The following is a 44,243-nucleotide window of genomic DNA, read 5'->3' as shown; positions in this document are numbered from 1 at the left end:
CCGCCCCACCCGTACGACCTCGGGCATGTCACTCCAACGAGCCCGGTCAGCCCCCGTGGCTCGACTTCAAGTGCGCTCCCATGCCTAGAGTTCCGGACACGGACCTCCGCCCGCGGATACGCCCTGCCACCGAGAACAACGGTCGCGAAGGGCGAGCGAGAACGCGGCGGCGAGCACGACCGTAGACCCGGCCAGGCCGGTTCTCAGGACAGAGGTGATCCGATGAAGGTGCTGGTGACCGGCGGGACGAGCGGATTGGGACTCGCCATGGCCTCCGCCCTGGCCGCGACGGGAGCCACCGTCGCGCTGACCGGGCGGTCCGGCGAGCGGGCGCAGTCCGTCGCGGCGGGTCTGCCGGGGGCCATCGGCGTCGAGATGGACGTGCGGGACGAGTCGTCCGTGGCCAGGGCCGTCGACGAAGCCTGGATGCGGCTCGGCGGCGTCGACATGCTGGTGAACAATGCCGGCATCGGCATGCGCACGGTCAACCCGCGCTTCATGACAGAGCCGCAGGGCTTCTGGGAGGTGGCGCCCGACGCCTTCCGCGCGGTGGTCGACACCAACCTGACCGGCTATTTCCTGGTCGCCCGCGAGATCACCCCACGGATGCTGGCAGCCGGCGGTGGCCGCATCGTCAACATCTCGATGAATCACTCGACCATGCGGCGCGCCGGCTTCGTTCCCTACGGACCCTCGCGGGCCGGCAGTGAGGCGCTGTCCCGCATCATGGCGGCCGACCTGCGGCACACGGGCGTCACCGTCAACGTCCTGCTTCCCGGAGGCGCGACGGTCACCGGGATGCTGCCCGAGGACGTCACCGGCGAGGGGCACGGGTTCCTGAGTCCCGAGGTGATGGGCCCGCCCGTCGTCTGGCTGGCCTCCGACGAGGCAGCCGGCGTCCATGACGAACGCATCGTCGCCGCCGAGTTCGAACAATGGCTGCGGGACCGGGAGAGCCGTCAGTGAGGCCGTGAGCGTGCGTCTGGGCGTGGCCCCGGCTTCGGAGGGGTCGCATCGCCTGTGGACGTCCACGCCGTGAGTGAAGGGGCGGCCACGCCGGGCCGGGTCCCGAACCGGCAATGGAAGCGCTGCAGATGCCCCTGACGGTGTCGGTTCCGGCCGGCTACTCCTCGGGCTCCCATGCGATCAGCTGCTCGAACACCCGCTGGTCGCCCTCGATCTTCAGGTCGCTCATCGTGAGGCGGCCCCAGACGAAGAGGAGCAGCTGCTCGGCCGTGCCCGTGGCCGAAGCGGAGGCGGGCCCGGCGTGGTCGGTGAGGGGTGCCGGCCAGGCGCCGGTGGCGTCCAGCGCGAGAAGCCAGGAGCGGCCCTCGGTGGCGTGGTAGTGGACGGTGGCGGCCTCGTGCGGCCAGGCAGCCGGGGTGGAGTTGCAGGTGTCGAGAAACTCGGCCACGCCGTCGATCGCTACGTCCGCCGGCATCGGCTGTACGGCGCCTGCGGCGAGCTGGGCATCGTAGGTGTGCACCAGCACCTCGTGCACCCGGCGCCGGGCGACGCCCCAGGCGTTCGCCGGCGACACGCCGAGGCTCCACCACGCCCAGCACTCGCGCTCCGGACCGGCCTCGCGCAGCGCACTCAGCAGCAGCTCGTTCGACTCGGCGTACCAGGCCAGCAGCGCCTCGAGATCGTGCGGCACCTCCCCGGCGTCCTTGGCCGGCGGAGCCTCGGCCGGGCCCGCGGCGACGATCGCGGCCCACCAGCGCTGGCCCGTGCCCAGGTGCCGCACCAGATCGAACAACGTCCACTCGGGGCAGGACGGCACCGGGGCATCAAGGCCGGGCGCGGCCGCAACCGCATTCCGGAACGCGGCCGACCGCTCGTCGATCAGTCGCAGCAGGGCGGGAAACTCAAGACTCTCTGTCACATCGCTTGCCTACCACCCCAGCTCGGCCGACCGCACCCCTATTGCCCAGGCCGTGAGCGGCGGGGGGGCAGGGCGTGGCGCGTGAGCCTCTTCGAAGCGATGCGTTCTGCTGTCAGCCAAGACTGCCGCGCCTCCGCGGGCATGAGCGACAGGATCGTCCCATGCAGCCGACTTTCGTTCTCGTGCACAGCCCGTCCGTAGGCCCTTCGACCTGGCACCCCGTGGCCGAACACCTGACGACGGCCGGTTACCAGGTCCGGGTGCCCTCCTTGCTGCACGTAGGTGACGGCACTCCGCCCTTCTGGCCCCGCGTCGTCGACGCCGTACGCACCGACCTTCGACGGGTCCCGGCCGACAGTCCCGTCGTGTTGGTGGCACACAGCAACGCGGGCCTGTTCCTCCCGGCGATTCGCTCGGGCCTCGACCATCCAGTGACCAGCTCCGTCTTCGTCGACGCCGCGCTGCCGGCCCCGTCCGGACCGACCCCTGTCGCCACCCCCGACTTGCTGGAGTTCCTCCGCCCGATGGCGGTGAACGGCAGGCTGCCGCGCTGGACCGACTGGTGGGACGAGGCAGACGTCGCACCCATGTTCACCGATCCGACGATGCGGCAGCGAGTCATCGAGGAGCAGCCCACCCTGCCGCTGTCCTACTACGAACAGCACATCCCGGTCCCCGGCGGCTGGGACGACCATCCCTGCTCGTACTTGCTGTTCGGCCCTCCGTACGACGACCTCGCCGACCAGGCGGGCGAACGCGGCTGGCGTGTGGCACACCTGCCCGGCGCACACCTCCACCAGATCATCGATCCGGCCGGCACAGCCCGGCACCTCGTCGAGTTCGCCAGACCTTGATCCACCTCCGGACTCCGGACGGATCAGCGGCAATACGCACTGCCCACGGCGCCACTGCCGACGCCTGCTTGCGGGTCTTCCACCGGTCCGGGCGGGGCGCTGCCCATCTGCGCGAGTCAACCAATGCGGTCGACAACCTGACGGGGAACCAGTGCCCACGACGTCCGTTGCGGCGCGGTCTCCGGCGGTCCGGTTGCGGGGCTTTCCTCACTGAGTAGGCTGAAATCGACCACTGCTACCCGAACGGGAGGTAGACCATGTTCGCCCGACTGCTGCGGCGTCGTATGCCACGTGGGCTTGTCCTTTTCGGCAACGGCCGTCTGATCCGAGGCTTCAGCGGCGGCCACTACGACGGTCACGGATACCTTTCCTGACACAGCGTCCAAGTCGAACCGAGTCCGCCGCAGGGTTGCCGCGGTAGGCGACATTGGAGGACGTGCGGTGGGAGAGGACACCGACGCCCTGGTGGCCATGGAGCGGATCCTGTCACCGCATTGCCGGGTCACCAGGACGTCCGGCGGAGCACTGATCGCGGACTGGAAGCGGACGCGCTTTGTCGGAATTTTGACGGCGGACATCCAAAAACTCGCCGACGAAGGCTCCGCGGAACGCGCCGAGCTCGTCACCAGCCTCACCCGTGCCCGGCTGGCGGCGGGCCGCCAAAAGCAGCATTCCGCAATCGAGGTCGGGCTCTGGCTGCACGCAGTGCATCTGCTGATCCGCACCATCGGATTCGGGCGCGTCCTCCGGCTCCTGTCCCTCGCCGCCCCGGACTACGCCCGAGCAGATCCCGCTTCCCCGGCAGACCTCGCCTCGCTGAAGCGGGCGGTGCACTCGCACGGCCGCAGAAGCTGGTTCGTCAACGACGACTGCAAGGCCGAGGCCGTCACGGCTTTCGTCCTGCTGCGTCGGCGCGGTCTGAAAGCCGTCCTCCACGTAGGCGCGCGTGAGCACCCGTTCGCCTTGCATGCCTGGACGTCCTCGGCCGACGTGTGCATCCCCGACGCCGATCCGCGCGGGCACGCGTTCACTCCGGTTCTCTCGATCAGCGGCGGAGGCCAGTGACGTGGAAGCACTCCGCCTCGACTGGGCCGGGAGCACACCGCAGCTCTCCGCGGCCGGTGCCATGGCCGGGCAGGGGCTCGTGACGACGGTGTCCTCCCATGACGGAACCGCGGTGGTCGCCGGCTGGGTCGGCTCGGTCCGGCACCGCGTCGCGGGTGCGCGCCAGCTCCTCGAGACCTTCGGCCGGCCGGGAGCCGCGTCGCGTCTGCCGACCGGCGACTACGCGGCTGTCCTGGTGTACCGCGACCGCATCCTGCTGATGCGGGACGAGCAGGCGCGCATCCCCCTGTTCTTCAGGGAGTCCGGCGGCCGTGTGAGCGCGGTGAGTACCTCGGCGCGCCACCTGGGCGCCGGAGCGGAACCGGAACGTCGCTACTTCTGCCGGTACCTGACCGGGAACACGGCACAGCCTCACTCGGAACTCACCCCCTTTACCGGGGTGCACCGCGTGCTCGGCGGCGAGGTGGTGGAGCTCTCGGTCACGGGACAGATGCGTGGTCAGGTGCCGCGACACGTCCGTCATGCGGGCGGCGACCTGCCGGTACCTGCGGCAGACGGACCGCACTTGACCGGTGCCGCGAAGGAGCTGCGCCTCGCGCTGGAGAACGCTGTCGAGCGCCGTATGGGCAGGACGACGGCGTGTCATGTCTCCGGCGGCACCGACTCCACCAGCGTGGCGTTGCTCGCGGCACGTCTGCTGGCCGCGGAACAGGACCGCCCCGGGGACCTGGTCCTGCTTGCCGGACGCTTCGGCAGAGGAGAACTCGTCGGGGAACAGCCGTACCTCGACGGGGCGATGGAGGCGATCCGCCGTCATGTGCCCGCGGCCCGCCCGATGATGGTCGACGTCGATGAAGTGGCCGACTTCGACGATTTCTGGCACCACGCGGGGGACGCCGACGAACCTCATGCTCACGCCTTCCGCGCCCCGTTCTGGGGCAGGCTCCACGCCGCCGCGGCGGAACTGGGCTGCGACACCCTCCTGACCGGCTGCGGGGCCGATCCCGTTGCCGACGCCAACCCGCTTCACCTGCACAGGCTGGCCCGCACAGGACAGCTCCGGCAGATGACGAAGCTGGCACGTGCCTGGGCCACGGGCGGCGAGCGGGGCTTGCGGGACGTCGTCTCCGCCTGCGTGGTGCAGCCGACTCTGCCGCTGACCGCCGAACGGGTCAACACGCTCATCCGCCGCCGCGGAACCGTGCTCGGCGGCCTCGGCAGCTTCGCCCGCCCCCGATGGCTGCGATCCGATTTCGCGCGGGCTCACGGATACCGCGAGGCCGCGCTCGCGGAGAGCCGCTTCGTGTTCGGGCGGCGGCCGGAACAGTCGCTCTACGACGCGGCCAATTACTTCGCCGCTCCTGACCCGTTGTCCTGGCGCCGCGCACGGCAGGACGGGTTCTTTCTCTCACACCCCTTCCTCGACCCGGAGGTCGTCGCCACCATGCGCAGCCTCCCCGCCGAAGCCACGTTCCGTCCGGGCCGCCCGAAGGCGGTCCTGCGCGAAGCCATGGCGGATCTGCTCCCGCCCCGGATCCTCGGCCGCACGGTCAAGATCCCCTTCGACGAGCTCTACGCCCGCGGCTTGCGGAAACACGGTGACGAACTCATCGACCTCTGCCGCTCTGCGCGGCATCCGCTGATCGCGGAGATGTTCGACGTCGAGACGCTGTGCCGGGCGGTGCGAGAGGCGCAGCTCGGCATCGGGGACTCATACTCCTGGGATCGTATGAACAGCTCTCTCGCCCTGGTGGTGTGGCTGGAGCGATCAGGTCAGCGCTCCCGCACGCTCGTGCCCGTCACTTCCGGTCCTTGACATCCCACAGGGTCCGTTCGATCGGGCCCTGCCAGGAGTCGACAATGCCGTACCGGCTCTCCAGCTCACGGTCTTCCGATTCGCTGTTGACACGGTTTTCCTCGCCTTTTCGCCTGATGGCCGGCAGCAGACCGGCACCATGCACACCGAACTGCCAGTAGACGGTGACGTAACGGGCGTCCCTGGTATACGCGTCGATCGCGTTGTTCTCGTACACCCGGCCGCGGTACACGACGTTGTCTCGGTCCTTCGTCGCCTTCACCCAGTCGGGCACCTTGCCGTCGCTATAGGAGTACCCGGTCAGCTGCATCTGCGCCAGGCCGAGTCTGTCCTTGCGTGCGAAGCTCCCGGTGGCGTAGAACGCCAACTGGTCGTACGGCGTGTTCATGGGCAGCTGCACGACCGTCTGGCTGACGAACGTGTCACCCGGCTCGATCCAGTGTCCGGCGGGCGCCCACGGCTGCGCTGCCACCAACTCGCCGGGCTGCTGGACCTCCCGGCGGGAGAGCGGGTGCGTCTCCTGGAACGTGCGCCACTTCTCGGCATCGTCGCGCCACTGCTCGCGCTTCCGGTCCGTCGCGCTCATCCACACGCGTTCCCCCATGGCGTGGAACTCGGTGCCGAGCACGTAGAAGCCCACATCGCTGCGGTTCTCGGCCCTGATGTCGACCGGCAACGCGAACGCCTTCCGGTCCTCCCTCAGCACAGGTTTTCCCACGGTGATCGTGATGAGGGGTCTGACACCGTGCTGGGACGGCTGGTAGAGACGCTCGTAGCCGAAGTTCGCCACTGCGATGAGCCCGGTGACGATCACCGCCGCGGCCACCCGCTTCGGAGCGGGGATCTCGACGGATGTCCGCCACACCGCGAAGACAGCCCAGGCACAGCCCACCGTGAGCAGGCACCACAGCACCCGGTAGGCCGTGGAATCGACGTCCTTGAACGTCATGAGCAGAAGCGCGGCGTTGGTCAGGAACGCCGCGACCGTGCCGGTCAGCGCGACCATTCCCGAGTAGGGAATGCGGTTTCGGAACCAGTGGTCCCAGACCGCTAAAGCGCCCACCAGCGTGGTGACCGAGACCAGGACGAGGATGGCACCGGTGACACGACCCGCGTAGGTCAGGGCACCGCCGAGGTCTTCGAAGCCGAGCCAGCCCAGTGGCAGCCCCGTCAGAAGCAGCACCACCAGGATCAATGCCGCGGTCACCGGTGACCGCCTGTCGCTCGCCGGGACCAGCAGCGTCCGCAGACGGGAGCCGACGCCAAGAGGAACCTTCACGTGGTCAACTCCCGATGCCGCGGACCGATGCGGGTACGCGGTCCGCTCCGATGGTGAACGCGACCGGACACCCGCCCGAGCCGGCTGGTGCACGGTCCCACTGGTCGGCACCGGCGCACGTCAACTGGACCCAAGGGGGGCCTCCTTCGAACGTCACTGGGGCACTGCACGGGTGGAGCGCCGTCCGGCGAGCCCCTGCCGGCTTGCCTCCTGCGGCGCCTGCCTCGCGGCGGCGTCGCGGTGCACCCGATCACCCGCAGCGGACCGTGAGACCTGGTGCTGCGCCGGGACTCGAACACCATCGTCCGTGGTGATCACCCGGATCACCACCCGGATGCCTCTGGACGGCGTACACGGAAGACGAGGAACTCTGCTGGTCCGCGTCGGCAGAGATGCGTGCCCAGCCAAAGGTGCGGAAGCGCTTCGCGCCGACCCCGCAGGCGGGCGCTTCTACCGGGACACCGCCCCACTCAGCTCGTGCGTGGGTACGCCAACGGCATCCCACGCCAGCAGGACCGCATCGTGCTCCCGGGGACCGTAGGCGTCGGCGGCGTCCGCGGTCAGCCGTGCGAACGACGTGAAGTCGGCGTCGCCGGCGAGTTCGCCACTGGTGAGCACGTCGTACCAGATGCGCCCGGCGCCGTCCCAGGCATGGCCGCCGAGCTGAGTCGCGACAAGGTAGAAAGCGTGGTTGGGGATGCCCGAGTTGATGTGTACACCGCCATTGTCGGCGAAGGTGTGCACGAAGTCGTCCATGTGGGCAGGCTGCGGGTCCTTGCCGAGCTCGTCGTCGTCGTACGCGGTGCCAGGCGCCTTCATCGAACGCAACGCGACGCCCTGAACTCCGGGGCGCAGCAGTTCCTCTCCGATCAGCCAGTTCGCCTCCTCGGTCGTCTCACCCTTGGCGTACTGCTCGACCAGGGAACCGAATACGTCGGACAGGTGCTCGTTCAGGGCTCCGGACTGACCCATGTAGGTCAGGTTGGCGGTGTATTGGGTGACGCCGTGGGTGAGCTCGTGGCCGATGACGTCGGGGGACTGGGTGAAGTCACCGAAGATGCGCCCGTCCCCGTCCCCGAAGACCATCTGCTCGCCGTCCCAGAAGGCGTTGTCGTAGTCCTCCTGGAAGTGAACGCTGGCGTGCAGCGGGAGGCCGGACCCGTCGATGGACAAGCGGGACAGCGTCCGGAGATAGAAGTCGAACGTGGCACCAAGGCCGTCGTAGGCGTGGTTGACCGTGGTGTCCGGTACGTCGGCCTCACCCTCTCCGCGTATGCGCCTGCCGGGCAACTCCCTGCGGTGCTCGACGTCGCAGATGGTGCGGAGGGGATGGTCGGGGGCGCGCCTCGGCAGGGCGGCGGTGGGGCCGATCTCGGCCGTCAGCCTCCGTTGGACGCGCTGCGCCGCGTCGAGCGCAAGGGTGCGGCGGGCAGGCTCGTTCAGAGACGGGTCCTCGGCCCGGGCGAGCCGGTTGAGCAGATGCGGTGGCACGATCGCACAGGGCGCCGTGGCCACGGGCCTGAGCGAGGAGCCTCGGATGTCGTCGGTCATGGGATGTGCTCCGATCGGTGCGGTACCGCACCTCATCCGCGACGCTCGCGCCTCTCGCAGGCGGTGGTACACGTGCCGTCATGGGACCCGTGTGTCCACTTGCGGCTTTCCCGTGGAAAACAGTGCTGCCGGTCCGTCGGGTGACGGTACGAGCCGTCGACGCCTGCGACGAAACGTAAGGCGCGGTCCCCGCGATGCTGGGTGCGGACACACGGCAAAGGGTTGACGGGATCAACTACCTGTAGGGCATGCACGTTCGCCTCGGGATGCCGTGGCGCGAGGACTTCTTCATGTCAAAGATGGCTGACTGCTGTGCCGAGCATGAAGTTGTCTCCCCGGAGGAGAGGACGCTTCCGGTTTCAACGGGCGATCCATGCGCGCGCGTGCTATGCCACCAGTTTCCGCCCGTCACGGGAGGCCTGCAACTCGGCGTCCAGCAGCTCCGGGCCATGGCACGCCACGTCACTCTGGTCCCAACGAGGCCAATGCCCCGCGAACGCCGGGCGTGGTCGGGTGTCAGCCAGGGATGGCCGTCGTTGAAGCGCCCGGCCTGAGTCATGCTCAGCGCACTCGACCCCGCGACTTCAGTGGCACCAACGGCAGTTCGGGCGCGAGGAGTCGGTCGCCCTCGTACCCCTTCACCTGATGTCAGGCCCGTGCCAGGAGTGATGTCACAGATCAGGCACAACCCAAACCCTCAGGAGTCCCCGCGCCTGCGACGACGGAGCGCCCGCCGGGCCAGCGTCTTGCTGCCGTTGAAGAAGTCGTTGAACCGGTCCAGTCCCCAGACGGCTCGGAGGACGAGCGGCCGCAGCAGCAGCGACATCGACGGCGGGTACTTCGAGGCGTCCGACCATATGCCGGCGAGGTCGTCCGGCATCTCACCGTCGACGATGTAGTCGGCGAGCTGATGGGCCACGTACGGCACCTGACAGAGGCCGTGGCCGTTGCAGGCCATCGAGTAGAAGACGTTGTCACCCACCTGCCCGGCGATCGACAGCCAGTCCGGGCTGATGCCGATCCAACCGCCCCAGGCCCGCTCGATGGCCACGTCGGACAGCGACGGGAACCGATTGGCCAGATCCTTCCCCATGTCCTGCACGACGACGGGGTCCGGGACCCGATCCGAGAGCGGGAAGGCCGGGCCTCGCTGCGCCTGGCGGACCCCGCAGACGATGGTGTTGCGCTCGGTGAGCCGGTAGTGGGTCATCAACTGGTGCTGGGTGATGATGCCGGACCGGCTGGTCCAGCCCAGCTCGGCGAGCCGCTCCGGTGCGATGGGTTCCGACTCGATCTCGATGACGTACAGCGGTGTCGCGAGGTTCTTGGGCGTGATGTCCCACTCGCCGCCGTAGACGTTGGTCGCGAGCACCACCTTGTTGGCCCGCACGGTGCCATGCGGTGTCGTGAGTTCGACGGTGCGGCCTGTCCGCCGGACATCGCTCACCCGCGACTGCTCGAAAACCTTGGCCGAGGAGGCGAGCAGCGCGCGACGCACACCACGAGCGAGCTTGCCCGGGTTCAGCATCCCGCCGATGGATTCCCGCATACCGCCCACGAAGCCGGCAGGGATGCCGAGTTCCTCTCTGCTGCCGACAGTCCCGCGCCCACCGAAGGCGCGCAGGATCGCCGCCTGAGTGCGCACCCTGAGCATCATGAGGGGTGAGACAGCACCCCACACCAGGCCGTTCGCCACGTAGTCGCAGTCGATGTCGTGCGTCTTGATGAGGTCTTCCACGTAGTGGCCCGCGTGTTCCGCCAGCTTGACCATGACGGGCATTTTCTTCGGGGACTGGAGGCTGAGCATCCGCAGGTCGCCACCCGGCGCTCCGGCGATCTGACCTCCGTTGCGCGAGGCTGAGCCGTAGCCGCAGAACTCCGCCTCCAGCAGAACCACGTCCTGGTCGCGCTCCGCGAGGCGCAGCGCAGCCGCCATGCCGCCCATGCCGCCGCCGATGACGGCGATGTCACAGGTGAGGTCGCCGTCCAGCGCGGGCTGCACGTCGTCCGGCCGGTCGATCCAGCCGGTGAAGTTGATGTATTTCGTGCCGTCGGTCCTCATGCTGTCCTAATTTCGTTCCAGGTAGGGGTGCTTGTGCTACTTCGTGCTCTGCGTCACGGCATGCGGGGCATGCGCCGCATGCTGGTCCCGAGCGAGGCCCGGGCTGCTCGTCGCTCACCCTTGGCCGCGACCGAGCGGGCCGGGAGGTCCCCCATCGACAGCAGACCGGGACGCGCCTCGACGACGGCGGTGCAGGCATTGACCGCCGCCGCGATCGTGCTGAGGAAGGAATCGAAGCCCACAGAAGAACGGAGGTCGACGACCTGCTCCTCGCCGACGATCCGATAGTCGTCGCCCGCGGCCACCTCATCGGCCGGCTCGAAGAAACCGAACATGATTTCCAGGTCGATCACCACTTCGCCCTTGAGCACGCCCTGGGCGGCATGAGTGACAGCCGCGATCTGCCCCGGTTCGATACACATGTGGTCCCCGACGCGGGGCGAAGTCGTCACCACAGCGGGTTCGATCTCTCCCACGTCCACCGAGTCGAGGTCCCATCCGAGCCCTGCCGCGAGGGCCCCGATGGCCTGCTCGAAGCCGTAGTGCCCGACGACTTCGCCCCGGCTGCGAGCCGTCGTGAACTCGCGCATGGTCAGACCAAGGCCGAACTTCGACAGGATCGCGCCGTAGCGTGACATGTTCGTCCGTCGGCGGATGCGCACGCTCTCCACACGCTGGGTCAGTGCGGTCAGCAGGAGAGGAAGGGTGTCCATCAGGATGCCTGGGTTCGCCCCGCTGCCCAGGACAGTCACACCATGCGCCTTCGCCATGTCGTCGAGCCGTCGGGCCAGGCCGGGATGGCTCTGCCATGGATAGGCCAGCTCTTCGCAGATGCTCAGGACGTTGTACGAACGCTCCAGCAACGGCAGCAGGACGTCGGCCACCCTGTGCAGATCCGAGACGGTCGCCACGATCGCGAGATCGGCGGCGGGCAGGTCGGCCGGGTCGCTCACGACGACGACACCGTTCGCGGCGCCACCGAGCAGCATTCCGAGGTCCTGACCGGCCACACGGGGGTCCAGGTCCACTGCTCCGACGATTTCCACGTCCGCGCGTTGCAGCAAGGAAGAAGCAATGGCCCGGCCAGTGGCACCGAGACCCACAACGACAGCCTGTTTACTCAAAGTTACTCTCCTAGGCGCCGCAGTCGGCACGCCCACGACACGGTGCTCGGTTACTGAACTTCACCTGCGGCGGTGACCTCGTACCTCACTGTCGCCAGCCACGGCCGCGGTGAGAACGACACTGAGCACCTGCTTCCCCCTGGGGACGGTGCACGGTGCACCGGCCGGTCGCGACCTTGCGCTTTCAGGTAGTCGGCTGTTCGCAGGGCTGTCATGAACCGCGCCGACACGTGGCGGCCTTCCCCGGTCTGACTGGCGGGCGCCATGGGTCGAGTGACGCACCCCGGATGCCGGCGCATCCGAGGTGCGTCACAGGGCGGCCGTCAGCAGACGGGGCCACCGAGGAGCCTGCGGTGCTTACTCCGAGGCTCCTTCGACGCCGAGCCGCTGGGCGACCTGCTCGGCGGTGCGCAGACCTGTCAGGACGGCACCGTTCAGGGTTCCGACCCACTCGCCGGCGGTTTCGGTGCCGGACCAGTGGATACGCCCGTGAGGCTCGGTGAGGGCGCTGCCGTAGCTCACGGATGCGTAGGGACCCACAGCGGGGTGGGGGCCACCTGGGGCGAACGGCTCCGCGCCCCAGCAGTGGTCCACGTAGTCGATGGGGGTGCTCGCCTGGGGACCGTACAGGTCGACCATCTGCTGGACGACGCGGCTGCGTCGGGTTTCCGGGCTGAAGCCGTCGTACACGCGGGGGGCGCAGAAGACCATCAGGATGCCCGGTCCGTCGTCCGGCGACACGTCGAAGGTGATGAACGCCGTCCCGGTGTCCAGCAGCGCCTCGCCCGAAAGGCCCTCGGCCCGCCAGAAGGGCTTGTCGTAGGCGACGAACGCCTTGCTCAGCTTGCCCATGGGCCAGGTCCTCGTGAGCCCCTGGGTCTTTTCCGGCAGGGCCGGGAGGAACTCGATGTAGGAACGGTGCTCGGGGGCCGCGGTGACGATGACGTAGTTGGCGCTGATGACCGCCGAGTCGGCGTGGACCGTGACGCCGTCGTCGTCCTGGGAGATCTGGCGGACACGGGTGTCCAGAACGACCCTGTCGCCGAGCTTCTCGGCGAGCCGGTTGGCGATCTCCTGAGTGGTTTCGGTGATGCGGTCCTGCTGCTGCCCTCCTTCGACGGCGAGCATGTGGTCGAGCCCCCCGACGGCCTGGATGTAGCGCAGTACGTGCAGCAGCGAGACCTCTCCCGGGTTGCAGCCCCACTGCACCTTGCTGGCGATGGTCATGAGTGCGCGGGTGCTTGTCGCCGCCTGCTGCTGGTCCAGCCACTCGCCGAACGAGATCGAGTCGAGCTCCTCGGCGTCGGGGGACTTCCAGGGGGCGTCGACATCGATGGTCGCCAGGAGCTCGTCCATCACCACCTGGACGCGGCCCAGATCCTCCAGGTCCACGGGGTCGACCGTCGGCATGGTGCCCGTCCAGGTGCGGCGCTGCCCGGCCATCCACAGGACATTGACACCTTCGTGGAACTGGCCGGTCGTGGTGCACCCCAGCCGCTTGGCGAGGTCGAGGACCGCGGTGTGGCGCTCGGCGACCCACGTCGCCCCGAGGTCGACCTTGACCCCGGCCACCTCACCGGAGAACGAACGGCCGCCGACCCGGTCCCGGCCTTCGAGGACCAGGACGGATACGCCCATGTCCACGAGCCGCTCTGCGGCACTCAAGCCGGCGAAGCCCGCACCGACGAGCACGACATCGACCGACGCGACCTCGGAGCCGCCCTTGATTTCCTTTTTCACGGTGTTCTCCTTCACGGTTTTCTCCTTCGCTTGAAAGCTTTTTTCGGTGTTTCCGTACGTTGCGGGGAAACGGCGTGCTTACGCTTCCCCACCGCTCGACCGCGATCGAGGCAGGCGTCGTCCGCGTGGTGCGGCGTGAGCCGGCCACCTCCCTTCGTGCTCAGGGGATGAGCACGAGACGGATCGGGTCCCCGATCTTCTTCTCCAGCCGGGCGACGGCGTCCGCGGCTTCCGCCAGCGGGACGTGGGCGCTGACGGAGGGGCCGAGGTCGATCCGTCCGGCGGCCGCCAGGCCGACGAGCTGTTCCACGTGCTCGGGCTCGGAGCCGTAGTGCCCGCGGATCTGCCGGACGTTGAAGCAGAAGTCGATGCTGTCGGCGACGGTGACCGGCTCCGGGGTGAGACCGGCGAGCACCAGGACGCCGTTCGGGCCGAGGACGGTGGCGGCCTGGGCGCGGGCCGCTCCGACGCCCGCGAAGTCGAAGGCGACGTCGATGCCCCGGCCTGCCGTGGCCTCGCGCACCGCTTCGGCGAAGTCGCCGGCCATGGGGTCCAGCGCGTGGTCGGCTCCGAACAGGAGGGCGCGCTCGCGGGCGGAGGGCAGCGGGTCGACGGCGATGACGGGGGCGGCGCCGGCCAGGCGGGCGAGGCGGATGCCGTGGGCGCCGAGACCTCCGGCTCCCCAGATGCCGACTGCCTGCGCGGGCCGGACCGCGCCGGTGTCCACGATCGCGGCGTACGGGGTGGAGACTGCGTCAGGGATGATCGCGGCCTGGTCGAACGGCAGGTGGTCCGGGATGGGGAGCAGGGTGTCCTCCCGGGCGAGGGCGTACTGCGCCCAGCCCCCGTCGTAGTCCACTCCCCGGGTGAGGGGCTGGCGGCAGAGCATGTGGCGCAGGCAGTCGGCGCAGTCACCGCACGCCTGCCCGGCCTGCAGTACGACGCGCGAACCGGGAGTCCAGTCGCCCTTGACGCCGGGGCCGACGGTGTGGACGACGCCGGCCACCTCGTGGCCAGGGGTGATGACACCGGACTCCTTGACGGTGTCCACAGGGTAGAAGGGGCTCAGGCTGCCGTCGATCAGATGGATGTCGGACAGGCAGACGCCGGCGGCCCGTACTTCGACGAGGACTTCACCCGGGCCGGGCACCGGGATCGGCACCTCTTCGACGGCGAAGGCAAGGGTGTCCAGGCGGAGCCGCCCGGCCAGCATGGTGTTCATGCGGATACCTCGATCTGCTCGGTGAGAAGCGCGCGCATGGAGCTGGGGGCGCACGACATGGTCGACTGACCATGTCGATTAACCGTGTCTGCTGACGAGGTCGCCTGTCAAGCCGCGTTCGGTGGACGTTCGACCGGGGTGCCAGGTTCCCTCGGTCGACTGTGTCTCTTAATACAGTCGCTCGACATGTTCGCTCGACAAAGTCATGTGTAAGTTGGTGGGTGACCGCTGGAGTGAAACGAAAGGCACGCTCATGACTCAGGTGTCCGTAGGTGCGGCGCGGGCGATCCCCGAGCGCCCCCCGCTGCCCCTCGTAGGCCACGCGTTCAACCTCCCCGCGGGCGCGGACTTCCTGGCCTACCTGGTGAAGGAGTTCAGGGAGTTCGGACCCGTGTACCGGCTGAGGGTCTTCGGGAGGGAGACCGTCATGATCGGCGGCCTGGACCTCGTGACCGAACTGTCGGACGAGACCCGCTTCCGCAAGCATGTCCACGCCGACCTGGTCGAGGTCCGGGCCCTGGCCGGGGACGGTCTCTTCACCGCCTACAACCACGAACCGAACTGGCGCAAGGCCCACGACATCCTGATGCCCGCGTTCTCGCTCGGCGCGATGCGCAGCTACCACGCCCCCATGCTCCGGGTCGCCCGCTCACTGATCGGCAAGTGGGACCGGCTGGCCGGGGTGCAGTCGGTGGACGTCCCCGACGAGATGACCCGGCTGACCTTCGACACGATCGGGCTGTGCGGCTTCGGCTACGACTTCGAGTCCTTCCGGCGCAACGACCTGCACCCGTTCGTCGACGCGATGGCCCGGGCTCTCGTCTTCGCCCAGGAGAAGGGCGAGTCCATCCCGGGCTCCGAGCTGTTCAAGAGGAAGAAGGTCGAACAGTTCCGCAACGACGTCGACCTGATGACAAAGCTCGTCGACGACGTGATCAGGGAGCGCCGCGCCTCCGGCGACACCAGCACGGACGACCTGATGGGGCTGATGCTGCACACCGAGGACCCCGCCACCGGTGAGCTGCTGGACGATGTCAACATCCGCCACCAGGTGATCACCTTTCTGATCGCCGGCCATGAGACCACCAGCAGTGCGCTCTCCTTCGCGCTGTACTACCTGACCAAGCACCCGGAGGTGCTCGCCCGGGCCCAGGCCGAGGTGGACGCCCTGTGGGGTGACACCGACGCCCCGGACCCCGGGTACGGCGACATCGGCAAACTCACCTACATCCGCCAGATACTCAACGAGAGCCTGCGGCTGTGGCCGACGGCTCCCGCGTTCGCCGTCGAGCCGATCCAGGACACCGTCATCGGCGACAAGTACCCCGTACGCAAGGGCGAGTCGCTGATGGTGATCACCTCGGCCCTCCACCGCGACCCCGCCTGGGGGGAGAACGTCGAGCTCTTCGATCCCGAGCGCTTCACCCCCGAGCGGGAGGCGGCCCGTTCGGTCCACGCCTTCAAGCCGTTCGGCAACGGCGAGCGGGCCTGCATCGGCCGCCAGTTCGCGCTGCACGAGGCCACCTTGCTGCTGGGCCTGCTGGTGCACCGGTACCGCCTGATCGACCACACCGACTACCAGCTGAAGATCAAGTCGACGCTGACCATCAAGCCCGACGGTTTCAGCCTCCGGCTCGCCCGCCGTACCGGCGACGAACGGCGTCTGCCCGCCATCACGGTGGCGGATCCCGTGGCGGGCGGGACCGCCACCGTGACGCGCCGCGCGAGCGGCACCGCGCTGACCCTGCTGCACGGATCCAACCTCGGCACCTGCGTCGGCATCGCCCGCGATCTCGGCGGTGAAGGCGAGGAGTACGGCTTCACCCCGTCCGTCGCCTCCCTCAACGAGTACACGGGAAGGCTGGCCGGCACCGAGGGCCCCGTCGTCATCGTCGCCGCCTCCTACAACGGTCGCCCCACCGATGACGCGGCCGAGTTCGTCGCCGCTCTGGAGAACCTCGCCCCCGGCTCGCTCACCGGCCTGCGGTACGCCGTCCTCGGTGTCGGAGACCGCAACTGGGCGGCGACCTACCAGCGCATCCCCACCCTGATCGACGAGCGCCTGTCCGCGGCCGGCGCCGTCCCGCTTCTGGAGCGCGGCGCCGCCGACGCCGCCGGCGACTTCGCCGGCGCGGTCGACCAGTGGACGGCGGACCTGTGGGCAACCCTTCTGGACGAGTACGGCGACGCGATCGCCGGCGAGGCGGCGGGCCCCGCGCCTGAGGCGGAAGCAGAAGCGGAAGGGCTGTACGAGCTGGAGGACACCTCGGAGTCGGTCCTCGGTGGTCTGGCCGACCGCCACGGCGTCCAGCCGATGGAGGTCCTCGAGGCGTACGAACTCGTCGACACCGACCACGAACTGGGGCGCTCCAAGCGCTTCCTGCGGCTCCGTCTGCCCGAGGGCGTCAGCTACCGCACCGCTGACCACCTGGCCGTCCTGCCCAGCAACCCCGAGGCCCTCGTCCAGCGGGTCGCCGACCGCTTCGGCCTCGACCTGGACCGCACCGTCCGGCTGCGCGCCCGCCGCCGGAGCCGGGGCGCCCTGCCCGTCGACCGGCCGCTGACCCTGCGCCGCCTGCTCACCGACTTCGTCGAGCTGCAGGACCCGGCCACGCAGGAACAGGTCGCGGTGCTCGCCGAGCACACGGCCTGCCCCCCTGAGAAGCAGCCGCTCACCGCCTTCGCCACCTCCGATCCCGAGACCTTCCGGGAACAGGTGACCGTCGCAGGGCTCAGCGTCCTGGACCTCCTGGAGCGCTACCGTGCGTGCGAACTGTCCTTCGAGCGCTTCCTGGAGCTGCTGCCGGTGCTGCGCCCCCGGCACTACTCGATCTCGTCGTCCGCTGCCGCCCGGCCCGGCGAGGCCGACCTGATGGTGTCGCTGCTCGCCGCGCCCCACCGGTCGGGGGAGGGCGTCTTCCGGGGCATCGCCTCGCACTTCCTGCAGACGGTGAACGCGGGTGATGTGATCCAGGCCCGGATCCTGCCGTGCAGCGAGTCCTTCCGCCTCCCCGAGGACACCTCCGTACCGGTGATCCTGATCAGCGCGGGCACCGGCCTCGCGCCCTTCCGAGGTGCGGTCCTCGATCGCCATCACGCCGGCTCGACCGGCACCCTGCTCTGCTACTTCGGCTGCGACCACCCCGACGTGGACTTCCTGCACCGGGAGGAGTTCGAGGCGGCCGAGGCGGCCGGCGCCGTCAGCATGCGCCCCACCTTCATGCACGCTCCCGAGAACGGCGCTCGCTTCGTCCAGGAGCGCATCGCCCGCGAGAGCGAGGAGGTGTGGTCGGTTCTCGAGGCCGGCGGACGCGTCTACATCTGCGGCGACGGCCGTCGTATGGCACCGGCCGTACGGGAAGCGTTCATGGCGATGTACCGGGACCGGACCGGCGCGAGCGATGAGCAGGCCGTGGCATGGCTCGCGGAGCTGGTCCAGGCCGGGCGCTACGTCGAAGACGTCTGGGCCGGCTGAGTCTCACCAGCAGGCGGAGACGATCGGGGGCGCACCTGCCAGGTGCGCCCCCGACCGTGTTGATGCCGTGTCAGCCCGACGGCACCTCTGGGATGTCGAGGCTTCCCTTGGCCAGCGCCACGGTCGCGGCGACGAGCGCGGCGAGGCTCGTCCGCTCCGTGGCCTCGTCCGGTACGCACGAGAGGACCTGCATGGTGAGGCCGTCGAAGCCGGAGAGGAAGAACCGGGCGACCGTTTCCGGGGACACGGCCAGTTTCTGTCCCGTCCTGTCCGCCGTCTCGGCGATCACCTGTGCGGTCACCTCGATGACCCGCTGGTAGTGGCTCTGGCGGGCCTCGTTGAGGCCGGGCACACGCAGCGCGAACATGGTCAGTTCGCTGAGCAGCTGGTGGCGCGATGTGGGCTCGCGCATGGTGCCCCACAAGGCACCGGCCAAGGCGCTGAAGGTCTTCTCGAAGCTCGCGTCCTCCGGCGCCGCCCGCTGTACCTGCGCGACCAGCTCGTCGGTGATCTGATCCATCACCGCCCGGTAGAGATCCTCCTTCGTGCCGAAGGTGTAGTGGACGGTGGCCTGTGCGACCCCGAGCTCCGCGGCGATGGCGCGAGTGCTCCCCGCGGCCACGCCCTCACGGGTCATGAGGTCGATGGCCGCCTTGATCAATTGAGGGCGGCGCTCTGCCGCGGAAATATGAGCCATACTGCCCAGTATATCGACTCAGTCGGTCGATCAAGTCGGCTCGATCCAAGACTCTGCCGGTGGCTGAGCGAACGCCCTGGTCGAACTCGCCTCACCCTCGCGGCCCGAGCCGTTTTCGTTCGCCCGGCTGTCCTCAACCGGCCCTCGGCACCCCGTCGCTGGCTGTCGTCCGAGGGCCTTGGCGGTACGTCTGAACTAGAATATGATTTGAGTTCGACTTGTCCGTACGGCCTGCCGAGCGACGGCCCCTGTGACGATCAAAGTCGCGGCAGCACCCTCTTGAACCGTGCGGCCGAACACCTTCATCTCGGCGCGAAACGCTTGGCGCTGGGCCCCGCCAGGAGGGTCAGCGCGCCGGTCCTCTGCTGCGGGGCCCGGAGCACGCCACGAAGCATGGACGTCGGACACGTGCACTCCCTGGAACCGGTGGCCCCCGCAGGCCGCCTGAGCCCACCAGTCTTCGGAGCCCCCGCATGACCAGTTGCCAGTTCCTGCTCTGCGCCCTCGGCGTGGCGACCGCCGTGCCGTTCGCCCGAGCGTTGAACCGGTCGACGTGGCCGGGGCGGAGCCCGGTGCTCGGCCTGTGGGTGTGGCAGTGCCTGGTCGCCACCGCCCTGCTGAGCTGCCTGACCGCGCTGGTACTGGGCATCGCTGCGGTCTTCCGTACCGTCCGCGACCACCTCTTCGGCTCCGCGCCGCCCGGCGTCGTGGCCGCCTACCACCTGTCCTCCGCTTCTCTCCTGGCCACGGTCCTCACCTTGCTCCTGGGGGCGGGAGCCGTGTGGACGGTGGCCGTGCTGGTCGGGCAGCTCAGGGTGGCTCGCCGGGCCCACGGCGCGGCCCGCGCCCGACTGCGTGAGCGAGCGCCCGAGTTTCCCGCCGGCCTTCCAGCGGCCCGCGGCCCTCTGCTGATTCTGGAAGAGGAGTACCCGGACGCCTGGCCGATGCCCGGGAGCCCGTCCCAGCTCGTCGTCACCACGGGGGCCCTGCGCCGGCTGACCGATCGCCAGCTGGAAGCCGTTCTTGCGCATGAGCGCGGCCACGCCCGGGCCCGCCACGACTGGCTACTCCATCTGTCCGCCGCCCTGGCGCGCGGCTTCCCCAAGGTGCCGCTGTTCACCCATTTCTGCGAACAGACCCATCGGCTGGTGGAGCTGGCCGCCGACGACACGGCGGCCCAAAAGTGCGGGCATGTCACCACCGCGCTGGCCCTCATCGAACTGAACCAGCATCGCGGGGTGTTCTCCTGCGCATCCAGCCGCCGCCTGCTCAAGGACAGGGTGCACCGTCTTCTGACGCCCCCTTCGACGCTCCGGCCGCCCCAACGCACCCGCATCGCCGTCACGGCGGCCCTGGCGCCACTACTGCCGCTGCTCATTGCCTTCGGACCGGGAATCGGCGCGTTCGACTGACCGCTTGACGATTCCTGCGGGACGTTCCGCTCACAGGGAACGGGCAGGCGTGTGAACCGGTCGGGCCGCTTCCTCAGAGACCGAGGTAATCACCCAGGTCGGCGTAGTCGACCTGCCACAGTCCGGGAGAGCCCGTCGGGTACTGGGAGCGGAAGCCGAGCAGGCGCTGAACACGCGGCGAGAGCGTCCTGGCCACTTCCATGTCGACCAGGAAGGGGTACGCCTCCTCGCCGGTGAGGAAGCCCGGATTGAGGGCGAAGGCCACAGCCCGTCGGTACTCGTCGTCGGTCTGGTTCGCGCCCCCTCCGTGCGCGGTCTTGCCGCTGAACAGAAGGGCGTCGCCGGCGTTCATGATCGCGGGGATCGTCTGCTCGGGAGTTCCCCGGTCCTCGAAGTCACTCCAGTGGTTGCTGCCCGGGATGACCCGCGTGGCGCCGTTCGCCTCCGTGAAGTCGGTCAGGGCGATCAGGAAGTTGAGGGTGACTTCCGGGCCGCTGGGCCCCATCCCGATGAAGGGGAACCAGTTCTCCAGGTCCCGGTGCAGCATCTGCGCCTGGCTGTGGGGGCCTATCTCGATCACCTGGGTGGTGGTCATCCAGTACGTGCCCGACTCAGGGAGGAAGATCCGGTCACAGATCTCGTGGACCAGGTGGTGCTCCAGGATCTCGTTGCGGAACGTGGGGCTGTGCGTGACCAGGTTGGTGAGCCGCTTGGTGTTGCTGCCGTGGAACGCGGCCACCATTTCGTTCTCGTGGGTCGAACCCGGGCGGAGTGCCCGCAGCGGCGGATCGATCTCGGCGTCGAAGCGGTTCCGCTGTTCCTGCGTCAGGAAGTTCTTGACGATCAGCCCGCCATCGCGAGCCAGGAGTTCGAGAATTTCGTCGGTCGGCGTGTCAGTCGCCACCGACGACAGGGTCTGGGGCTGCTTCTGAGTCGTCATGCGCATTCCTCTCCTTGAATCCGAACGGCGGCTGACCGGGCTTTGATCAACCGCCGGCATCCTGCGTCCGGTCGTCACGGTGCGCTTCCTGGTTGCTCCGGCCGGGGTCCGCCGCGTCGGGGCGAGGCCGGTGTGGGCACTCGACTCCCGGTTCCAGCCGGAGCGGCTTGGCATGGGACCGTCCCGAGCAGGTCAACAGCCGCTCACCGACGTCGGTGGTGCTGGTAACGGTCCCCCTCCCGCCCGTGGTTCAGGTCGGCGTATCGCCCGGCCCGCTCCAGCAGTCGGGGGACACCCGTTCCGAGCGACGGTCCGAAGGACGTGTCGTCGGGGCGCTCACCGCGCTGCCAGCGGGTGTAGATGGCCTCGCAGAAGATCGCCGCCTTCCAGAGCGCGAGGGTCTGGTACCAGGGCAGCGGGGTCAGATCGAGGCCCGTGCGGGACTGGTAGCGCTCCGCCAGCCGGCGCTGGGTGAGATAGCCGGGCGACCGCGTCACCCGGGTGAGCTCGAGCGGGGTGGGAGGGCTGCCCGCCTCGGACCACGTGGCGGTGAGGTACCCCAGGTCCGCCAGCGGATCACCGAGCGTGGCCATCTCCCAGTCCAGGATCGCGAGCACCCTGGCCGGTGCCTCGGGAACGAACATGAGGTTGCCCATGCGGTAGTCACCGTGCACCACCGAGGCCGCCTGGCTCGCCGGCAGGTTGCGGCCGAGCCAGTCCCCGACGCGCTCCACCGCGGGCAGGCTGCGTGTGGCGCTGACCTCCCACAACCCGCTGAACCTGTCGACCTGGCGCCGGAGATACCCCTCGGGCCGGCCCAGAGAAGCGAGCTCCCCCCGGGTCACGTCGATGCCGTGCAGCGCGACGAGGGCGTCGACGACCGCTTCGCTGGTGGCCCGGCGCTGCTCGGCGGAGGAGAGATGCGACGGGATGGTGTCGGTGATGACCGTGCCGTCGAGCCGGGACATGAGATAGAACGGCACACCGAGAAGCGACTCGTCCTCGCAGACGGCGAGGATCTCCGGTACCGGTACCCCGTGCTCGCCGAGGGCCTTCTGGACGCGGGCTTCGCGCACCATGTCGTGCGTCGACCTCGGCAGCGGCGGTCGCGGTCCGCGACGAAGGACGACGCACTCGCCACCACGCTCGATCAGGTACGTGACGTTGGACTGGCCGTCGCCGATGCGCTGCCACGCGAGCGGGCCGCTGCCGATGCCGTGTCGGTCGAGGAAGCCGGTCACCGCGTCCAGGACCAGGAGCGGAGGGCTGTCGAGTTGACGGGCCCGGTCCAGGCTCGCGACGACTTCCACTCCGTCGGGGACGGTGTGCATCACGTGCCTCCGTCCCGGCTCACGACGGCATCGCCCCGGAAATGCTCCCCGGCCTGGACCGCCGCGCGCCGGCCGGCCGAGGCCCGGCGGGCGATGGCCCAGCGGTGGGTCTCGTTGGAGCCGTCGTAGATGCGGAACGGGCGGACCTCGTTCAGGTACTGCGCCAGCGGCAGTCCGTCGGAGACCCCGTCTCCGCCGCAGACCTGGATGGCCCGGTCGACCACCCGGAAGATCGCCTCCGAGCAGTGCACCTTCGCGACCGAGGACATCGCCGAGCCCGCCTTCGGGTCGCTGCGCAGCAGCGCCGCGGTCTTGGTGATGATCGCGTCGGACGTCTCGATGTCGATCACGGACTCGGCGAGCAGGTGCTGAGCCAGGCCGAGCGAGTCGATCGGACCGCCGAACAGCTCCCTCTTCCCGGCCCGGTCGAGGGCGATGTCGTGCGCCCGCCGTGCCAGCCCCAGCCACCGCATGCAGTGCGTGAGACGTGCGGGGCCGAGCCGTACCTGCGCGTAGCGGAATCCGAGTCCGACCTCGCCGAGAACCGCGTCGTCGGGGACGAAGCAGTTCTCGATGTACAGGTGCGGGTGACCGCCGTCGATGGAGCGGTCCACGGTGTGGATCGCCTCGCCGACCCGGATCCCCGGGTTCGTCATGTCGACGAGGAACATGGTGGCCCCCTCCGGGGAGCCGTGGACGGCCGGGGTCCGCGCCATGACGATGCAGAACGCGGCACCGACGGCCCCGCTGGTGAAGCGCTTGTGGCCGTCGATGATCCAGCCGCCGTCGGTGCGCACGGCCGTGGTCCGCAGCGCCGCCGGGTCGGACCCCGCTCCGGGGTGGGGCTCGGTCATGCCGAAGCACGACCGGACGTCCCCGGCCGCCAGAGGAGCGAGACAGCGCTTCTTCTGCTCCTCGGTCGCGATCAGGTTGAGCATGTGCATGTTTCCCTCGTCGGGGGCCATGCAGTTGAGCGCGACGGGACCGATCGGCGAGTAACCGGCCTCCTGCAGGATCGGTGACCAGTGCTCGATGGGCAGTCCCTGTCCGCCGTACTCCGTCGGCACGAGCGGCGCGAAGACGCCGGCCTCCCGCGCCGCCACCCGCAGCCGGTCACGGGTGGCCTGGTCGAGGCGTCCGCCCGGCGCCGGCTCCGCGTCGACGACGACGTCGCGGATGAACCGGCGCGTGCGCGCTCGCAGTTCCGCGATGTCCGGTGGCAGATGAGGGAAAGTCATGGCTGTCCTTTGTCGGATGGGCGCGGTCGTCACGCGGTGCCGCCGGCGACGGGAAGGCCGCCGTCGGCGGTGAGGACGTGGCCGGTGACCCGGGAGGAGTCCTCCGAAGCCCGGTACACCACGGCGGACGCGATGTCCGACGGCACGCCCAGACGCGCTTCTCGCTCATCGATCAGTCCTCTGAGGAGAATTGGGCCCAGGGCCGTCGAGGCCGCGTAGTTCGGCGCGCCGGATCTTGCCGCTCTGTGTCTTGGGCAGGTCGGCGATGAAATGGACCGTGCGGGGGCACTTGTAGGCGGCCAACCGGTCGCGTGAGAACGCGATCAGTTCCTCTGCCGTCGCGTTCCGACCCGCCTTGAGCGAGACGTAGGCGACGACGGTCTCTCCGCGGTACGCGTCCGGCTGCCCGATGACCGCCGCCTCCAGCACCGACGGGTGCTCGTAGAGCGCGTCCTCGACCTCGCGTGGCCAGACCTTGTACCCGGACACGTTGATCTGGTCCTTGAGCCGGTCCACCAGGTAGACCCAGCCCTCCTCGTCGATGACGGCGACGTCACCGGTACGGAGTCGGCCCTGCGGCATGGTGTGACGCGTGACTTCGGGCTTGCCCCAGTACCCGGGCACCACCTGCGGCCCGCTCAGTTCGAGTTCGCCCTGCTCCCCGGTGGGCACCGGGTCGCCGTGCGGGTCCACCACGCGCGCCGTGAGGTGCGGCAGCGGCTTGCCGACGGACAGCGTTCCGCTCGGCCGGTGGACGGGAGCCCTGGCCCCCGGAGGCACCGCGATGACGGCGGACGTCGTCTCGGTCATCCCGTAGCCGTTGTGGAGGTAGACGCCGAACCGCTCCTCGAACCGCTCGACGACGGCCGGCGGGATCGGCGCGCCGCCGGAGAAGAGCGCCTTCGCCGACGCGAAGTGATGCGGACCGGCCTGCGGCAGCTCGAAGATCGCGTTGTAGGCCGTGATGGAGCCGATCGTGTAGGTCACCCCGTGCTCGGCGAACGCCTCCAGAGCGACCTCGGGGTGGAACCGGCCCGCCAGGACGAGAGTGGTGTCGGTGAGCAAGGAGATCGTCGCGTTGACCACCGCGCCGGTGATGTGGAACAGCGGGGCCACGGCGAGCACGACGTCCCCGTCGCTCACACCCATCCAGGACGCGCAGGTCGCCACCACGCTCAGCACGTTGCCGTGGGTGTTCATGGCGCCCTTCGGCGGCCCCGTCGTTCCCGAGGTGTACGTCAGGAACGCGACGTCGTCGCGGGTCAGCTCCACGGGTGAGGGGCCGCGGCCCTCGAACTCGTCGATCAGGGCCACCAGGTCCCCGTCCGGCGCGGGGGCGTGGCGCTCCGTCGTCGCGAAGACCCGCGGATCGTTCCTCGACTGGTAGTCCAGCGCCGAGGTGCTGATCAGCCAGCGCACCGTGCTCCCCGCCAGCGTCCCGAGCGTCTCGTGGACGTCCGTGTCCGCACAGACGACGCCGACCGCCCCGGAGTCCTCGATGATCCGGCGGAGCTCCCGGCGCCGGTACATCGGGTTGAGTCCCAGAGCCGTGGCCCCCAGCTTCCACAGGGCCAACAGCACCAGCGCGTACTGCGGAACGTTCTGCAGGTACACCCCGACGCGATCGCCCCGGCCGGTTCCGCGGGCCTCGAAGGCGGCGGCCAGCGCGTCCGACGCCGCGTCCACTTCCCGCGCGGACAGGGCCCCGTCGAAGAAGCTGAGCGCCCTGCCTTCCGGGTTCCTCGCCACGCGCGCCTTCCAGGCGGCCAGGAGCGAGCCGGGCGCCGCGTCCGTCCCGGTACCGAACCTGTCGAGGAATGTGCCCCGCCTGCGGTCCTCGTCCACTGTCATCTGCCGTCCTTCCCACCCATGTCCGTGCGCCTGCCGTGCCGGTCACGCGAGTTCGCGCTTGAGGATCTTTCCGGTGGACGTCATCGGCAGGGTCGGCACGATCTCCACGATGCGCGGGTACTTGTAGCCGGCCATCTGCTCCTTGCCCCAGGCGATCAGTTCGTCGGGGTGCGCCTCGGCGCCGCGGTCGAGGATGACGAACGCCTTGATCTCCTCGCCGTGGCTCTCGTGCGGCACGCCGACGACCGCGGCCAGGCTGATCGCCGGGTGTGTCATCAGGACCTCCTCGATCTCGCGCGGGTACACGTTGAAGCCGCCGCGGATGATCAGGTCCTTGGCCCGGTCGACGACGTAGTAGAAGCCGTCCTTGTCCCTGCGGGCCAGGTCGCCGGTGCGGAACCAGCCGTCCCTGACGGCTTCGGCGGTGGCCTCGGGGCGGCCGTGGTAGCCCCTCATGACGTTGTGGCCCTTGACCGCGATCTCCCCGATGGCGCTGCCGGTGCCGTCGTCCTCGACCTCCGACCAGTCCGGCTTGACGAGCTTGACCTGCACGCCCCAGACCGGCACGCCGATGGAGCCGGGCCGGGGCTCTCGCGCCGGATCGCTGAAGGTCACCACCGGCGACGTCTCGGAGAGGCCGTAGCCCTCCAGGACCTGGACGCCCAGTCGTGCTCTGACCTGCTTGATGAGCTCCGCGGGGAGCGAGGCGCCGCCGGAGACACCGACGCGCAGGTTCCTCGCGATCCTTTCGACGTCCACATCGTCGGTGAGCACCTGCAGCAGGCCCCACCACATGGTGGGTACGCCCGCGAAGAAGGTGATGTCCTCCTGCCGCATCAGGGACACCGCCTGCCGGGCGTCGAACCGCGGCAGCAGCACCAGGGTGCTCGCCGTCGAGAAGCCGGCGTTCATCTGCACCGTCGCGCCGAAGGAGTGGAACAACGGCAGCACGACCAGGTGGGTGTCCAGGGCGGGCCGGTTCTCCAACAATCGGTTGCACGCGAGGGCGTTGAGAACCAGGTTGGCATGGCTGAGTTCGGCACCCTTCGCCTGTCCCGTCGTACCGCTCGTGTAGAGGAGCACGGCCGGGTCGTCCCCCGACGTCCCGATGCTGCTGAACGCCGTCGCGGTTCCACGCAGCGCGGCGCCCATGGTCTCGACACCCTCGATCGGGCTTTCCGCCGCGGGATCGGCTGTGATGAGGAAGAAGTGTGCGCAGCTCGGTGTCCCGCTGAAACCGGCGTGCCCCTCCGCGCCCATCGGCAGGCCGACGTCACCCTCGAAGCAGAAGTACGCCTTCGCCCCCGAGTCGGCGAGGTGGTAGGCGACCTCCCTGCCCTTGAGCAGGATGTTGAGCGGTACGACGACCGCGCCGGCCTTGAGAATCCCGTAGTAGACGATCGGGAAGTAGGGCACGTTCGGGCAACTGAGCGCGACCTTGTCGCCGGGCCGGATGCCGCGGTCGACCAGGAGATTGGCGACCCGGTTGGCGGCGGCCTCGACCTGGGCGTAGGTGAGACGCGTCGTGCCGAGGACGACGGCGTCCCGGTCCGGGTGCGTGCGGGCGGAGTCCTCGAGCAGGACCGAGAGGTTCAGCATGGTTCTTCCGGGAGGTGGAACCGGGCCAGGCCGCGGAGAAGGAGCACGCGGCCTGGCTCGGGGCGGGTGGGGTTACACGCGGCTGGACGCGGGCGTCACAAGTTCCGCAGCAGCCGGTCGAGGGCCTCGGCCGTTGCCTCGATGTCGGCGGTGGTGTGTGCCGTACTGAGGAAGACCTTGCCGGACGGCATGAACAGGAAGCCTTGACGCAGCATGCCTTCGAGGATCACGCTCCAGAGCCCGCCGGTCCCGTGGAGCCCGGTGGCCTCACCGGCGGGGACGTACTGGAGGAGCGAGCCGACCCGGTTGAAGCGGCCCAGGCCGGCAGCGGAACCGAGAGCGCCGCCGACGAGGGTCTCGAACTCGGACGAGGTCCGTTCGAGCAGCTCGTAGACCGCGGGATCGGCCAGGACACGCATGGTCGCCGCGACGGCCGCCAGTGCGATCGGGTTGGCGTTGAAGGTTCCGGCGTGAACGACACCGGCCGTCACCTGGTCGACCAGGTCGGCCCGGCCGACGACGGCGCTCTGGGTGAAACCGCCGGCCATCGCCTTCCCGAAGACCGACAGGTCGGGCAGCACGCCGTACTTCTCGGCCGCCCCGCCCCGTGCGATCCGGAACCCGGCGATCACCTCGTCGAAGACGAGGACGACGCCGTGCCGGTCGCAGAGGGTTCGCAGCGTCGACAGGAACCGCGGTGCGGGTGCTTCGACGCCGGCGTTGCTCATCACCGGGTCGACGAGCACGGCCGCGATGCCGCGCTCGGCGGACTCGCTCAGCAGGCGCTCGGCCAGATCCACGTCGTTGAAGCGCGCCACGACCAGGTCGTCCAGCACGCTGGCCGACTGCCCCCGTCCGCCGGGGGCGGCGGGACGGTCGCAGTCGTCCTCGGACATCCCGGCGTACACGGTGTCGTGCCAGCCGTGGTAGCTCTTGGCGAACTTGAGGACGCGGCGCCGCCCGGTGGCGGCGCGTGCGAGGCGCAGCGCCACCTGCACCGCTTCGGTCCCCGTGTTGCTCCACAGCAGACGCTCGCCGTGCGGCACGGCCTCCAGGACCGCTTCCGCCGCGAGGTACTCGAGCGGGTGGCCCGTGCCGACGACCTGCATCTTCGTCGCGACCTCGGTCACGGCGGACACCACGCGCGGGTCACCGTGGCCGAGGACGAGCGGGCCCCAGGCCATCACGTAGTCGACGTACCGGTCGCCGTCCAGGTCCCAGACGTACGCGCCCCGCGCCTCCCGCACGAAGAGCGGATGGGGAGGCATCGCGGCGCGCAGGCCGGACCCCACACCCCCGCCGACGCTGCGGCGGGCTCGCTCGAAAGCCGAGCGGGATGATTCCAGGGCCATGAGATCGCCCCTGCCTTTCAGTACGTGATCACCGAGCGGATGCCGATGCCGCGCTTCATCTGGTCGAACGCCTCGTTGATGTCCTGGAGACCGATCGAGCCCGTCACAAGGGAGTCGAGGTCGATGCGGTTGTTCATGTAGTGGTCGATCAGCATCGGAAAGTCGGAATCCGGCTTGCTGGAGCCGTAGTTCGAGCCGATGAGTGACAGTTCCTGATCGGACATGACGAAGGGGTCGATGGAGATCCGCATGCCGTCCGCCACCTGCCCGGCGACCACCGCCGTGCCGCCTCGGGCCAGGACCTCGTAGGCCGACTCGATGGTGCGGGGCAGCCCGATGGCCTCGATGGCGATCTCCACGCCGCGTCCGTCGGTGAGTTGGCGCACCCTGTCGGCGAAATCCTCGCGGGCGTTGTTGATCAAATCGGTCGCACCGAAGACGCGTGCCTGCTCTAGCTTCTCGTCGGAGAGGTCCGCGGCGATGATCTTCCGCGCGCCGGCGAGCCGGGCCCCCTGGATCGCGTTCAGCCCGACGCCTCCGCAGCCGAGGACCACCACGGTGTCGTTCGGCCGCACGCCGGCGGTGTTGACGGCCGCGCCGACGCCGGTCGTGACGGCGCATCCGACCAGAGCCGACTGCGGGAACGGGGCGTCGTCCCGGACGGCGATCGCGGCCGATTCGGGTACGAGTGTGTACTGGCCGAACGTACCGAGGCCCGCGAAGCTGTAGACGTCGCCCTCGTCCGCGGACGTGACGCGGGTACGGCCGTCGAACGACAGGTGGTTCGCCGAGTGCCGGCTGACCATGTCACACAGGACGGGTCTGCCGCTGATGCAGTAGCGGCAGCGGCGGCATGAAGGCGTCCAGGACAGTACGACGTGGTCGCCCTTCTTCAGCGTCGTGACGCCGTCGCCGACACTCTCGACGATCCCGGACCCTTCGTGGCCGAGGATCATCGGCGAAGGCACCTCCCAGTCGCCCACCAGCACGTGCAGGTCGCTGTGGCACACTCCGCTCGCCTTGAGCCGCACGAGCACCTCGCCGGGCGGAGGGGTCGAGGGGAGAGTCACTCGTTCGACGGTCAGTGGTGCGTTCGGCGTCCTGAAGACAGCGGCGTCGAATTCTATGGTCATGGCGGGTTTCCTTCCGCGCGCTGTGGCGATCAGGTCCGAGCGGTGCGGATGAGCTTCTTGTTGGCGAACTCGTCGATTCCGGCCCGGCCCAGCTCACGGCCGAAGCCGGACCGCTTGACCCCGCCGAAGGGCAGTTCCGCGCCTTCGAGGCCGACGCCGTTGATGAAGACCATGCCGGCGTCGATCTTGTCGGCGACGCGCAGCGCCTGCTCCGCGTCCGTCGTGAAGACGTAGGAGCCCAGCCCGTACGGGGTTCCGTTCGCCAGTTCCACGGCCTCGTCCTCGGATCCGACGCGGTAGACGGTCGCGACGGGGCCGAAGAGCTCCTCGGCGGCTGACGGCGAGGCGGGTGAGACGCCCGTCAGAACGCCGGGCGGGAAGTACGCGCCTTCGCGCCGGCCCTTGGAGGTGAAGGTCGCCCCGGCATCGACGGCTCGCCTGACCTGTTCTTCGACGTACTCGGCCGCGGCGACCGAGGAGAGCGGCGCCAGGCCGTCGGTCATGGCGAGCACCTTCTCGGTGAACCGGTGGAGGAAGGCGTCGTAGATGTCCTCGGCGACGATGAAGCGCTTCCCGGCGTTGCACGCCTGCCCGGTGTTCTCGAACCGGGCCTCGACCGCCGCCTGGACCGTGGCGTCGAGGTCGTGGGTCGACAGCACGACGAACGGGTCCGAGCCGCCCAGTTCGAGCACCACCTTCTTGAGGCTGCGCCCGGCCTTCTCGGCGACCGCCGCGCCGGCCGGCTCCGAGCCGGTGAAGGAGACGCCCTGCACCCTGGGGTCCGCGATGGCATGAGCGATCTGCTCGCTGGTGGCGCGGACGTTGACGTAACAGCCCTCAGGAAAGCCCGCGTCCGTGAACAGCTGCTGGAGAGCCGCGGACGACTCCGGGCACTGCGATGCGTGCTTGAGCACGATGGTGTTGCCCAGCGCGAGGTTGGGTGCGGCGAACCGGGCCACCTGGTAGTACGGGTAGTTCCAGGGCATGATCCCCAGCAGCACGCCGACCGGCTGACGACGGACGAAGGCGGTGCCCTCCCCGTCGAGAAGCTCGATCGGCTCGTCGGCGAGGAACTTCTGCGCGTTCTCGGCGTAGTACCGGTAGATCGAGGCGCTGAACTCGACCTCCGCGACGGCCTCGTCCACCGGCTTGCCCATCTCCCGGTGGATTATCTCGGCAAGCTGCCCGCTGCGCTCGCTGTGCAGGGTGGCGACGGTGGTCAGCAACTGGGCACGCTGTTCGACGGAACTCTGCCTTGACCACTGGGCGTAGGCCTTCGCCGCCGCGTCGAGCGCCCCGTCGACGACTTCGTCCGTCGCGGTGGGGTACTCCTTGACCAGCTCGCCGCTGGCCGGGTCCACCACCGCGTACACGTGCCTGTTCGCCATGCTGACTCCTTGTTCGTTGTCGGGATTCATGCGCGGGCTCCGGTCGCGCGGGCCGGGTTCTCGTCCAAGGCCGCGTTGCGGTCGTGCAGCGCGCGGTAGGCGCGGAAGTAGACGAATCCCTGGGTGCCCCACGTCGCGAGCGCGGCGGTGTAGAAGATCGTGCGGTTCTCGTCGTCGAACGGCAGGGGGAAGAAGTCGTAGGTCCACGCGATGGTGGTCCCGGCGGCCGTGACCAGTCCCGTCCAGATCGCCGGCCGCTTCGCGCCCGCGTCCCAGAGCCGCTTGACGAAGTACCCGAGGAAAGCTGTCGTGAGCAGATTGGCGACGACATAGAAAGCGGCGACCGAGAACGCGCCGCTATCGGTGTGGAGATCCGCGCCGTGGAAGGGCCGGAGGACCAGGCCCGCCACGATCGCGACTCCGAATACGCCGATATCGACGCCGAGGCTCGGCTTGTAGCGGTGGGTGACCTTCATCAGGCCCATGATCAGAATGAGCGTGATGCCGACCGACCTGGAGAACGCGTCGAAGAAATACGCCACGTCGTACATGACGCTGCCGCTGTCGGCTCCGGACAGCGACCAGAGAAGGAAGTTGCTGCCCGACGTCGCGACGACCATCCACTCGAGACCGAGGAGGTAGTTGCCGTACCGGCGGATGAAACGCCAACCGTAGAAGTAGCCGGCGAAGATCATCCACACGTCGGCCAGCAGGAACAGCGCGACCTTCACCGGGACACCACCCCTTGGGCGTCGTGGGACAGGAGGGTGACGATGCGTTCGGCGGTGCGCTGGCCCGTCAGAACCGCGCCGTTCATGGTGCCGGCCCATTCGCCGGCGGTCTCGGTGCCGGCCCAGTGGATGCGTCCGTGGGGCTCGGTCAACGCCTTGCCGTAGCTCACGGTCGCGTGCGGGCCGGCGGCAGGGTGGGGGCCGCCCGGGGCGAACGGTTCCGATCCCCAGCGGTGGTCCAGGTAGTCGATCGGGGTGCGGGCCTGCGGACCGTAGAGGTCGACGAGCTGCCGGACGACCAGGTCGCGTCGGGTCCCGGGATCGAAGCCGTCGAAGACGCGGGGGTCGCAGAAGGTCATCAGGACGCCCGGTCCGCTGTGGACGGGTGAAACGTCGAAGGTGATGAACACGGTTCCGGTGTCGGTCACCGCTTCACCGGAGAATCCGTCGGCCCGCCAGAACGGCCTCTCGTAGGCCACGAAGGCCTTACTGAGGACGCCCATGCGCCAGGTTCGGGTGAGTCCCTCGGCCTGCTCGGGCAGAGCGGGTTCGAACTCGAGGGCTGCGCGGTGCTCCGGGGCGGCCGTGACGATCGCGTACCTGGCGTGGATCTCGCCGGAGTCGGTGCGGACGGTGACGCCGTTGTCGTCCTGGGCGATGCGGCGCACCGGTGTCTCCAGCCGCACCCGGTCGCCGAGCCGCTCCGCCACCCGCTTGGCGATCTCCTGGGTGGTTTCGACGAACCGGTCCTGGTTCGCTCCGTCCTCGACGTCCAGCATGTGGTTGAGCCCGCCCGCCGCACAGATGTAGCGCAGGACATGCAGCAGGGAGACGTCTCCCGGGGTGCAGCCCCACTGCACCTTGCTGACGATGGTCATCAGCGCACGGGTACTGGGCAGCGCGTTCTTCCGGTCGAGCCACTCGCCGAACGAGATGGCGTCGAGTCGGCTCGCCCCAGGCGTCTCCCATGGGGCGCTCACGTCGACGGTCGCGACCAGCTTGTTCACCGCCGCCTGCATGCGGGCCATGTCCACCAGGGTCAGCGGGGAGACCTTGGGAATGGTGCCGCTGTACGTGCGACGCCGACCCGCCAACCACAGCACGTTGCGACCCTGGTTGAACTGGCCGGTCGTGGTACACCCGACTCGGCTCGCAAGGTCCCGGATGGCCGTGTGGCGTGGTGCCACCCAGGTTGCTCCGAGGTCGACCTGCACGCCTGCCACCTTGCCGGAGCGCGACCGGCCTCCGACCCGGTCGCGGCCCTCCAGCACCAGCACGGACCGCCCGGTGTCCACCAGCCTCTCGGCAGCGCTCAGGCCCGCGAAGCCGGCACCGACGACCACGACGTCGACCGCGGTGTCGCCAGAACCGGGCTCACGAGATCCGGACATGGTTTCCCCCTTCACCCACGCGGTTCGCGTGCTGCGAGATGTATGTCGTGACAGGGCCGACGAGGGCCTCGGGAAGGTGATGGCCCATACCGGGAATGACCACGTGCTGCGCCGAACGGATCGCCCGGACGGTCGCGGCGCCGCCGCTCGGGTGCACCAGCAGGTCCCGGTCACCGTTGATGACCAGCGTCGGGGCCGTGATCCTGCTCAGCTCGGCCGTCCGGTCTCCGGAGCGCTGGATCGCCTGGATCTGGCGCGCCGTGCCGGCCGCCGGTTCCCCGGCGCTGCGGTCCCATCCACGAGCCCCGATGGCCGCCTCGGCGGCGTCATCGATGGGATGTCCTGTTCCCGCGATGTGCCTGGTGAGCCGCAGGTGAGCACGGACCGCCGCGGTTCGGCTCCGCGCCGGCGGGGCGGCGAGGAGCCGGATCGTCGACAGAGCCGGCTGGCCGACCTTTCGTGCCCCGGTGGTGGAGTAGATCGAGGTCAAGGACAGGACCCGCTCAGGTGCTGTGGCCGCGATCGTCTGCGCGATCATGCCGCCCATCGACCGGCCGACCAGGTGAACCCGCGAAATCCCGAGATGGTCGAGTACGCCGATGGCGTCCTGCGCCATGTCAGCCAGCGCGTACGCGTCGGCACGCGGCCGGGCGGCGATCTGACGCCAGAGCCCGGGAGGGGGAGTGGTGACGAACGTCGACTGGCCCGCGTCGCGGTTGTCGATCGCGACGACCCGGAAGCCGCGGCCGACGAGTGAGCCGACGAACGAGTCGGTCCAGAAGGTGAGGTCCTCGCCCAGTCCGGCGATGAGCAGTATCGCGGGGTCGGTTCTGTCGCCGAAGTCCCGGAAGCAGATCGTCAGCCCGGACGGCAGGGTCGCGTACTGGTCGACGCTCTCGGCGCCGCTCCGCTCAGACACGGGTCGCTCGCCTCCCGCCGGAACGCCGCGCGGCGGACCGGCCGACGCCGAACTCGAGGTTCTCGTCGACCACCGGACCGCGCAGGGCCTTGGCGTCCTCCGGGTAGGACATCGCCATCCGCCAGGGGGCGGACAGCCCCTGCTTCGGCATGAACTTCTCGGCCCGCTTGGCGTATCCGGCCTGAAGGTCCATGACGGGCCTGCGCTTCGTCTCCGACGGCGCGATCGGTACCACCGTGTCGTATCCGTGGGCGTCCATGTGCCGGACCAGATCGATGAAGTAGCGACACATCAGGCTCACCTTGAGCGTCCAGGACGAGGTGGTGTAGCCGATCGCCATCGCCCAGTTCGGGATCCCGCTCAGCAGCATGCCGCGGTAACAGAGCGCGTCGGCGATGTCGATCCGGCGTCCGTCGACCACGATGGGCATTCCGTCGAAGAGCCGCAGGTTCAGCCCCGTCGCGGTGACGATGACGTCGGCCTCCAGCTCCTCGCCCGACGACAGGACGATTCCGCGCCTGCTGAACCTCGCCACGGTGTCGGTGACGACGGAGGTCCGGCCCTCCTTGATCGCGTCGAAGAAGTCGCCGTCCGGTGCGAGGCACAGCCGCTGGTCCCAGGGGGCGTACGGCGGGTTGAAGTGCTTGTCGACGTCGAACCCCTTGGGAAGGCGCTTGATGTTCTCGCGCCGGATCAACGCTCGCCCGGCCTTGGGGAAGGTCCGCAGACCCTTGACCACAGCACGGTCGAACCAGATGTTCTTGAACCGGGTCACGGCGTATCCGCGCTTCTCGCCGAGCAACTTCGTGAGCGCGAGGGCGATCCGGTCGACACGGGGGAGCGCCATGACGTAGGTGGGAGTGCGCTGCAGCATCGTCACGTGCCGGGCGGCGCCTGCCCCGGTGGTCATGGCCGGCGCCAGCGTGATCGCGGTCGCCCCGCTGCCGATGACCACGACCTTCTTCCCGCTGTAGTCGAGATCCTCGGGCCAGTGCTGGGGATGGACGATCTGCCCCTCGAAGTCGTCCTGCCCGGGGAACTCCGGGGAGAATCCCTGGTCGTACCGGTAGTAGCCGGTAGCGGCGAAGACCCACCCCGCGTGGATCGTCTTGGTCCGGGGGTCACCCGTGACCGGGTCCGGCGTCCGAACGGTGAGGGTCCACCTCGAATCCGCCGATGACCACTCCGAGCTGACGACCCGGTGGCGGAGCCTGAGGACGCGGTCCAGCTCGTTCTCCTCGACTGCTTCCCGCAGGTACTCCCTGATGAGGGGAGCGTCGGCGATCGCGGCCTCGTGGCGCCACGGCTTGAAGTCGTAACCGAACGTGTGCAGGTCGGAGTCGGAGCGGATGCCGGGATAGCGGAACAGGTCCCAGGTGCCTCCGATGTTGTCTCGCGCCTCCAGCACGGCGAGCGACTTGTCGGGGAGCTCCCGGCTGAAATAGGCGGCCGCGCCGATCCCGGAGATCCCTGCTCCGATGATCACCACGTCGAACTCCTCGACGGCGTCCAACACCTCAGCTGTCATGGCGGCTCCTCGCTGTTCATCTGGCGGTCACATCACTGTCGCCAGCAACGACCGCGGTGAAAACGACAGTGAGCACCTGCTTCGCCGGGGTCCGGTGCACGATGCACAGCCGGTCGCGCGATTGCGCCCAGACGGTGGTTGACAGCCGGGTGAGACCTGGGGGAGGGAGCGCCCGGGTCCCCAAGGAGCGGAGCCGGCACGGGGGTTGCCGCGTAGGCGGCCACGCCGAGCCATTGCCGTGCCCTGGGCGGACGTGATAGAGGTTTGCCGCCGCAGTTTAGTAGCACTAAACGCCTGGTCGGAGTCGCGCCTGTTCAGGCGCTCGTGCACGTGAGGGGCGTGCGCGGTCGCGGCCGAGGAGGCGCAGGCGAGCAGCACGGGGCGCGCTGGGGAGACCTGCCGCCGGGCGACGGCGCCGGTTCGCTTCGTCGGGTCGTACCGCCTCCCGCCCCATTCATCCAGCCATGACGAGCCGGCATCGGCCCGTGAGCTGAAAGGTGGTCGACATGACCGGCCTCTCCAAGACAGGGCAAGGCGAAGCACTTGACGGTGAAGGAGGATCGGGCAACCCGCTCAACCGTGGGCTTGGCGTATCGCAGATCGTGTTCATGGTCGCCGCAGCGGCGGCGCCGCTCGGGTTGGTGATCGGCGGTGTGCCGCTCGCCTTCGCCGTGAGCGGCAGTCCGGGGATGCCACTGTTCTTCGCGCTCTCCACCGTGATGCTGCTGATCTTCGCTGTCGGCTTCACGCTGATGGCCGGGCGGGTGCGCAACGCGGGCGCCTTCTACGCATACGTTCAGGCGGGGCTCGGCCGGATACCCGGCCTTTCGGCCGCGACCCTTGCGCTCTTCTCCTACGCTCTGCTCCTCGTCGGGGTGAACGCGTATGTCGGTGTCGCGACGAGTAACGTCGTCGAGCGGTACGCCGACATCGGCTCCCCGTGGTGGTCGTGGGCATTGGTCTCCCTGGGCGTCATCGCTTTCCTCGGCTATCGCGATATCGAGCTGAGTGCCAAGGTGCTCAGTGCCGTGCTGGTGCTGGAGTCCCTGCTGCTCCTGGTCATGGACGTCGGCATCGTGGGCCACGGTGGTGTCGACGGGCTTACGGCCGAGCCGTTGTCGCCTTCGATGGTGGGGAACGGCTCTTCGGGCCTCGGCATGATGTTCGCCATCTTCGGGTTCATCGGCTTCGAGGCGACCGCTGTGTTCCGCAACGAGGCGAAGGACCCCGACGTCACGGTCCCGCGGGCCACATACGCCGCGATCCTCATGATCGGGATCTTCTACTCGTTCACCGTGTGGGCGATCGTGGTGGGTGTGGGAGTGGACGCGGTGGCCGGCGCCGCGAAGTCCGACCCCCAGGGCTTGGTTCTCACTCTGGCCCGGAGCTATGTCGGGTCGGTCTGGGCCGACGTGATGCAGGTACTCCTGATCTCCAGTCAGTTCGCTTGCGTGCTGGCCTTTCACAACGTCGTGACGCGCTACCAGTTCGTGCTGTCCCGTGCCGGCGTCCTTCCGGCGTCGCTGGGGGTCACGCACCCCCGGCACCGCGCGCCGTCGGGTTCCTCGGCCGTCGCCTCGGTGGTCGCGTTGGTCATCACGCTCGTCGTCGCCGCGCTCGGCCTCGACCCGATCGGGGATCTCTACGCCTGGTTCTCCGGCGCCGCCACCCTCGGCATCGTCCTGCTGATGGCAGCCACCAGCCTCGCGGTGATCGGCTTCTTCCGGCGAGCCGATGAGCGGAAGTCGGTGTGGAGCACGGTCGTGGCCCCGGCCGTGGCCTTCCTCGGTCTCGCCTGTGTCGTCTGCCTGATGGTCGTCAACTTCCCCCTGCTCGTCGGCACTGTCGAGGGCGCCTGGGTGATCGGGGGCCTCGTCGCCCTCTCGGCCGCGGCCGGGGCGGTGCAGGCCCTCATCCTGCGGGCGCGCCGACCGGCCGTCTTCGAGCAGCTCTAGGATGCTCCGCGCGGGACACGGAGCAGGGGAGGCGACAGGACCCACAGGACCTCGCTCACCGTCGTGCCCGGATTGTCGAACTGGTGCAACGTCCGACCGGAGAACGAGGTGGACACTCCTGGTGACAGCATCCGGGTCTCGCCCCCGACGACCAGCCGGGTCGAGCCGCTCAGCCCCATCGCGAAGATCGTGGCGGTGTCGAGCCGATAGGGGCCGCCGGTACCCCCGCCCGGTTCGATCACGGAACGGAAGACCTGGAACGCCGTGGTGTCGGCGGGCGTGAGGAGGTACTCGGCTACGCCCTCCCCGCCCATGTCGATCCGGCTTCCGCCCTCCACGACCTGCTCGTCCGGGTAAGCGAACAACTCTCCGACCCCGATCTGCAGCACATCGCAGACGCGCAGCAACGTCGGGACGGACACGTTGGTCAGCCCGCGCTCCAACTGGCTCAAAAAGCCTTTGGTGACCCCTGCCCGGAGCGCGGCCTCCGTCAACGACAACCCGCGGCTGAGCCTGATCTTCCTCAGCTGCGCGCCTGCGGGCGCTTCGAGGGCAGTAGAGCCCTTGGCCGCTTTGCCCGCTTTCCCGCCGTCGTCCATGGACGCCATGTGCTCACCGCCCGTCCCGAGTCCGAGGTCGAGGTCGTGTGTCCGTCGGGTGACAGGCCGACCCGGAGGAGCCCTCTCCGTGGCAAGAGGCTAAGGCATGCGAGTGATGCGCACCTGGTGCGGCCCTCATGAGGCGCAACGGTGCCGAGCCCCTTGCGGCCCTACCGCCAGCGTGATAGACCTGCCGCCGTTTAGTGCGGCTAAACAGCTCGACCTTGTGGAGGTGGCGTTGGCCGGCCGTGCCGCTCCGCGCACGAGCGAAGTCAGGGTTCGCGTTTGCGGCGGGCGGCTTCAGATGCATCAGCGCACCGAGTGCAGGGCCGTCTCGGGGTCGGCAGTCCCCACCGCACGTGAGGGCAGCCTGGCGCATGTCGCTGTCGTCGGCGGGCCTTTCAGCTGTTTGTGACACGGTATGCCGGGAGCGTCTGCTCCTCGTGATCAGGGAGAAACTGGAGACATGGACGAGCTGTGGCCCACGCCCTCCTCTGAGGTCGCCGATGCGATCAGGTCACTGTGTCAACGCCTGCTCACGGAAACGGACGCCCTGGTCGACGCCTTTGCGAGGCCTTCTCTCCTCGCCCAGAACGATCCAGCCCTCCTCGCCGACGCATCGCTGGTCGAGGAGGACCGCGAGCTCAACCGCTCCGATCTCGTCCAATGGCTGACCGCGAACGTGCAGCAACCGGGGCGGCGGGTGGAGCCCTACGTCGGCCCGCGGACCACGGCGTACATCAACGATCTTGTCTCTCGAGGCATCGCGCCGGACTTCGCCGTTGCCTGGCGCGTGGCACTGGGGATCGGCTGGCGGCGATGGCTGGAGGAGTGCGTGGCGGACTGCGCCGGTCCCGACCTGCTCGTAGGGGTCCTGGACGTGACGGCGAAGTCGTTGGTGCAATACGCCCTCGACTCGGTCGCGGCCCTGCGCCAAGCCGGTCTGGCCGCAGCGATGGGCCATACGGATGCCGAGGGGATCGCGCTGATCCAGCTGATCGCCAACGGGGCACCGATGGCGGAGGACCTTGCCGAAGGGCGCCTGCGCTACCGGATGGCGCGGTGGCACGTGGGTCTCGTGGTGTGGATCGATGATCCTCAGGAGGCGGATGCCCTGGACAAGACGGTCTCCGCCGTGCGGTCGGCCGCCGGGGGCGGGAGCGCCCTGGTGGCGCGTGCCAGCGGTACGTCGCGGTGGCTCTGGCTTTCGGGAGAGGCCGTCCCGGACTTCCACCAGGTGGAGAAGGCCCTCGCGACGGCCGACAAGGTCCGCGCGGCGGTCGGACGGCCGGGGCGCGGACTCGACGGGTTCCGGTCCAGCCATCAGGACGCGCTCGCTGCTCAGGCGCTGGTGATCCGGCTCGGGTCCGACCGGCGCTTCACCGCCTACGCCGATGTCGAGCTGATCGACGCGCTCACGAAGGAGCGTGCCGGCGCACGTCGGTTCGTCATCAACACTCTCGGGCCGTTGGCCGAAGCTGACACAGCCCTACGACAGGCACTCCTCACTTACGTGCAGTGCGGCTTCAACACCACTCGAGCGGCAGCCAACCTCTACGCGCATCGGAACACCGTCGAGCGGCGGGTCTCGCGCGCCAATGAACTTTCGGCCGTCAAAGTGGAGGACAACCCGGCCCATGTGGCGGCGGCACTGCTCGTCCTGGACATCGCACCCGACATCGTGGCGATCAGTCCGGGCTGAGGGCTCTCTCCCGAGAGTCACTGAGGCGGTTGGGCTTTGGCCCTCCCGGACGCGGGCGAACGCGCGTTTGTGGATGGTGCGGAGGCCGTCCTGAGGGACGGAAGCGGGATGCCGGTGCGCGAGCCCGGCCACGGCCCGTAGGCCGCCCGCTCGACGTGCTGGTGCATGCCGCCGTCTTCCTGCACGAGGCGTGTCCGCGGCTCAACGAGCTGTTGGGAGAGCGAGTGCCGACGGGTGTGCGGTCACCTGGACGCCGTGGACCGCTTCTGTCCGTGTCGAGCGACACATTCATACGACATTGTCGAGTGACAATGTCGCGTGCTTGTATTGGTGCAACCGGTGCAGAAGGGACGACGCCACTGCATCGGCCGCGTAGCGCATCAGTGAGCTGAGCGCCCGTTTGGACGGGCGGACTGCTCTGAGCCAAAGGAGAAACCCGTGAACAACCTCGCGAAGCGCATGTGTGTCGCCGTCGCCTCCCTGGCGGTCGCAGGCGGAGCCGTACTCGGCGCCGGAGGCGCTGCTTCGGCTGCCACGCCGCTGTCCGGGCACGTCAAGAGCCCGTCCGTCAGTGTCGTAGTCAGCGACCCTCACCGCACTGGTGCCGACGACCGCGGCGCGATCCGCGGCGACGACCGCCGCTTCGGCCGCGACCACGACCACGGCCGGACCCGTGACGGCCACCACCACTCCGGCCGCGGCCACGAGGACTGCGGGGTACGCGGCCACGAGCACCGCCGGGACAGTGGCCACGACCACCGCGGAAACCGCGACCAGCGCCACCACGGGGACCGCCGCGACGACTACCGGTGGGACCATGGCGTCAGCTACCTGTGGGACCGTACCCACGGCTGGCGTCATGGCGGGGACCGTGACCAGGCCGGCCACTACGAGTACGACCGGTGCCGCGTCGGCCTCTGATCAAGGTCGCTTTCGTGGTCGACGCTCCGGTGCCGAGCAGGGCCGCTGGAACTACAGCTCCACCGGCAACACTCGCTCCGAACACGCGGGTTCCCCCGCACCGGTACAACTGGTGCGGGGGACAGGCATTTAGGCAGGTCCTCGCCGCCGCATCGGCTCCGGCCGGCAGGCCCTGTTTGTCCTGGCTCACCTGCGCCGCGGCGACACCTGCACAGAAGCCGTCGCCGAACTGCCGCGAGACCGGATACGGGTGCTGGGTCCCGGTCGAAGCACCGCTAGGCGGGTGCAGGCACTTCCTCAGGCCCGGAAGTCCGCCGGCCGTTCCGGGGACGCTTCGGCGAGGGCCTTGTGGACCGCCTCCACGCCTGCCTGCAGGCCGTAGACCGGGGTGCCCGGCTGCTGGCGCCAGGAGTCGGTGATGCCGCCGGCGTCGACCGTGTCGAAGCCCAGTTCCTCGATCAGGGCCCGGACGGTCCGCTTGGCCGCCTCGTCGTCGCCGGCTACCGGGAGGGCGAGGCGGTCCGGGTCGCCGGCCGGGCGCGGGCGGTCCAGGATGTCCTGGGCGTAGGTGCCGTTGAACGCCTTGATCACCGGATGGCCGAGGTGCCGCTCGGTCCAGCGGCTCTCGGTGAGGCCCTCGTCCTCGATGTCCGCGATCCGGCCGTCCCGCTGCGGGTAGTAGTTGCCGGTGTCGATCACTGCGGCGCCCTCGGCCGCGCCGTCCAGCAGGCCGTCGGGCAGCAGCGGGACCGCCTTCAGCGGGACGGTGACGACCACGACCTGGGCGCCCTCGGCCGCGTCCTCTGCCCGGACCGGGGTCGCGCCGGTCTCCTCGGCCAGTTCGCGGAGCGTCTCCGGGCCGCGGGAGTTGGCGACGGCGACGTCGTGCCCGAGGGCGGTGAGCCGCCGGGTGAGGTTGCCGCCGATGTTCCCCGCGCCAATGATGCCGATCTTCATGGCTGACCCTCCGAATTTCCATGCGCGTGCATGCGTCCGTCACCGGGGTCAACCTCACGGGGCCGGGCCCTATTCCGGCCGCCCATGCGGACCTCGTGAACGTCGGTGACCGCGGCCGGGCGCGGGCACCGCCACTCGCACGCGACACGGGCGATCCCACCCGACCACCGCAGGGTGCCGGCTCTACGCGGTGGCACGTACCACGTCCACGTCGTCCGCCCGGACATATGCCAGCCGGTGGCCGAACTGGATCTCGTAGTACAGGGCTTGTCCCTTCACGAATCGGCCGGGCGAGGCGCTGTCGACGTCCGAGGGCTCGAAGTGCTCGCCCCTGACGGTGCCCTGGGTCGCGTACCGCTGGCCCGCGAGGAACTTGTAAGGGAGTGGTGAGTCGGGGTGCACGGCGATGCCGTCGGGGTACGCCGAATCCTCGGGGTTGGCGCGTCCGTACACGGGGATGTCGGGCAGTCCGGGTTTGGGCGTGACCATCCGGCCGACGCTGCCGACCGCTGTGGGGTGCGCCGACGGGTTCCTGAACCACGCCTTCTGGCCCAGGTACCAGATGGCCGTCCAGTCGCCGCGGCGCTGGGCGACCGCGTATGTCTGCCCCGTGGAGACGCGCGACGTCATGTCGTGGACGCCGATCGTGGAGTCCTCGCCGTCAGGACGCTTGCCCACGTCCTGCACCAGTGGGGCACTCTCACTCGGCTCGGTGTACAGACGCACGGCGCTTGATCCGTGCGGGGCGCAGAGCTCGGCCTCCCCTGTGCACCCCGTGTATTTCGGCCTGTTCGTTGCGAAGTCGGGAAGAACGGTCACCAGTTCGCTGTCGTGGCCGGCCGTCGCGCGCAGGGGTGCGCCCAGGAGGTCGAAGTAGTGCCGCCAGTCCCAATAGGGGCCGGGGTCCTCGTGCATGGCGGGGATGCTGGCGGTCGTGGGGCCGGGTACCTCCTCGTGGCCGATGATGTGCTGCCGGTCCAGCGGAATGGCGTACTTCTTGGCGAGGTACGACACCAGGCGGGCCGACGACTGGTACATCTGCTCCGTGTACCAGGTGTCCGGCTGGGCGAGGAACCCTTCGTGCTCGACGCCGACCGAGCGGGCGTTGACGTCTTGGTTTCCGGAGTGCCAGGCGATGTCCTTGGTCCTGACGTGCTGCGTCACCCGACCGTCCCGGGAGCTGATCGTGTAGTGCCAAGACGCCTCGGACGGCGTCTGCACCGTCTGGAACATGGTGTTCTGGGTGTCCTCCGTGTCGTGGATGACGACGTAGTCGATCTTCTGATCCTTGGGACGGTCGGCCACGTCATGGTTGCCGTACCGATCGTCGCCGTACAACACGCGCGGGGCCGGAAGCCAACCGCACGCGAGGGTCGCCGGACACTCGACCCCGGTGCCGGCAGGGCTCTTGGCATTGGCGTCGGGGCTGTTCCCGGGCCCCGACGCTTCCTGCGGCGGCGGTACGGCCTCCCTCTGCGTGGCGCCCGGTCGCACTCCGGGGCTCGCCGCGAGGGTCACCCGCTGCCCCGTGTCCGTGGTGCGCTGCGCACCCTTACGGATCACCTGGAACACGTTGTCGGCATACGTCGCCGCTGCCACGCTGTCGGTCGACCCGGAGAAGCGCGCCACCGCTCCCCACCATTCGGCCGGATTCGCACCGAGCGGCCTGCCCAGCTCTCGCTGCGTCGCCGCCAGGAGCGCGGCGCCGCCGCGTATGTTCTCGGCGGCGTCCGTACGCAGCCTGACCGAAGGAACACGCAGAAGTCCGGCAGCTCGCTCCAGCGTCGCCAACTGGTTGAAGGAACCTTTCTTCCCCAGAGGTGCGCCCTGCGCGGCCGGTGGGTCCGCCGACGACGCCGACCGCCCTGGCGCGGCGCGGTCCACCGCGCCGCCCGGTGCTCCGGCCAGGGCCGCGTGCACGTCGGTGAGGTGCATCGGCCCGTATCCGCCGATGACGCTCGGAGCGCCCGCGTGCGCGTCCCAGCGGGACTCCATGTACGACACGCCGAGGAGCACGCTCCGCGGCACCCGGAACTCGGCGGCTGCGTCGGAAAAGGCCCGCTGCAGCCGGATCCCGGATTCCCGGTCGTGCGGACCGCCCACCGGCCAACTGCCCAGCAGAGGCGTTATCAGCGCAGCCGCCGCTATCACGCAGGCCGTCCGGTACAGATGTCTCACGGTGCGGGGAATGGCAGACCTTCCCATGCGGGACCTCCTGTAGGAGCCGGGGGCGATGCGGGCGCGACGAAGGACCCGCGGGCAGCACGAGATCCGCGGCAGGCTGCTCCCCGTACATCCGCCCAACAGCGTCGGGACAAGGGAACGTGTGCCGGCAACGGCCGCTCCTCCACGTTCTCCCGGCTCCCGCGCGTCGGCTTGCCAAGCGTCACTGGCGCGGCCTAGTCGTGCGCTCGGAGCCACCCGGTCGGCGGCCCGGCGCCCGCTGCTGCCGAACGAACGCGATGGTGCCGGACGCGGCCCGGCCCGGCCTGGAGTCGGGAGTCGGCGGCCGCGTCGTGCGGGCCA

At 69.3% G+C, this 44,243-nt stretch carries 33 protein-coding genes; 9 read left to right on the top strand and 24 right to left on the bottom strand.

The features are described from left to right. Nucleotides 1-222 precede the first annotated feature (222 nt). Entirely contained in the window at nt 223-966 is a 744-nt protein-coding gene (locus tag CCN33_RS04135) for an SDR family NAD(P)-dependent oxidoreductase (RefSeq protein ID WP_086691191.1), read from the top strand. A 157-nt stretch (nt 967-1,123) separates the two neighbouring features. Here the strand turns inward: CCN33_RS04135 and CCN33_RS04130 are convergent, their stop codons facing one another. Then, nucleotides 1,124-1,885, bottom strand: a complete 762-nt coding sequence (locus CCN33_RS04130; protein WP_086691189.1) for a maleylpyruvate isomerase family mycothiol-dependent enzyme — start codon at nt 1,883-1,885, stop codon at nt 1,124-1,126. Between the two features lie 161 nt (nt 1,886-2,046). Between CCN33_RS04130 and CCN33_RS04125 the strand changes: the two genes are divergently transcribed. Further along, nucleotides 2,047-2,739, top strand: a complete 693-nt coding sequence (locus tag CCN33_RS04125) for an alpha/beta fold hydrolase (RefSeq protein ID WP_086691187.1) — start codon at nt 2,047-2,049, stop codon at nt 2,737-2,739. 116 nt (nt 2,740-2,855) lie between these two features. Here the strand turns inward: CCN33_RS04125 and CCN33_RS31820 are convergent, their stop codons facing one another. Continuing rightward, entirely contained in the window at nt 2,856-3,098 is a 243-nt protein-coding gene (locus tag CCN33_RS31820) for a hypothetical protein (protein WP_167387766.1), read from the bottom strand. Nucleotides 3,099-3,180: 82 nt separating this feature from the next. Between CCN33_RS31820 and CCN33_RS30910 the strand changes: the two genes are divergently transcribed. Both CCN33_RS30910 and CCN33_RS04115 read left to right on the top strand, forming a co-directional pair. Further along, on the top strand, nt 3,181-3,804 hold the full coding sequence (locus CCN33_RS30910) for a lasso peptide biosynthesis B2 protein (RefSeq protein WP_244173626.1): 624 nt from the start codon (nt 3,181-3,183) through the stop codon (nt 3,802-3,804). Nucleotide 3,805: 1 nt separating this feature from the next. Continuing rightward, nucleotides 3,806-5,620, top strand: a complete 1,815-nt coding sequence (locus tag CCN33_RS04115; RefSeq protein WP_086691186.1) for an asparagine synthase-related protein — start codon at nt 3,806-3,808, stop codon at nt 5,618-5,620. On the opposite strand, the gene CCN33_RS04110 is transcribed toward CCN33_RS04115, so the two are convergent. The 6 genes from CCN33_RS04110 to CCN33_RS04085 all read right to left on the bottom strand — a co-directional run bounded on the left by CCN33_RS04110 (nt 5,604) and on the right by CCN33_RS04085 (nt 14,598). Continuing rightward, a complete protein-coding gene (locus CCN33_RS04110) occupies nt 5,604-6,899 on the bottom strand; it encodes a hypothetical protein (protein ID WP_244173624.1) in 1,296 nt (431 codons plus the stop codon). The two genes, CCN33_RS04115 and CCN33_RS04110, sit on opposite strands and share 17 nt — an antisense overlap. Before the next feature lie 450 nt (nt 6,900-7,349). Continuing rightward, the gene (locus CCN33_RS04105; RefSeq protein WP_086691184.1) at nt 7,350-8,450 is read right to left on the bottom strand and encodes a M4 family metallopeptidase; all 1,101 of its coding nucleotides are present in this window, start codon (nt 8,448-8,450) and stop codon (nt 7,350-7,352) included. A gap of 697 nt (nt 8,451-9,147) precedes the next feature. After that, entirely contained in the window at nt 9,148-10,512 is a 1,365-nt protein-coding gene (locus CCN33_RS04100; protein WP_086691182.1) for an NAD(P)/FAD-dependent oxidoreductase, read from the bottom strand. Between the two features lie 53 nt (nt 10,513-10,565). Continuing rightward, nucleotides 10,566-11,636, bottom strand: coding sequence for a dihydrodipicolinate reductase (locus tag CCN33_RS04095; protein WP_244173622.1), 1,071 nt, complete (start codon nt 11,634-11,636; stop codon nt 10,566-10,568). A 357-nt stretch (nt 11,637-11,993) separates the two neighbouring features. Further along, the gene (locus tag CCN33_RS04090) at nt 11,994-13,376 is read right to left on the bottom strand and encodes a flavin monoamine oxidase family protein (protein ID WP_244173621.1); all 1,383 of its coding nucleotides are present in this window, start codon (nt 13,374-13,376) and stop codon (nt 11,994-11,996) included. 160 nt (nt 13,377-13,536) lie between these two features. Further along, complete coding sequence (locus CCN33_RS04085) at nt 13,537-14,598, bottom strand: zinc-binding dehydrogenase (protein ID WP_086691178.1); 1,062 nt, start codon at nt 14,596-14,598, stop codon at nt 13,537-13,539. 253 nt (nt 14,599-14,851) lie between these two features. On the opposite strand from CCN33_RS04085, the gene CCN33_RS04080 reads away from it, so the two are divergent. Next, nucleotides 14,852-18,073 (top strand): bifunctional cytochrome P450/NADPH--P450 reductase, encoded by a 3,222-nt coding sequence (locus CCN33_RS04080; RefSeq protein ID WP_086691176.1) that lies wholly within the window; start codon nt 14,852-14,854, stop codon nt 18,071-18,073. A gap of 70 nt (nt 18,074-18,143) precedes the next feature. Here the strand turns inward: CCN33_RS04080 and CCN33_RS04075 are convergent, their stop codons facing one another. Beyond that, the gene (locus CCN33_RS04075) at nt 18,144-18,770 is read right to left on the bottom strand and encodes a TetR/AcrR family transcriptional regulator (RefSeq protein WP_086691173.1); all 627 of its coding nucleotides are present in this window, start codon (nt 18,768-18,770) and stop codon (nt 18,144-18,146) included. A 473-nt stretch (nt 18,771-19,243) separates the two neighbouring features. On the opposite strand from CCN33_RS04075, the gene CCN33_RS04070 reads away from it, so the two are divergent. Beyond that, on the top strand, nt 19,244-20,182 hold the full coding sequence (locus CCN33_RS04070) for a M56 family metallopeptidase (protein WP_086691171.1): 939 nt from the start codon (nt 19,244-19,246) through the stop codon (nt 20,180-20,182). 73 nt (nt 20,183-20,255) lie between these two features. Here CCN33_RS04070 and CCN33_RS04065 read toward each other — a convergent pair whose 3' ends face one another. From CCN33_RS04065 to CCN33_RS04010, 12 genes are all read right to left on the bottom strand, one after another. Further along, nucleotides 20,256-21,122, bottom strand: a complete 867-nt coding sequence (locus tag CCN33_RS04065) for a phytanoyl-CoA dioxygenase family protein (protein WP_086691193.1) — start codon at nt 21,120-21,122, stop codon at nt 20,256-20,258. A 203-nt stretch (nt 21,123-21,325) separates the two neighbouring features. Beyond that, nucleotides 21,326-22,453, bottom strand: a complete 1,128-nt coding sequence (locus CCN33_RS04060) for a phosphotransferase family protein (RefSeq protein ID WP_244173619.1) — start codon at nt 22,451-22,453, stop codon at nt 21,326-21,328. Then, complete coding sequence (locus tag CCN33_RS04055) at nt 22,453-23,691, bottom strand: acyl-CoA dehydrogenase family protein (protein ID WP_086691166.1); 1,239 nt, start codon at nt 23,689-23,691, stop codon at nt 22,453-22,455. Before CCN33_RS04055 ends, CCN33_RS04060 begins: the two co-directional genes overlap by 1 nt. A 165-nt stretch (nt 23,692-23,856) precedes the next feature. After that, a complete protein-coding gene (locus CCN33_RS04050) occupies nt 23,857-25,542 on the bottom strand; it encodes a class I adenylate-forming enzyme family protein (RefSeq protein ID WP_086691164.1) in 1,686 nt (561 codons plus the stop codon). Nucleotides 25,543-25,584: 42 nt separating this feature from the next. Continuing rightward, nucleotides 25,585-27,141 (bottom strand): long-chain-fatty-acid--CoA ligase, encoded by a 1,557-nt coding sequence (locus CCN33_RS04045; RefSeq protein WP_086691162.1) that lies wholly within the window; start codon nt 27,139-27,141, stop codon nt 25,585-25,587. A gap of 95 nt (nt 27,142-27,236) precedes the next feature. After that, nucleotides 27,237-28,493: an aspartate aminotransferase family protein gene (locus tag CCN33_RS04040; protein ID WP_086691160.1), complete on the bottom strand. Its 1,257-nt coding sequence runs from the start codon at nt 28,491-28,493 to the stop codon at nt 27,237-27,239. Between the two features lie 17 nt (nt 28,494-28,510). Then, entirely contained in the window at nt 28,511-29,626 is a 1,116-nt protein-coding gene (locus tag CCN33_RS04035) for a Zn-dependent alcohol dehydrogenase (RefSeq protein WP_086691158.1), read from the bottom strand. A gap of 29 nt (nt 29,627-29,655) precedes the next feature. Continuing rightward, complete coding sequence (locus tag CCN33_RS04030; RefSeq protein WP_086691156.1) at nt 29,656-31,014, bottom strand: NAD-dependent succinate-semialdehyde dehydrogenase; 1,359 nt, start codon at nt 31,012-31,014, stop codon at nt 29,656-29,658. Nucleotides 31,015-31,040: 26 nt separating this feature from the next. Continuing rightward, a complete protein-coding gene (locus tag CCN33_RS04025; RefSeq protein WP_086691154.1) occupies nt 31,041-31,745 on the bottom strand; it encodes a transporter in 705 nt (234 codons plus the stop codon). Next, nucleotides 31,742-33,136, bottom strand: coding sequence for a flavin monoamine oxidase family protein (locus CCN33_RS04020; protein WP_086691152.1), 1,395 nt, complete (start codon nt 33,134-33,136; stop codon nt 31,742-31,744). Before CCN33_RS04020 ends, CCN33_RS04025 begins: the two co-directional genes overlap by 4 nt. Continuing rightward, nucleotides 33,120-34,055 carry an alpha/beta fold hydrolase gene (locus CCN33_RS04015; RefSeq protein WP_086691151.1) on the bottom strand — a complete coding sequence of 312 codons (936 nt, stop codon included), beginning with the start codon at nt 34,053-34,055 and terminating at the stop codon, nt 33,120-33,122. Before CCN33_RS04015 ends, CCN33_RS04020 begins: the two co-directional genes overlap by 17 nt. After that, nucleotides 34,048-35,583 carry a flavin-containing monooxygenase gene (locus CCN33_RS04010; RefSeq protein WP_086691149.1) on the bottom strand — a complete coding sequence of 512 codons (1,536 nt, stop codon included), beginning with the start codon at nt 35,581-35,583 and terminating at the stop codon, nt 34,048-34,050. Before CCN33_RS04010 ends, CCN33_RS04015 begins: the two co-directional genes overlap by 8 nt. Before the next feature lie 506 nt (nt 35,584-36,089). Here CCN33_RS04010 and CCN33_RS04005 point away from each other — a divergent pair. Continuing rightward, nucleotides 36,090-37,538 carry an APC family permease gene (locus CCN33_RS04005; protein ID WP_086691147.1) on the top strand — a complete coding sequence of 483 codons (1,449 nt, stop codon included), beginning with the start codon at nt 36,090-36,092 and terminating at the stop codon, nt 37,536-37,538. On the opposite strand, the gene CCN33_RS04000 is transcribed toward CCN33_RS04005, so the two are convergent. After that, the gene (locus CCN33_RS04000; protein ID WP_086691145.1) at nt 37,535-38,146 is read right to left on the bottom strand and encodes a helix-turn-helix domain-containing protein; all 612 of its coding nucleotides are present in this window, start codon (nt 38,144-38,146) and stop codon (nt 37,535-37,537) included. The two genes, CCN33_RS04005 and CCN33_RS04000, sit on opposite strands and share 4 nt — an antisense overlap. Nucleotides 38,147-38,603: 457 nt before the next feature. Between CCN33_RS04000 and CCN33_RS03995 the strand changes: the two genes are divergently transcribed. Together CCN33_RS03995 and CCN33_RS31815 are read left to right on the top strand one after the other, a co-directional pair. Further along, nucleotides 38,604-39,839, top strand: a complete 1,236-nt coding sequence (locus tag CCN33_RS03995; RefSeq protein WP_086691143.1) for a PucR family transcriptional regulator — start codon at nt 38,604-38,606, stop codon at nt 39,837-39,839. Between the two features lie 438 nt (nt 39,840-40,277). Next, nucleotides 40,278-40,760 carry a hypothetical protein gene (locus CCN33_RS31815; RefSeq protein WP_086691141.1) on the top strand — a complete coding sequence of 161 codons (483 nt, stop codon included), beginning with the start codon at nt 40,278-40,280 and terminating at the stop codon, nt 40,758-40,760. Nucleotides 40,761-41,057: 297 nt separating this feature from the next. On the opposite strand, the gene CCN33_RS03985 is transcribed toward CCN33_RS31815, so the two are convergent. Together CCN33_RS03985 and CCN33_RS03980 are read right to left on the bottom strand one after the other, a co-directional pair. Beyond that, the gene (locus CCN33_RS03985; protein ID WP_086691139.1) at nt 41,058-41,717 is read right to left on the bottom strand and encodes an NADPH-dependent F420 reductase; all 660 of its coding nucleotides are present in this window, start codon (nt 41,715-41,717) and stop codon (nt 41,058-41,060) included. Between the two features lie 183 nt (nt 41,718-41,900). Next, entirely contained in the window at nt 41,901-43,922 is a 2,022-nt protein-coding gene (locus tag CCN33_RS03980; RefSeq protein ID WP_086691137.1) for an N-acetylmuramoyl-L-alanine amidase, read from the bottom strand. Nucleotides 43,923-44,243 lie beyond the last annotated feature (321 nt).

This window comes from Streptomyces recifensis (assembly GCF_002154615.1).
GTDB lineage: Bacteria > Actinomycetota > Actinomycetes > Streptomycetales > Streptomycetaceae > Streptomyces > Streptomyces griseoluteus.
The sequence above is the reverse complement of the archived record's forward strand: the minus strand, read 5'-3'. Positions and strand labels throughout refer to the sequence as shown.

Bases quoted from the DNA above. Each gene is read 5' to 3' on its own strand.
- CCN33_RS04045 (WP_086691162.1), bottom strand. From the start codon at position 27,141: ATGCTGAACCTCTCGGTCCTGCTCGAGGACTCCGCCCGCACGCACCCG.
- CCN33_RS03995 (WP_086691143.1), top strand. From the start codon at position 38,604: ATGGACGAGCTGTGGCCCACGCCCTCCTCTGAGGTCGCCGATGCGATC.
- CCN33_RS04080 (WP_086691176.1), top strand. From the start codon at position 14,852: ATGACTCAGGTGTCCGTAGGTGCGGCGCGGGCGATCCCCGAGCGCCCC.
- CCN33_RS04135 (WP_086691191.1), top strand. From the start codon at position 223: ATGAAGGTGCTGGTGACCGGCGGGACGAGCGGATTGGGACTCGCCATG.
- CCN33_RS04050 (WP_086691164.1), bottom strand. From the start codon at position 25,542: ATGACAGTGGACGAGGACCGCAGGCGGGGCACATTCCTCGACAGGTTC.
- CCN33_RS04010 (WP_086691149.1), bottom strand. From the start codon at position 35,583: ATGACAGCTGAGGTGTTGGACGCCGTCGAGGAGTTCGACGTGGTGATC.
- CCN33_RS04070 (WP_086691171.1), top strand. From the start codon at position 19,244: ATGACCAGTTGCCAGTTCCTGCTCTGCGCCCTCGGCGTGGCGACCGCC.
- CCN33_RS04030 (WP_086691156.1), bottom strand. From the start codon at position 31,014: ATGGCGAACAGGCACGTGTACGCGGTGGTGGACCCGGCCAGCGGCGAG.
- CCN33_RS04005 (WP_086691147.1), top strand. From the start codon at position 36,090: ATGACCGGCCTCTCCAAGACAGGGCAAGGCGAAGCACTTGACGGTGAA.
- CCN33_RS04125 (WP_086691187.1), top strand. From the start codon at position 2,047: ATGCAGCCGACTTTCGTTCTCGTGCACAGCCCGTCCGTAGGCCCTTCG.
- CCN33_RS04060 (WP_244173619.1), bottom strand. From the start codon at position 22,453: ATGCACACCGTCCCCGACGGAGTGGAAGTCGTCGCGAGCCTGGACCGG.
- CCN33_RS04020 (WP_086691152.1), bottom strand. From the start codon at position 33,136: ATGTCCGGATCTCGTGAGCCCGGTTCTGGCGACACCGCGGTCGACGTC.
- CCN33_RS04085 (WP_086691178.1), bottom strand. From the start codon at position 14,598: ATGAACACCATGCTGGCCGGGCGGCTCCGCCTGGACACCCTTGCCTTC.
- CCN33_RS04075 (WP_086691173.1), bottom strand. From the start codon at position 18,770: ATGGCTCATATTTCCGCGGCAGAGCGCCGCCCTCAATTGATCAAGGCG.
- CCN33_RS04040 (WP_086691160.1), bottom strand. From the start codon at position 28,493: ATGGCCCTGGAATCATCCCGCTCGGCTTTCGAGCGAGCCCGCCGCAGC.
- CCN33_RS04035 (WP_086691158.1), bottom strand. From the start codon at position 29,626: ATGACCATAGAATTCGACGCCGCTGTCTTCAGGACGCCGAACGCACCA.
- CCN33_RS04065 (WP_086691193.1), bottom strand. From the start codon at position 21,122: ATGACGACTCAGAAGCAGCCCCAGACCCTGTCGTCGGTGGCGACTGAC.
- CCN33_RS04000 (WP_086691145.1), bottom strand. From the start codon at position 38,146: ATGGCGTCCATGGACGACGGCGGGAAAGCGGGCAAAGCGGCCAAGGGC.
- CCN33_RS04100 (WP_086691182.1), bottom strand. From the start codon at position 10,512: ATGAGGACCGACGGCACGAAATACATCAACTTCACCGGCTGGATCGAC.
- CCN33_RS04105 (WP_086691184.1), bottom strand. From the start codon at position 8,450: ATGACCGACGACATCCGAGGCTCCTCGCTCAGGCCCGTGGCCACGGCG.
- CCN33_RS03985 (WP_086691139.1), bottom strand. From the start codon at position 41,717: ATGAAGATCGGCATCATTGGCGCGGGGAACATCGGCGGCAACCTCACC.
- CCN33_RS04055 (WP_086691166.1), bottom strand. From the start codon at position 23,691: ATGACTTTCCCTCATCTGCCACCGGACATCGCGGAACTGCGAGCGCGC.
- CCN33_RS03980 (WP_086691137.1), bottom strand. From the start codon at position 43,922: ATGGGAAGGTCTGCCATTCCCCGCACCGTGAGACATCTGTACCGGACG.